The 57671-nt window shown below is 33.5% G+C and carries 51 protein-coding genes (2 of these 51 cut by a window edge); 3 read left to right on the top strand and 48 right to left on the bottom strand.

Annotated features, from left to right (window positions below):
• The 10 genes from HALHA_RS05900 to HALHA_RS05860 form a co-directional block, all read right to left on the bottom strand.
• A protein-coding gene (locus tag HALHA_RS05900; protein WP_015326871.1) for an NAD(P)-dependent malic enzyme crosses the window boundary here: on the bottom strand, positions 1-386 show its start. It extends 823 nt beyond the left edge of the window; 386 of the gene's 1209 nt are visible here — the first part of the coding sequence; the start codon lies at positions 384-386; the stop codon falls past the left edge of the window.
• An 11-nt stretch (positions 387-397) separates the two neighbouring features.
• Entirely contained in the window at positions 398-556 is a 159-nt protein-coding gene (locus HALHA_RS13455; RefSeq protein WP_015326870.1) for a hypothetical protein, read from the bottom strand.
• 155 nt (positions 557-711) lie between these two features.
• Positions 712-1143 carry a nucleoside-diphosphate kinase gene (gene ndk, locus HALHA_RS05895; RefSeq protein ID WP_015326869.1) on the bottom strand — a complete coding sequence of 144 codons (432 nt, stop codon included), beginning with the start codon at positions 1141-1143 and terminating at the stop codon, positions 712-714.
• Between the two features lie 51 nt (positions 1144-1194).
• Positions 1195-3183, bottom strand: coding sequence for an ATP-dependent helicase (locus tag HALHA_RS05890; protein WP_015326868.1), 1989 nt, complete (start codon positions 3181-3183; stop codon positions 1195-1197).
• Positions 3184-3311: 128 nt separating this feature from the next.
• Positions 3312-3857 carry a tryptophan transporter gene (locus tag HALHA_RS05885; protein ID WP_015326867.1) on the bottom strand — a complete coding sequence of 182 codons (546 nt, stop codon included), beginning with the start codon at positions 3855-3857 and terminating at the stop codon, positions 3312-3314.
• A gap of 90 nt (positions 3858-3947) precedes the next feature.
• Positions 3948-4241 (bottom strand): hypothetical protein, encoded by a 294-nt coding sequence (locus HALHA_RS05880; protein WP_015326866.1) that lies wholly within the window; start codon positions 4239-4241, stop codon positions 3948-3950.
• Positions 4242-4260: 19 nt separating this feature from the next.
• A complete protein-coding gene (gene pdxA / locus HALHA_RS05875) occupies positions 4261-5253 on the bottom strand; it encodes a 4-hydroxythreonine-4-phosphate dehydrogenase PdxA (protein ID WP_015326865.1) in 993 nt (330 codons plus the stop codon).
• A gap of 418 nt (positions 5254-5671) precedes the next feature.
• Positions 5672-6958: an IS110 family RNA-guided transposase gene (locus tag HALHA_RS05870; protein ID WP_015326059.1), complete on the bottom strand. Its 1287-nt coding sequence runs from the start codon at positions 6956-6958 to the stop codon at positions 5672-5674.
• Positions 6959-7039: 81 nt separating this feature from the next.
• Positions 7040-7558 (bottom strand): RHS repeat-associated core domain-containing protein, encoded by a 519-nt coding sequence (locus HALHA_RS13620; protein WP_015326864.1) that lies wholly within the window; start codon positions 7556-7558, stop codon positions 7040-7042.
• 89 nt (positions 7559-7647) lie between these two features.
• Positions 7648-8898 carry an RHS repeat domain-containing protein gene (locus HALHA_RS05860; protein ID WP_015326863.1) on the bottom strand — a complete coding sequence of 417 codons (1251 nt, stop codon included), beginning with the start codon at positions 8896-8898 and terminating at the stop codon, positions 7648-7650.
• 143 nt (positions 8899-9041) lie between these two features.
• Between HALHA_RS05860 and HALHA_RS05855 the strand changes: the two genes are divergently transcribed.
• Positions 9042-9419 (top strand): hypothetical protein, encoded by a 378-nt coding sequence (locus tag HALHA_RS05855; RefSeq protein ID WP_015326862.1) that lies wholly within the window; start codon positions 9042-9044, stop codon positions 9417-9419.
• Positions 9420-9628: 209 nt separating this feature from the next.
• Here HALHA_RS05855 and HALHA_RS05845 read toward each other — a convergent pair whose 3' ends face one another.
• The 31 genes from HALHA_RS05845 to HALHA_RS13010 form a co-directional block, all read right to left on the bottom strand.
• Positions 9629-15190, bottom strand: a complete 5562-nt coding sequence (locus HALHA_RS05845) for a DNRLRE domain-containing protein (protein ID WP_015326861.1) — start codon at positions 15188-15190, stop codon at positions 9629-9631.
• A gap of 187 nt (positions 15191-15377) precedes the next feature.
• Positions 15378-16367, bottom strand: coding sequence for a 4-hydroxythreonine-4-phosphate dehydrogenase PdxA (gene pdxA, locus HALHA_RS05840; protein WP_015326860.1), 990 nt, complete (start codon positions 16365-16367; stop codon positions 15378-15380).
• A 1-nt stretch (position 16368) separates the two neighbouring features.
• Positions 16369-17670 (bottom strand): four-carbon acid sugar kinase family protein, encoded by a 1302-nt coding sequence (locus tag HALHA_RS05835; protein ID WP_015326859.1) that lies wholly within the window; start codon positions 17668-17670, stop codon positions 16369-16371.
• A gap of 18 nt (positions 17671-17688) precedes the next feature.
• Positions 17689-18660: a 2-keto-3-deoxygluconate permease gene (locus tag HALHA_RS05830; protein ID WP_015326858.1), complete on the bottom strand. Its 972-nt coding sequence runs from the start codon at positions 18658-18660 to the stop codon at positions 17689-17691.
• 12 nt (positions 18661-18672) lie between these two features.
• Positions 18673-19830 (bottom strand): UxaA family hydrolase, encoded by a 1158-nt coding sequence (locus HALHA_RS05825; protein ID WP_015326857.1) that lies wholly within the window; start codon positions 19828-19830, stop codon positions 18673-18675.
• A gap of 24 nt (positions 19831-19854) precedes the next feature.
• Positions 19855-20151, bottom strand: a complete 297-nt coding sequence (locus HALHA_RS05820; RefSeq protein ID WP_245547400.1) for a UxaA family hydrolase — start codon at positions 20149-20151, stop codon at positions 19855-19857.
• Positions 20152-20467: 316 nt separating this feature from the next.
• Positions 20468-22315, bottom strand: coding sequence for a sigma-54-dependent Fis family transcriptional regulator (locus HALHA_RS05815; RefSeq protein WP_015326855.1), 1848 nt, complete (start codon positions 22313-22315; stop codon positions 20468-20470).
• 153 nt (positions 22316-22468) lie between these two features.
• Complete coding sequence (locus tag HALHA_RS05810; protein ID WP_015326854.1) at positions 22469-23494, bottom strand: aminoglycoside phosphotransferase family protein; 1026 nt, start codon at positions 23492-23494, stop codon at positions 22469-22471.
• Positions 23475-24194, bottom strand: coding sequence for a TIGR04282 family arsenosugar biosynthesis glycosyltransferase (locus HALHA_RS05805; RefSeq protein WP_015326853.1), 720 nt, complete (start codon positions 24192-24194; stop codon positions 23475-23477). Before HALHA_RS05805 ends, HALHA_RS05810 begins: the two co-directional genes overlap by 20 nt.
• Before the next feature lie 47 nt (positions 24195-24241).
• A complete protein-coding gene (locus tag HALHA_RS05800) occupies positions 24242-24931 on the bottom strand; it encodes a TIGR04283 family arsenosugar biosynthesis glycosyltransferase (RefSeq protein WP_015326852.1) in 690 nt (229 codons plus the stop codon).
• A 1-nt stretch (position 24932) separates the two neighbouring features.
• Entirely contained in the window at positions 24933-25961 is a 1029-nt protein-coding gene (locus HALHA_RS05795) for an ABC transporter ATP-binding protein (RefSeq protein WP_015326851.1), read from the bottom strand.
• Positions 25962-25988: 27 nt separating this feature from the next.
• Positions 25989-26558 carry an ABC transporter permease gene (locus tag HALHA_RS05790; protein WP_245547398.1) on the bottom strand — a complete coding sequence of 190 codons (570 nt, stop codon included), beginning with the start codon at positions 26556-26558 and terminating at the stop codon, positions 25989-25991.
• Between the two features lie 255 nt (positions 26559-26813).
• The gene (locus HALHA_RS05785; RefSeq protein WP_015326849.1) at positions 26814-27680 is read right to left on the bottom strand and encodes an ABC transporter permease; all 867 of its coding nucleotides are present in this window, start codon (positions 27678-27680) and stop codon (positions 26814-26816) included.
• Entirely contained in the window at positions 27667-28929 is a 1263-nt protein-coding gene (locus HALHA_RS05780) for an ABC transporter substrate-binding protein (RefSeq protein WP_015326848.1), read from the bottom strand. Before HALHA_RS05780 ends, HALHA_RS05785 begins: the two co-directional genes overlap by 14 nt.
• Positions 28929-29666 (bottom strand): TVP38/TMEM64 family protein, encoded by a 738-nt coding sequence (locus HALHA_RS05775; RefSeq protein WP_015326847.1) that lies wholly within the window; start codon positions 29664-29666, stop codon positions 28929-28931. Before HALHA_RS05775 ends, HALHA_RS05780 begins: the two co-directional genes overlap by 1 nt.
• Before the next feature lie 24 nt (positions 29667-29690).
• On the bottom strand, positions 29691-32210 hold the full coding sequence (locus tag HALHA_RS05770) for an FAD-dependent oxidoreductase (RefSeq protein ID WP_015326846.1): 2520 nt from the start codon (positions 32208-32210) through the stop codon (positions 29691-29693).
• Positions 32211-32406: 196 nt separating this feature from the next.
• Positions 32407-32727: a CGGC domain-containing protein gene (locus HALHA_RS05765; protein WP_015326845.1), complete on the bottom strand. Its 321-nt coding sequence runs from the start codon at positions 32725-32727 to the stop codon at positions 32407-32409.
• Complete coding sequence (locus HALHA_RS05760; RefSeq protein WP_015326844.1) at positions 32727-33134, bottom strand: CGGC domain-containing protein; 408 nt, start codon at positions 33132-33134, stop codon at positions 32727-32729. The genes HALHA_RS05765 and HALHA_RS05760 overlap by 1 nt, the downstream gene beginning before the upstream one ends.
• An 11-nt stretch (positions 33135-33145) precedes the next feature.
• Positions 33146-33694: a YeeE/YedE thiosulfate transporter family protein gene (locus tag HALHA_RS05755; RefSeq protein ID WP_015326843.1), complete on the bottom strand. Its 549-nt coding sequence runs from the start codon at positions 33692-33694 to the stop codon at positions 33146-33148.
• Complete coding sequence (locus tag HALHA_RS05750; protein WP_015326842.1) at positions 33660-33881, bottom strand: sulfurtransferase TusA family protein; 222 nt, start codon at positions 33879-33881, stop codon at positions 33660-33662. The genes HALHA_RS05755 and HALHA_RS05750 overlap by 35 nt, the downstream gene beginning before the upstream one ends.
• An 11-nt stretch (positions 33882-33892) precedes the next feature.
• Positions 33893-34543, bottom strand: coding sequence for a YeeE/YedE thiosulfate transporter family protein (locus HALHA_RS05745; RefSeq protein WP_245547397.1), 651 nt, complete (start codon positions 34541-34543; stop codon positions 33893-33895).
• Complete coding sequence (locus HALHA_RS05740; RefSeq protein ID WP_052326465.1) at positions 34536-34889, bottom strand: helix-turn-helix domain-containing protein; 354 nt, start codon at positions 34887-34889, stop codon at positions 34536-34538. The genes HALHA_RS05745 and HALHA_RS05740 overlap by 8 nt, the downstream gene beginning before the upstream one ends.
• Positions 34890-34990: 101 nt before the next feature.
• Positions 34991-36382: an ISLre2 family transposase gene (locus tag HALHA_RS05735; RefSeq protein ID WP_015326020.1), complete on the bottom strand. Its 1392-nt coding sequence runs from the start codon at positions 36380-36382 to the stop codon at positions 34991-34993.
• Between the two features lie 93 nt (positions 36383-36475).
• Complete coding sequence (locus tag HALHA_RS05730; protein ID WP_052326464.1) at positions 36476-37375, bottom strand: hypothetical protein; 900 nt, start codon at positions 37373-37375, stop codon at positions 36476-36478.
• A 24-nt stretch (positions 37376-37399) separates the two neighbouring features.
• Positions 37400-38272 (bottom strand): nucleoside hydrolase, encoded by an 873-nt coding sequence (locus HALHA_RS05725; protein WP_015326840.1) that lies wholly within the window; start codon positions 38270-38272, stop codon positions 37400-37402.
• Between the two features lie 18 nt (positions 38273-38290).
• Positions 38291-38965: a methyl-accepting chemotaxis protein gene (locus HALHA_RS05720; protein WP_015326839.1), complete on the bottom strand. Its 675-nt coding sequence runs from the start codon at positions 38963-38965 to the stop codon at positions 38291-38293.
• Between the two features lie 87 nt (positions 38966-39052).
• A complete protein-coding gene (locus HALHA_RS05715) occupies positions 39053-40030 on the bottom strand; it encodes a sulfurtransferase (protein WP_015326838.1) in 978 nt (325 codons plus the stop codon).
• A gap of 241 nt (positions 40031-40271) precedes the next feature.
• Entirely contained in the window at positions 40272-40805 is a 534-nt protein-coding gene (locus HALHA_RS05710) for a spore coat protein (RefSeq protein WP_015326837.1), read from the bottom strand.
• Between the two features lie 119 nt (positions 40806-40924).
• The gene (gene clpB, locus HALHA_RS05705) at positions 40925-43498 is read right to left on the bottom strand and encodes an ATP-dependent chaperone ClpB (RefSeq protein ID WP_041607692.1); all 2574 of its coding nucleotides are present in this window, start codon (positions 43496-43498) and stop codon (positions 40925-40927) included.
• A gap of 180 nt (positions 43499-43678) precedes the next feature.
• Complete coding sequence (locus HALHA_RS05700; RefSeq protein WP_015326081.1) at positions 43679-45073, bottom strand: ISLre2 family transposase; 1395 nt, start codon at positions 45071-45073, stop codon at positions 43679-43681.
• A 155-nt stretch (positions 45074-45228) separates the two neighbouring features.
• Positions 45229-47079 carry a methyl-accepting chemotaxis protein gene (locus HALHA_RS13010; protein ID WP_015326835.1) on the bottom strand — a complete coding sequence of 617 codons (1851 nt, stop codon included), beginning with the start codon at positions 47077-47079 and terminating at the stop codon, positions 45229-45231.
• Positions 47080-47337: 258 nt separating this feature from the next.
• Between HALHA_RS13010 and HALHA_RS05690 the strand changes: the two genes are divergently transcribed.
• Positions 47338-48015 carry a DUF421 domain-containing protein gene (locus HALHA_RS05690; RefSeq protein ID WP_015326834.1) on the top strand — a complete coding sequence of 226 codons (678 nt, stop codon included), beginning with the start codon at positions 47338-47340 and terminating at the stop codon, positions 48013-48015.
• Positions 48016-48021: 6 nt separating this feature from the next.
• On the opposite strand, the gene HALHA_RS05685 is transcribed toward HALHA_RS05690, so the two are convergent.
• Positions 48022-49431: a TRAP transporter large permease subunit gene (locus tag HALHA_RS05685; RefSeq protein ID WP_015326833.1), complete on the bottom strand. Its 1410-nt coding sequence runs from the start codon at positions 49429-49431 to the stop codon at positions 48022-48024.
• A 131-nt stretch (positions 49432-49562) separates the two neighbouring features.
• Positions 49563-51224, bottom strand: coding sequence for a bifunctional aspartate transaminase/aspartate 4-decarboxylase (locus HALHA_RS05680; protein ID WP_015326832.1), 1662 nt, complete (start codon positions 51222-51224; stop codon positions 49563-49565).
• Positions 51225-51359: 135 nt separating this feature from the next.
• Here HALHA_RS05680 and HALHA_RS05675 point away from each other — a divergent pair, with 135 nt between their 5' ends.
• The gene (locus tag HALHA_RS05675; protein WP_015326831.1) at positions 51360-51911 is read left to right on the top strand and encodes a DUF2238 domain-containing protein; all 552 of its coding nucleotides are present in this window, start codon (positions 51360-51362) and stop codon (positions 51909-51911) included.
• Between the two features lie 301 nt (positions 51912-52212).
• Here the strand turns inward: HALHA_RS05675 and HALHA_RS05670 are convergent, their stop codons facing one another.
• From HALHA_RS05670 to nadB, 5 genes are all read right to left on the bottom strand, one after another.
• Positions 52213-53517, bottom strand: coding sequence for a glucose-1-phosphate adenylyltransferase (locus HALHA_RS05670; protein ID WP_015326829.1), 1305 nt, complete (start codon positions 53515-53517; stop codon positions 52213-52215).
• Positions 53518-53633: 116 nt separating this feature from the next.
• Positions 53634-54920 carry a glucose-1-phosphate adenylyltransferase gene (locus HALHA_RS05665; RefSeq protein WP_015326828.1) on the bottom strand — a complete coding sequence of 429 codons (1287 nt, stop codon included), beginning with the start codon at positions 54918-54920 and terminating at the stop codon, positions 53634-53636.
• Positions 54921-55142: 222 nt separating this feature from the next.
• Positions 55143-56153, bottom strand: a complete 1011-nt coding sequence (locus tag HALHA_RS05660) for a PTS sugar transporter subunit IIC (protein ID WP_015326827.1) — start codon at positions 56151-56153, stop codon at positions 55143-55145.
• 1 nt (position 56154) lies between these two features.
• Complete coding sequence (gene nadC, locus HALHA_RS05655) at positions 56155-56997, bottom strand: carboxylating nicotinate-nucleotide diphosphorylase (protein ID WP_015326826.1); 843 nt, start codon at positions 56995-56997, stop codon at positions 56155-56157.
• Positions 56984-57671, bottom strand: the final stretch of a protein-coding gene (nadB, locus tag HALHA_RS05650) for an L-aspartate oxidase (protein ID WP_015326825.1). 926 nt of this gene lie beyond the right edge of the window; the window shows 688 of its 1614 coding nt (coding positions 927-1614); the start codon falls outside the window, past its right edge — the gene reads right to left on this strand; the stop codon is at positions 56984-56986. The genes nadC and nadB overlap by 14 nt, the downstream gene beginning before the upstream one ends.

Here is a 57671-nt window from a genome sequence, read left to right as displayed (position 1 = left end):
CCTCCAAAGGTAGGAGCCATTCTGATCACTGTTTCTACAATTTCATCAGGATCAGTAGTATTAAGGCAAATCGGAAAAGCATCAACTCCAGCGAATTCTTTAAATAAAACAGCTTTACCCTCCATTACTGGTAAAGAAGCTGCAGGGCCAATATCACCTAAACCTAAAACTGCCGTACCATCAGATACTACTGCCACTAGATTACCTTTAGCCGTATAATCATAGACCTTCTTGTGATCTTGTTCAATCTCTTGACAAGGTTTAGCTACTCCAGGAGTATAGGCTAAAGATAAATCCTCCTTAGTCTCAATCTTAAATTTACTCTCTACCTTGATCTTACCTTGGTGTTCTTGATGTAATTTAAGTGCTTGATCTTGCTTCGACATAGTTAGCCTCCTTATTTAAACTTGACTAATTTAGTGAGGGGCACTATTGTAGTTAAGGGTAAGTCTACTAATTCCAAAGTTACCCTTTTATCTTTTGTAATATGCTTTACCTTATAAGTTATCCCATCAAGTTGGCCCTTAAGATAGACTAAATCACCTTCCTTAATCATTAAAACCAACCCCTTTATTGCTTTATATATGTATATTAATTTAGGATAAAAATAATACCCCTCACTTAAGTTTATAACTTAGTTTGGCTCATTATATCAGTCATTTCCTTGATTTGTCAATTGGTCAATAAATAAAAAAGCGTGTTAAACACGCTTTAATAAGTAAAAATTTCTTCACTAGCAAAAAATAATTCAATTTCCTTAGCTGCTGTTTCTCGGCTATCAGAAGCATGGATAATATTCCCGTGTTCTAAACTAATAGCTAAATCCCCTCTGATAGTACCTGGCTTAGCTTTAGCTGGATTAGTAGTGCCTACTAAATTTCTAACTACTTTAATAGCAGATTCTCCAGCTAAAACCAAAGCTACTACTGGAGCGGCTGTAATATATGAGATTAACCGTTCAAAAAATTTCTTACCTTGATGCTGTTGATAATGTTTAGTAGCTAAAGCTTCATCTAACCATATCATCTTCATCCCTTGCAGCTGTAAACCTTTATCTTCAAAACGTTTAATTACTTGTCCTATTTTACCATCTGATACTCCATCTGGTTTAATTAGTACTAAAGTTTGTTCGATTGACCCCACCTCCCTATAATTAAGGTGACTCAATCTAATTTATATTATACAACTACAAATTTAAAAACCTAAATCATGATATTTTTCTAAAACAACCTCTCGGGGTAACTCATCTAAGAAACGAGAAGGAATCATCTCTTGGGTTTCTCCATACTTCTTTCTTTCACGAGCATAACTCATAAATAACCTATCCTCAGCTCGAGTCATAGCTACATAACATAACCTTCTTTCTTCTTCTATATCCTCTCTCTCTCCTGTTGTAATACTTCGATAATGAGGAAAAATTTCTTCTTCTACCCCCACTACAAAAACAACTGGAAACTCTAACCCTTTAGCAGCATGAACTGTCATCATCTTTACTTGATTAGCTTCATTTAAATCATCCTGATCGGAGAACAACCTTAAATCTCTTAGAAAGTCTTCTAAATCTCTACTCTTATTTTTTTGGTAATAATTATTTGTTAGAGCTAAAAATTCATTGATATTCTCTAATCTAGTCTGAGCATTTTCAGAAGTATCTAACTCTAACATTGCTTGGTAACCACTCTTTTTTAAAATCTGATCTACCTGCTGTGGTAATGATAAATCGGATTCTTTTACAGCTATAAGTTGCTCTAAAGTCTCATGGAACTGCCTGACCTTAGCTGCTTTTTTCTTGCCAATTCCTGAAACTTGAGTAGGCTCTTGCATAACATCAAATAAACCTAATGTATTATCCTCTTGCGCAAAACTAAAGAGATCAAATTCAGGGACATGCTCTTGGGCATGATTGATTAATTTATCTATTGTCCTAGGCCCTAAACCTCTTTTAGGGGTATTAACAATTCTTTTTAAAGCTACTGTATCTTGGGGGTTAACTGCAACTTTTAAATAACTGATAATATCCTTAATCTCCTTACGATCATAAAAGCCTAAACCACCTACAATATAATAAGGGATCCTTTGTTTAACAAAAGCCTCCTCCAAAACTCTAGATTGGTGGTTAGAACGGTATAAAATAGCAATATCACTATAATCATATCCTGTAAATCTAACTAAATTATTAATTTCATCAACTATGTAATCAGCTTCACCATACTCATCACTAGCCTCAGCAATTACAATTGGTTCTCCTGGTTCATTATCAGTCCAAGCCTGTTTATCAGATTGGTTATAATTGTGTTCAATAACCGCATTAGAAGCTTCAATGATATTGGCTTTACACCGGTAATTTCTTTCTAGTTTAATTACCTTACAATCAGCAAAATCGGTACTAAAGTCAAGAATATTACTCATATCTGCTCCCCGAAATTTATAGATACTTTGGTAATCATCTCCAACCGCAAAGATATTATTATGTTTTCGTGATAACATTCTAGCTAGTTGATATTGGACAGGTGAGGTGTCCTGATATTCATCAATTAGTACATATTTAAATCGCTCTTGATATTTCTCTAAAATTTCCTCGTTTTCTTCAAATAATTCAATCGTTTTTCCAATTAAATCATTAAAATCAAAGGCATTATTATCTTGTAAAGCTTCGTTATACTTAACATAAATCTCAGCAATATTTTGATAAAAATCTGTATCCTCATAATAATCTATTAATTCTTCTGTAGTCCATAAATTTTGCTTAGCTTTATTAATGATTCTACAGATAGATTGAGGGTCATACTTTTCTTTATCCAAATCAAAGGTAACAATAATATCAGAGACTAAAGCTTTAGTCTCACTTTGGTCATAGATTACAAAACCCGATTCATATCCTAAAGGCTCTAAATTCTGGCTTAAAATCCTAACACAAACACTATGAAAAGTTCCTAAATACATATTAGATATCTGATCACCTATCAATTTTTTAACCTTTTGCTCCATATCCTCAGCAGCCTTATTAGTAAAGGTCAATGTTAAAATATTATAAGGATCAACTCCTTGCTCGATTAAATAAGCAATCCGATAAGTTAAAGCTCTCGTCTTTCCACTACCGGCTCCTGCTAATACTAACACTGCCCCTTCCGTTGTTTCGACTGCTTGACGTTGTCTTTCATTTAATGCTACAGTTAAATCCATTTTTTTCCTCCTTACATAAATCAGCTCAGCTAAAGATAGCTGAGCTGAAGATCCCTAAACTATTTTATTCTATTTCTCTAATTTTATAAGAGATTTTGCTAATAATCTCAGAAAAAATAAAGCAGCTATTAGGCTGCTTTATCATTAGAAACCACTTCAGTTGTTGGCAGTTGTTCTTTTATCTTAGCTACCACTGGATAGACAAAATATAAACCTACTGTATTGGCTAAAGTTGCCGGTAAAACTACTGCTGTAAATAAAGCTGCAAAAGACTGCGGTAGAGCAACAATTAAAGAAGCCGTACCTAAAAACAGACTTCCACTAACCATAGTTCCTAGAGCCCCAATCAGTCCTAATCTTAACTTAAATTGCTTTAAAACTGTCAGCTTTTCTGCTAATAAAACTATTCCTAGCACAGTAAAAGCAGTCAAGGGCTTATCAATCATATTAGCAACTTGGCCCCCAGGAAAAGTAGTAGTTAAAGCTGAAATCATCCCTGCAGCCAAACCAGAAACTAATACTAAATCACGTTCTGGATATAACAAAATAACAACAAATAACATTAATAGACTCATATCAGGCTTCATCCCTGCTATCAATGGCGGCATAATCTGATGTAACACAAAACCTCCTGCCAACAATAAACCTGCTTCAATAAATTTTCTCAACTTCACTCATCTCATCTCCTCTCAACTTGACTATTTTTAGGTTATATATATAAGTATATTAATTTAAAGAGTAAAAATCAAGGAAGATTTTATTATTTACTCTTCCATTTGGGCCAAGGCCAACTTAACCCCTTCTTGATAAAATTCTTTAACCTGATAAATCTGTTGAGCACTGTTAACTTTTGTAATATAACCCGTCTCTACTATTTGATCTAGTAGTTCATTAGTTTTAACTTCATTAACTGTACCCTGCTCTAATAAATCAGACACAGTAAACTCTTCCTCTAAAAATTTGGCAAAGATAAGACATAACATCTGATATACTTCTTCGGATATCTTACCAGCTTGATAATCACTTTGAACTTGTCCTGGTATTATTAAATTTTCCATAATTTACTCCTCCTGTAAATCAATTATTAAAACTAGATGCATACTTTATAGCAAGTCTAATAGCCTCTTCCATACTGACAGCACTTGCTTTATTTTTTCCTGCTATATCAAAAGCAGTCCCGTGATCAACAGATGTTCTTAAGAAAGGTAGACTATTAGTGATTGAAATGGTCCGCTCAAAATCTACCATCTTAGTAGCAATATGACCTTGATCATGATATAAGGATAAAACTGCATCATACTTGCCATTTAATGCCTGATGAAAGACTGAATCAGCTGGAATAGGCCCCACTATATTATAACCTTTTTGCCGTGCTTCTTCAATAGCAGGTACTACTTGGTCTACTTCTTCATAACCAAACAAACCATGCTCTCCTCCATGGGGATTTAAAGCTGCTATAGCAAATTTACCATCTTTAACTCCTAATCGCTCTAAAGCTTGGTAGCTTCGTTCAATATAATCTATTAACCTTTCCTTGGTAACAAGTTCACAAGCTTTCTTAAGCGAGACATGACGAGAAAGAAAGAATACTCTTAAATTAAAAACTTGAAACATAGTTAATGGATCTCTAGTATTAGTTAAATCTGCTAACATTTCAGTATGACCAATATAATCTACTCCTCCTGCTTTAAGTGATTCTTTATTAATTGGCCCTGTTGCAATAGCGTCTACCTTGCCGGCTAAAGCTAACCGACTAGCCTCTTTAATATATTCGTAAGCAGCCTGACCACACATTCCCTGAATAGTACCTATCTCTAATTTATCAACTTTAACATTTGCCAAATCAATTAAATTAATTACCTCTTTTTTATAATCTCCTATTTTTTGAATAATATTTATGTCTAAACCAACTTCTGTTATCTCTAATGCCTGTTCTAAAGTCTTTTTATCACCAATTAAAATTAACTTCGCCTTTTTTTGAATGCTACTGTCATTTAAAGCTTTAACAACTATTTCTGGGCCAATTCCAGCTGGGTCTCCCATTGTAATTGCAATCGTTTGCTCTTTCATTTTTGTCTCCTCCCTCTTGTAAGTTAAACTAGCTCTCTTATACTCACTCATTCTTAGAATTTGAGTTTTTAATAAACATTTTTCCATTAGACAAATAGATATTAATTGAAGATAAATAAATATTTGGAATATCTTTGATAAACTATACCTAAAAGAGAATTTAGCATTTTTAAATATGGTCGCCAAATTAGATCTCCACAAATACCATGGCAGTTTAACCTCCCATATCTCGCAGGGTCTACGCCCCTAAATTCCTTCGTTCTACCTGTCCATGGGTGGAGGCTGGATATGCTCCTTAACTGGGTCATGCCCTTATGGAAAAATTCTTTCCAGCTTCTCCTGGCTTCGTTTATTAAAGTACAATTCCTATAATGAATAAAGCTAAAAGAACCAATATATAAATTTGATTTACTTACCTTTAAGCAGCATTCTTCACATTAGGTCTTTTAATATCATTCAACATCTTTTTCCCATCGTATTCTACTTGCTTTCTACCTAATGTAAAAAGAACTCGGATTAATTTACAACACAAAACTATCAGAGATTGTTTTTTCTTAAGCGGGTTTTCACGACGAGTAGTATAATATTTATGCAATTGTCTAAATTCATCATTCTGTGCCACCAGAGGCATTGCTACCCTATACAATAAAGCTCTTAATTTGGGACGTCCTCGCTTTGTTATTTTGGTTTCCCCCTTATGCTTACCTGAGCTATTTTCTTTTAAGTTTAAACCCGCCAAACTTATAATTTGCTTTGGATGTTCATAATCCCACAAATCACCTACTTCTGAGATGAAACCTGCTATTGTTTTAACTCCTACTCCATCTACTGTCAGCATTTTTTCAACCCCAGGTATCTTTTCTAACAACTTTTCTACTTTCTCCATTAAAACTTCTAACTCTTCGTTTATAAAACAATATTGTTTTATATGATAGCTAATCTCTTCTTTCCCCATCTTAAATCCTTCGGTTACACCTATTGACCTCACAGCTGCCTTTTTTAACTTCTTAGCTCTCTTTATTCCCACACCTCTTTTAATACCTTCTTCTCGCCATTTAGCTACTATTTCTTCTGCTTCCATCTTAGCTATCTGATCTGGATAAGGAAAATATTTTAAAGTAGCTAACGCTGCTTTTCCAGTCCAATCTTTAAATACTTCATTAAATTCTGGAAAATATATATCTAACCAACGCATTACTCTGTTTTTCACTCTGGTTAAATCTTGCGTTAGCTTTTCTTTATGCGTCATAGCTACTCTCATTTCCGCATAAATTCCTTCAGGAATATTTGGTTCAGAAAAGCGACCATCTTTAACCAATTGAGCTATTACTTTGGCATCTTTAACATCATTCTTTGTTGGATTATTATCATCTAACTCTTTCGATTTCTTTACATGATGAGGATTTACTAGTACTAGTTTTATTTCTTCTTCTGTGATGAATTGAGCTATATTTAGCCAATAATGACCTGTTGGCTCCATTCCTATAACTACTTCTTCTTTCTCATTTTCTATTTTAACTTTCTTAATCCAATTTAAAAGTCTTTCTAAACCATTCTGAGTATTCTTAAATTTTAATGGTTTATCATATTCAATCCCCCGATAGTTTTGGGCTCTCGCTACATGTTGCTTCTTGGCAATATCAATTCCAATTACTAAAGTTGTCGATTTAATTTGCTTAATCTTCTTATTTTGGGTATAATTCATTTGTCGGCCTCCTTGGTATTTGGTGTCTGCAACCAAAATTATACCAAGGAGTTCTTTTTTTGTCGAATGTCATATTTAAACCTAACAGGAATGCTCCTTACTGGCATTAATAACAATATACTTTAGTGTATTAAAAACAGTCATTGCTGCCCCAGCAGAAAAAGTAAAGAATGTTCCTGCATTCCCAGGGATTAGTGTTGCTGCATCTAACCAAATATAATTAGCTAACTGCCATCCTCTTAATCCTTTTCCGTAGTAACCAATCATAAAACTTTGGGCAAGAATAATACCACCTAATACGGTACCAGCCGTTGCCCACCAACCTCCAGAAATAGCTGCTCCTACAGCTAGACCCAGAGCAGCCCAATTCAAACCTAATCCCCAAGGCAAATGTCCACTCGGGTCAACATTCATCACTGGATTACCTTGACAATAAGCATACTTATTTAAGGACTGTGGATTATCTTCAAAACCTTGGAAAGTATCTCTAGTAATAAACCTCCCAATCTCAGCATCATAGTACCGAGCATTTAGATAATATAGCCCTGTAGATTCATCATAGTAATACCCAGCATAACGATGTGGGTTCTCAGCAGCCATTGTTCCACCTTGACTAATAATATTACCCTACGAGTTTTAAAGCCCAAAACTCTCCGTGATCATTGATAGTCTTTTCCTTATAGTAATCTCTATCTTACACTTAACTCATTCTCTGATTGATAGTTTATATCTCCCCATGCGTCATACTCGTACTCGGCTACCACAGCACCATTACTATCTGTTAAACTCATTACATCTCCGTGGCCATTGGCATGATAATAATAAGTCTCGCCATTCTGCGTCATTGTCGCCGGATTTCCTTGCGCATCATAGGTGTATTCTCTTATGATATTATTATTCTCATCTGTTTCGTGAGTTAACTTACCCTCTTTATTATAATGATAGTAGACTGTTCCACTAGCAGTAGTCTTACTCTTTCTCTTGCCTTTGTGATTATAAGTGAAACTAGCAAGAGTCTGATTTGAAGAGTCTTTAACCTCAATTAAGCGATTCTTCTCGTTGTAGACAAAACCATTTTCGCCATTATCTAGCAAGCTACCATTATCATCATAAGAGTAAGCTTGTCCATCTACTGCTGTCAGCTGATTAGCTGCATCATAACTATAGTCAGTCGTTGTTACAGTCCCATCATCTACTATCTTCTTCGTTCTGTTACCTACAGCATCATATTCATAGGAGATAATAGTGCCATCTAGTAGTGTTTCTTGAGTCAGTCGATTTAAATCATCATATTGATAGCTAATAGTTCCTGCGGTAGTAGTAACACTAGTTCGATTTCCATTAGCATCATAACTGTACTCGTACTTATCAAGTAAGTCACCATTAGCATCATAATTTCTGATAGCTGTTAAGCGATTAGCATCATCATACTCTAGTGAAGTATAGGTTTCATTATAACGTACTATGGCAATTAGATTACCATCTTCATCATAGACAAATTCCTCTAAATCACTACTATTTCTAGTCAGACCTACTAATTGATTAAGTGGATTATAATCATAACCATTAGTCACTGTAGTAGAATCTGCTGTTATAGTCAAGGAAGTTAGACTACCATTATCATCATAGCTATAATCGATACTATTCGTTGAACCTTCCTGCTGACTTGTTAATCTATTATTCTTATCATAGCTATAAGTTGTAGTCTCTGCTGTGTCATTATCAGTTACAGAAGTTAAATTACCATTCCGATCATAAGCTAAATCCCATTTTTGGACACTATTATAATAGATACTATCTAGTCGGTTCAGAGCATTATAACCATAAGAAATCTGATTCCCATTAGGGAAGATAATATCTGTTTTATTTCCATTCTTGTCATACTCAAATTCGGTCGTTACTATTAGACCACAAACTATCAAATGCTGAGAAAGAATCATTAAGAAAAAATAAAATCATCTGTGATTTTTATTATTAGTAGATAACTACCTATAGAATTAAACCATCCAATAATAATCTGGATGGTTTAAAAATTTAAAATCAACTATATTCTATTATTCATTTCCAATAATTAGGATTGAATATGCCTCCTTTTAATAATAAAAAACTTATTATACTAGAAAGAGTGCTTTTAGTTGATAATTTCAAATTTAATCCTAAATATGAAACAAAATATATAAAAATCATAGGCAACCAAGTAGCTAATATTGCTCTAATAAAAGCTATCTTTAATGATTCGAAATTTCTAAAAGATAAAGAAAATAATACTAAAGAAAAACCAATTGAAAAACAGAAAATAAAAATAAATCTATTTAAAAAATCATTAGTAATAATTAACGGCATTATAAATCCTGTTATCAAAAATAAAACACCCAATGATATGGTAAAAAAATTTTACTACTTAAGAATTCTAACATTTATATTTCCCCTAACTAATTTCAAATTATTAACATACTCTTAATTAATCTCTCTACCTTATTAGCCTGTAAATAAATTTCATAAATCTAACTATCAACGGCCCTACAATATACGTTGCTATAAATACTGATAACATTATTTGTATAGCTTTTTCATTAGACCACCTTGCACCAAGCTTTAATAAAACAAAACATAAAAATAGCTTGATAATTATATCGATTGATTTTTTTATAAACATTTTAATCACCTTCATTATCTATAAATTTTTCTAGCAATCCAAGTAGCTGCAGCCATAGCTGAACCCCAAGTAATACCATAAATTGCTTTATAAATTAGGCTATCTTGAAAGAATATACTACCTGCTGTTTGTATTATAGGAACCGGAAGATTAAAAACTGCAGCAGATGCTACACTCCATGCCCAATCATTAAAACTAAAATATCTGTGTGCATTCCACCATCCATAACGTCCAATTAAATAACTCCCATACCCTAAAGTACCATAGAATATAGCTTTTCCAATAAAATAAGTTGCCACTGATAAACCAAAATAACCACTTGGGTCAACATTCATCACAGGATTACCTTGACAATAAGCATACTTGTTTAAAGATTGAGGATTATCTTCAAAGCCTTGAAAAGTATCTCTAGTAATAAATCTTCCAATCTCAGCATTATAGTACCGAGCATTAAGATAATATAGTTCTGTAGATTCATCATAGTAATACCCAGCATAACGATGTGGGTTCTCAGCAGCCATCGTACCACTCTGAGAAATAATATTACCCCAGGCATCATACTCATACTCAGCTACTACAGCACCACTACTATCTGTTAAGCTCATTACATCTCCGTGACCATTAACATGGTAGTAATAAGTCTCGCCATTGTGAGTCATTGTCGCTGGATTTCCTTGCGCATCATAAGTGTATTCTCTTACGATATTATTATTCTCATCTGTTTCGTAGACTAGCTTACCTTGTTTATTATAGTGATAGTAAACTGTTCCACTAGCAGTAGTCTTACTCTTTCTTTTCCCTTTGTGATTATAAGTGAAACTAGCTATTGTCTGATCTGAAGAATCTTTAACTTCAATTAACCGATTCTTCGCGTTGTAGACAAAACTATTCTCTCCATTAGCAGTTAGGTTTCCGTTTTGATCATAGGAGTAGGCTTGTCCATCTACTGCTGTCAATTGATTAGCTGCATCATAACTATAGTCAGTCGTTGTTACAGTTCCATCATCTACTATCTTCTTCGTTCTGTTACCTGTGGCATCATACTCATAAGAGATAGTAGTTCCATCTAGTAGTGTTTCTTGGACTAATCGATTTAGCTTGTCATACTGATAACTAATAGTTCCATCTGTAGTAGTAACACTGGTTCGATTTCCATTAGCATCATAAGTGTACTCATACTTATCAAGTAAGCCACCATTAGCATCATAATTTCTGATTGCTGTTAATTGATTAGCACCATTATACTCTAAAGAAGTATAAGTTCCATTAGAACGGATGATAGTTGTTAGATTGCCTTCTTCATCATAGGCAAACTCCTCGATAGTACTACTATTTCTAGTTAAACCTACTAATTGACCAAGTGGATTATAATCTTGACCATGAGTTGCTGTTGTCGAACCAGCTGTTATAGTCAGTGCAGTAGGTTGGCCATTATTATCATAACTATACTCAAGACTATTAGTTGAACCTTCTTCTTGCTTAAGCAGTTGATTATTCTGATCATAAGTGTAAGTTGTAGTCTTTCCTGTATCACTATCAGTTACAGAAGTTAGATTCCCATTTCTATCATAGGCTAAACTCCACTGTTGGCTACCATTATAATCTATGCTATCTAGTCGGTTCAAAGCATTATACCCATAAGAAACTTGATTCCCATTCGGGAAGATAATATCTGTTTTGTTCCCATTCTTATCATACTCAAATTCAGTCACCTGATCCAGTGGATTAGTGAAGCTAGACACTTTATTAAACTCATTATAATCATAAGTTGTTTGATTATTTTTAGCATCAGTCACTGTAGTCCGATTTCCTGCCCCATCATAACCATATAATGTTTCATTCTGCTTAGCATCAGTAACTTTAGTTAATAGATTTCTATTATCATACTGATAAGCAGTGGTATTTCCTTGACCATCAGTCTGACTTGTCTTATTTCCGTAAGGATCATAGCTATAATCAACAGTATTTCCAGCCGGATCTTCTACACTAGTTACATAGTTTTTCCCACTATCATAGGTGTAAGAAGTAAAAGAGGCATTCTTTTCTAGTCTCATTGCATCAAACCAAGCTGTTCCTGGTTGATCATAATAGCAATAGTAGACATCAATTGAATCAAATGATTTCATAGGATTAATCTCGGCTGCAATATGCTGCCAACCTGCCTTAGTCTTATTAAAGGCATTAGCATTACTCCAGTCAACTGTTCCATCACTATAATTAATTGCTACCTGTAGGTTATAGTTACCACCATTTGGATCAGCAGCTACTTGTTTAGACCAACCAGATAAGGTTAGATTGGTAGTTGAGTCACCAGAGATATTAATCCGTTGTTTAAGATACTTATCTGTTCCTGCTTCTCCAGTCAGTTTAAAGGAATTCTGACCAGAATAACTATTATTGCTATCAAGTCCATCATTAGCAGCTAAATTAGAACTTACTGTCCAGCTATCAGGTAGCTCATTACTATCGCTATCTCTTTCAAATCCAGCATTCTCTACTAGATTATAAGCACTTACTACCGTTCCTTTTTCTAGTTGAATACCATCAAAGTAAGCAGTACCTGAACCAGCATTTAATCCTACTGAGACCCGAACTTTAGCTGTGCCTGTTGGTACTTGATCAATAATTGTATTGACTCGAGTCCAATCATGAGTTCCTTGCAGACCATAAGAAATTTCTTGATCTAACCAATTATCTTGGTCATCAAAGAATTCTAATTTAATTGTAACAGAGTTAGTAGTATTTACTGTTTTAACATAACCACTAACAGTATATTCATCTCCTGTTTGGTAAGGAATCATCTCTGAACTTACAATAGCCCAACCTGTTGGATCTGAAATGCTGACAGATTTAGATCCCAATTTAGCTGTATCTGACCAGGCAAAATTGGCTGTTGTCCCTGATTCAGTAGCTGTAGTCCAGTTATCAGCCCAGCTGTCTCCATTACTATCATTCTCAAAATTTGAATTAGCTACTAGGTTATTAGCAGCAGATATTGATTTTGTCTTGTACTTAACATTTCCTTCTGAGCTATATCTAGAAGCCGTAGCCTGCAAATTAGGAGCTATTGATTCTAATTGGTTATTATTTTGATCATAATCATAAGAACTTTCCTGCCCCTTAAAATCAGTCTTCTGGGTTAAATTATTATTACTATCATAAGCAAACTCACCTGTTTGCCCTTCTGGCAATTGCACTTGAGTTATATTACCATTATCATCATAAGTGTAAACATAAGCACTTGTGCCCTCTACTTGATTAGTATTCGCATCTTTCATTTCTACTAAATTATTATTATTATCATAAGCAAAGGTAGTTACTGCTTTCTGATTAGCATCAAGTGGATTTTTAGTTGTCTGGACAATATTCCCATTAGGATTATACTGATAATCAATTCGTCTACCTTCCCCATCAGTTACAGAAGTAATACTATTGGTCTCATCATAGACATAATCAGTAGTACTTGTTTCGGTCACTCCATCGATAGTAATTGGACTACTAATATCATCTACTCTACCTGACCCATCATAATTAATTGTAGTTGTATTACTTCGTTGGTCTGTGATAGCTGTTAAATTATGATTTGAATCGTAATCCAAATTAACTGCATTTCCTTCAGCATCAATTACTGTTGTCAGATTACCTGCTGGATCATATTCATAACTGATTGTCCGACTGCCAGGTAGATCAATACTAGAGACAAGACCATTAGTCCCATAATTAAAGTCTGCTGTCCTACCAGAAGGATCTTGAACTGAAGTTAAATCACCATTCTGATAAGTTAAAGTAGTTGTATTACCATTAGGGTCAACGATAGAACTAATCTTACCACTTGTAGTAAAATTCAGTTTAGTTCCATCGGCTTTAGTAACAGTATAGGTTCCATCAGCATGCTTATCAAGAGTTAGATAGATCCCACCTGCTGCTTCATAGCCACCGCCGACTTTCTGACCAAAGATATGGCGGGTGTTATCACCATCAATTAAGGTAATTGGGCCTGCACCGGCATCAACAAGCTGAGCTTCTAGGTTAGTAGTCCAACCATAACCAAAGATGCCTGCTATACTTGACTTACGACTATTATAAGTTCGTTTCAGATTAATCGGAATTCCTCTTCCCGGAATTGCAAAGTCCTTCTCTTGAAGAACTAAATTACCATTAGCTGGATTAACTCCATCCTTGGTATAACCCCAGAATTCTTCTTGACCGATTGGATCTACTGTATAATCAATTGAAATCTTAGGTGTATTACTACCACTATCTACAGTATTAAATCTTCTAAAGACTCCTGTTTCATCTTGTTGCTTTAACATGAAGCCATAATTAGCTTGTTCACTATTATACCAATCAATCATTAGATCAGTAATATCCCACTGCCAATATTGATTATAACTATTATCAGTTACTGTTGACTCTGGATTAGCTGCAATTGTCGGCTGCGTATTCCAAGTCACAGAATCTGTCCAATCACTTGTTACTCGATATAAATCAATTGAGTGATTTGTCATACTATCATAAGTTTGATAAACACTAAAACTAGCATTAGAAATTTTACTATCACTTGGTAGACTTGGTAAGAAAAACTTGACCAAAGAACGCATTTTACCATAATAATAAGCATCATTACCTGTATACATATCATTTAAACTAGAGTATGATGAATCAGGAAAACTACTAGCTACAAAAGAATCTCGCATCACATTCCAGTTATTAATAGTTGGGTCTATGGTAACTGGATACTTGGTAGCTGAATCCTCTAAAAATCCTTTATCCGCTACTACATCTATATATACTTTGCCAGCTTCTTTTCTTAGCTTGAGTTCTACTTTGGTAGAATGTTTCCCATTAGCATCTACCATATATGGTTTCTCAAAGTACCATAACTTTTCACCTTGCTGATTTACTAAATAGATCATACCATTATCTTCTTGTTTTGCCTCTAAGCCTTGCAACTTTAATTCAAAGGTGAAAGTGTTCTGACCAGTATACTGATTTAAAATAATATCTTCTTTTATTCCTGCGCCTTGAGCCTGATATCTAATGTCAGTATTATTATAGATATTCTGATACGTAATCTTATTATTCTTAACAGTACCAGTCACTTTCTTAGCCCCAATCGGAACAAAACTGACTCGTTTACCATTCTTTTCAATAGCTGCTATTCCAGTTTGTCCCGAACTTTGAGCAAAAGTTGCTTGGAAACCATTAGCCGTATTTTTAAGTCTGTCTTTCTTCTTAGCACTTACTTCTAAATTATTATTAATTTTTTTCCACTTATTATCTTCTGAATCCTTATAAAACTTAGGCTTTAGATAAATTTCTTCTGTAAAACTACCATCAGGATTAATATACCTCGTAGAATACCTAGTCCGTTTACTTTTCAATTCTTTTCTTGACTCTGGTGGCTGATCAGGCAATTCTCCAATATTCGGGGTAATATCCTTTTTCTTAGTAGCTTGATTAGGAATACTCGTCCTTGCTTGAGCTACAGATAATCCTACTACATTAAATAACATAAAAAATACTAAAATAAATGCGATAGATTTAGAAACTGATTGATATGAATTTGCTGACATCTTTTTTCTCCTCTCAATATTTGCTAGATATCCAAGTGCCTGTTTTACAATTATATCCTTAATCTTACATGAATTAGTTAACCATTTCAATGTTACTTTTTGCTATAATAACAGTTTTATATCTGAATTTATTAATAAATAACATTACAAAAAATAAAAAAGAGCCCTAATGGGCTCTAAATCTAAACTATTTATCAGCTAGCTTAATAGCTACTTTAACGGCTTCAACTAGGCTTGTATCATAGGCCTTACCTTGCCAAGCTATATCAAAGGCAGTACCATGATCAACAGAGGTTCTAATAATAGGTAAACCAGCCGTAATATTAACTCCACTATCAAAGCCTAATAATTTAACAGGGATATGGCCTTGGTCGTGATACATGACTACTACTATATCATACTCTCCTTCAACAGCTCGCACAAAGACTGTATCTGGAGGAATTGGCCCGGCAGCATTGATGCCTTGCTTATGACTGGTTTTAATAGCCGGAGTTATCTCTTCAATCTCGGCCTGACCAAAGATACCACTTTCTCCGGCATGGGGGTTTAGTCCTGCTACTGCTATCTGTGGATTGGCTATCCCCATTCTCTGTAATGTTTCATCAGCCAATTCAATAACTGTTTCTACCCTTTCCTGACTTATTGTTTGGCAAGCTTCACCAAGGGCCATATGAGTTGTAGCATGAATCACATTTAATTTCTCAGAATATAACATCATAGCAAAGTCATCAGTTTCTGTCATTTCAGCAAATATCTCTGTATGGCCAGGATATTTAAATCCTGCCTTATGAATTGCTGCTTTATTAATAGGTGCTGTGACTACTGCATCAATCTGATTAGCTAAAGCCAATCTAATCCCTTTTTTAACATACTCTACTGCTGCTCTTCCTGCTTCCTGTTGTACTACCCCTGGATCAAGTTCAGCTATCTTAATATTATCTAAATCTAAGACATTGACTACCCCTGCCGTAGCAACTACTTCATTAACATCTTGAACACTATTGATCTCAACTCCATAATTTAGTTCTTTCTTTACAGCTTCTAATACAGATGTATCTCCAATCACTAGATGTTGGCTCTGAAGTCTATTATTTGCAACAGCTTGTAGGATAATATCCGGGCCAACCCCTGCCGGATCACCCATAGTTATACCAGTTATAATCTTATCATCTGCCATTTTAGTTCCTCCTTTTAAGTTCTGCAATTATTTCTACTAGTGCTTCTTCATTTCCAAAAGCTCCTGCCTTAGTAACTACAGGAATCTGAGGTAGATCAGTTCCTAAAAATCTTCCTCTAGGAATTCCAGGTAGGATTTCATCTTTAATTACTGTTGCTTCTGCTCCAATTAAAGCAGCCGATTTAACAGCAATATCTCCACCAGTTAAAAATATCCCCTCTATCTTATTAGCCACATAAAAATACTTAGCAACCTCTCCTAAAAACCGAGCAATTCTATTACTGACCTCAATTCCAGTTAGACCATTTTTTTTACCCAACTGCTTAGCTTTAGCTACTAAATCGTTATCTTTAGCCGACCGAATAATTATATCCTGATCTGCTGTAATTAACTTATCAACTGCACTTATTACTCTATCTAGCTCAACTTGATAGTTATTTTGTAGCACATCTGCTAGCTGAATATCAATTACACTTAAATTATCCAACTCTTGTTGAGCATAATTGACCTGCCCTCTAGTTATATCACTGACACTACCTGCTATCCCTAAAATACTGCCTTTAGATTTAGTAACTTCTTCCTTTTCACTAGTAACTAAATTTAAGCCAACTGGGAGACTCTCAGCAAAGCCGGCTGAACCAACTAATAGGCAATCAGCTTCTAATAAATTTAAAGTAGCAGTAATTATCTCTAAATCTTTACTGGTAGTAGCATCTACCACAATAATCTCTGCCCCACTCTCAGCTTTTTCTTCAATCAACTGAACCAAATAATCTGCCCCTTTTAAAAGATCCTTTAGATTAATAGCTACTACCTCTTTAGTAGTCTGTTCTCCAATAATATCAGGAATATAAGAGCGATTAACAGGAGTTACTGGATCGTGAGCAATTTCAGTTTCTTCTAAAGGTACTCCCTGTACTAATTGATTCCCTCCAATTGTAGTTCGATCAGTAGCTGGCAGAGCTGGAGCAACTATTGCCAGCTCATAGCCTCCTGCTACTAAAGCACCTTCTATCTCTGCTCCAATATTTCCTCTTAAAGTAGAGTCCAACTTTTTATAAATATAATCTATTCCTAATTCTTGTAACTGTTGTGTTGCTTGGGCAACCTTTTTATAAGCAGTCGCTGGTTGATCAGCTCTGCTATTAGTATCAATCACCACTACATCAGCCTTATAGTCTAACTGATCAATAGTCTCTAATTGTGATGTAACTAATGTTTTTAATCCGGCTTTACTAAATTGAACTCCAGTATCATTGGCCCCAGTGAAATCATCAGCAATAACTGCTAACTTATTAGCCATCTCCTCCCCCTCCTTTTCTTATCCAGTTGTGATGTCTTCCTCTGATCCTGGAGCTATTTTTTCTTCCCCATTTACCTTCTTATTGACATACGCTGTTACCATTGGGGTTACTAAAGCAGTCGTAATTGTTGAAGCTGCTACTTGAGGAGTAGCTATAGTTGCTGCTGCTTTTAATGATGGGTCTGCAATAGCAACTGCTTTAGGAGTAGCTACTGCATTACCTGCTGTACTAGATGCTGCTGCACCTGCTAAACCACTACCTCCAGATGCTTTATCAGCCATAACATTAAAGAAACCACCTATTAGACTAGTCATTAGTCCTAATAAAACCCCAGGTAATCCAGCGGTAATTAACATACCAAAGTTAATACCTACACCTAGTGCAAAAGCAAAGAAAGGAATTAAGATTGGCCCACCTTTAGTTAAAAATTCTCTCATTTCAGGATCAAGATTCCCTAAAATCATCCCTACAATAATTGGTAATACTACTGCAACTAAAGTCATAAAAGGAATATTAGCAATTCCAGCTGTTCCTAAAGCAATCATGGTTAAAAAGGGCCCATCATTAACAGAGATAATAGCTATAGCTCCTACATCAGTTTTATCACCAAATTCTCCTGTTAAAGCAGCATATAAGCCTCCATTTGTATTAGTCATAGCTGCTATAATTGCTAAAGAGGAAAGTCCAAATAAACTATCCCCCATAAAATTAGCTACTATTAAACCAAGAGCCACACCTACTAAAAACTTAGTTGCTGTAATAACAGTTCCTTTGGTAATCGCTTTAGGAGCTGCTTTAAAGCTAATCCCGGCTCCCATACAGAGTAAAAAGGCACCAATTAAAGGTAAAGCACCTTCTTTGGTCATCCCAGTTGTAAAGCCCCCAATTTCTAAAACCTGAGGAAAAAAAGTATTAACAAAAGCGCCTAAAATTAAAGGTACCACCATCATTCCACCAGGTATCTTCTCAATTGACTGCTTAATCTTCATGATAATCCCCCTTTAAAAAGTTGAATTTAGTTTATGAATACCAAATTCTTGATGCCCTAATAACTCTGCCTTTGTCTTTTCACCATTACAAACATCAACCAAACTAGCAAAAATCTCTTCTGCCAAATCATCTATAGTTAAGCCTTGATCAATTATCTTACCTGCATTAATATCAATATTATCTATCATCTTTTGATAAGTCTGTGTATTACCAGTTACTTTAATTACAGGAGCAATTGGAGAGCCTGTTGGAGTCCCTCGTCCAGTAGTAAAGATTATTATCTGAGCTCCTCCAGCTAACATACCAGCAATTGATTCAATATCCTGTCCTGGAGTATCCATGACATAAAATCCTTTTTCTTCAACTTGTTGGGCATAATCTAACACACCATTAATAGTAGCAGTACCTGCCTTATAAATACAGCCTAAAGATTTTTCTTCAATAGTAGTAACTCCACCTTCTTTATTGCCGGGTGTTGGCTGACCTCCTCTTAGATCAACCCCTAAACTCATAGCTTTATTCTCGATCTGCTTTACAGTATTTAATAATTCTTCTTTTACCTGCTCATTAGCTGCTCTCTTAGCTAAAACATGTTCTGCCCCAATTAACTCTGTTGTTTCAGATAACATAGCAGTACCACCTAGTTCTACTAATTTATCCGAAGCTCCACCTACTGCAGGATTAGCTGCAATACCAGAAGTTGCATCAGTCCCTCCACACTCAATACCTAAGATAATTTCACTAAGGTCTGCTTCTTCTTTCTCCATTAGTACTAAATCATTAGCTAAATCTCTAGTTATTCTAATTCCTTTTTCAATAGCTTTTAATGTTCCGCCACATTCTTGAATAACTATTTTTTCAACTGGCTTACCTGTTTTAGTGATTCTAGCTGCTACTTCTGATGGCTCTGCTCCTTCACAACCTAAACCTACTACTAACACAGCTCCAACATTAGGATTTTTTCCTAAGCCAACTAATGTATTAACTGTTAAATCAGCATCTGCCCCCACTTGACAACATCCATGTTGATTAGGTAAAGCTATAGCTTCATTGATATGCTCTGCTATTCTAGCTGCTGTTTCACTAGCACAAACTGATGTAGGTAATACTAACAGATGATTTCTAACCCCTACTCTTCCATTGGCCCGTCTATACCCCTGAATCTTCACAACTACCCCTCCTATTTAATAAATTTAATCTATCATATCTCCACGTCCACGCTTACTGTCTAGGTTATGAACATGAACATAGTCACCTACATTAATATCTTGGTTTGCTGCTCCTAAACTTTCTCCATACTTAATTACATCTTCTCCTTTTTTAATCTCTGCTAAGCAAAACTTATGCCCAAATGGAATAGCTTCTGTAACCTTAATTTCTTTTGTCTCTCCCCCCATTCTAATAGTTACCTTTTCTCCTGTACTAACTTCCTCAACTACTGTTGCAACATTATCCTCTTTGCTCATCACTAACCCTTGTTTGCTCATCATTGGCCCCCTTCCTTAAGTTCTTAAAGTAAAATAACCACTTTATCTGGGTATAGTCTTCCCTAGATATAGTGGTTGCTTATAAAAATTATTATACTTATACACCTTATTTTTAATTATAAGTAATCTCATCAATATAATAATGCAATTACTATGCCAAAGATTTATGATTAATAAAATAAATTTAATTTTCTTGCTAAAAAGATATTTTTTCTTATATTATAGTAAAATATCCCTTTTGAAAATATTTTTTCTTCTTTGTTAAGTTTAATTTTATATAGTAGAGGTTTAAAATTTAAACATATTGTTTGAATTTTAATCACTCTTTTAGTTTTCTCCAGATAGTACTTCTAGTAATTCCCAATTTATTAGCTGCTTGAGTCTTACTACCTACCTCTGTAACTACTTGCTTTATTATTTCTTTCTCCATCTCCTCTAATGTTCCAGTTGCATTTATAGTGCACTGAAAAGTTTTAAAATCATCTTCTTTTTTAACTAGCTTAGCTAATATAAAATCGACCTCTTCCTTTTCTATTACTTTTCCTTTACTAGTTACAATCATCTTTTCAATTATATTCTCTAATTCTCTAACATTTCCGGGCCAATCATACTCAACTAAAGTCTTTATCACCTCTTTATCTACCCTAATTATTTGTTTGTTTAACTCTCCACTCTTCTTAACAATTAAAAAATCTAAAATAGCTTGTATATCTTCTCTTCTTTTTCTTAACGGAGGAATAGTTAAATCCAATACATTTAATCTGTAATATAGATCTTTTCTAAACCTTCCTGCTTCAATTTCTTCTTTTAAATTTTTATTAGTAGCTGCTATAATTCGCACATCTATAGGTATAATCTCTCTACCACCTAACTTCATCACTTCCTTTTCTTGAATTACCCGCAACAATCTAGCCTGTAAAGACTGATCCATCTCAGCTATTTCATCTAAAAAGATAGTTCCTTGATGGGCCAACTCAAATAACCCTTTTTTGCCACCTTTTTGGGCTCCGGTAAAGCTCCCCTCTTCATAACCAAACAACTCACTTTCTAATAGGTTAGTAGGAAGGGCTGCACAGTTAATTGCTACAAAAGGGCCAACCTTACGCTGACTGCAATTATGAATTCCTTGAGCAAATAACTCCTTACCAGTCCCACTTTCACCATTGATTAAGACAGTAGAATCTACTTGTCCATATCTATAAGCTAACCTTTTCTTATCTTGTATCTCTTTACTCACTCCTATAATATCCTCTAGCTTATATTGAGCAGTCAGGCCTTTTTTATTCAGTTCTTGTCTAATCTTTTGTTCTAACTCTTGTACTTTAGTAACATCCTGAAAGGTAGCAACTGCTCCTTTAACCACTCCGCCTACCTTAATGGGAACTCGATTAGTGGCAATTTTAGTCTGACCTACATTCTGTATTTCACCAACCTTAGGCTGCTTTTCTTTTAACACTTCTAATAATTTAGTACTAGGTATTATCTGATCTACTTTATTATCTATTACCTCAGCAGCTTGTTTATTAAATAGATTTTCTGCTTTGGGATTAAAAGCAGTTATAACTCCCTCTTTATCAATAGCAATAATTCCTTCGTGAGCTGAGTCTAAAATAGTCTCCAATTTTTCTTTCTTTTCTCTTTCTACTACAGTAGCCTCATAAACCTTCTGTGCTCTATAAATACTATTTAAAATAGCCTCCTTTCCAGATGTAATTAATTCATAATTTAAATTATATCCCTTAGCAGTCCTAACAGTTATTGTATCACCAATGATCGTCTTTACATTATTATTGACTGCTTCTTCTACCCTGCTTTCTACTTGTGATTCTTCTTCAATTTTATAATAGTCTATATTAATCCCAATCAACTCTGAAATTGCCTTAACACCATAAATTACATTCTCATAGCCAATGACCCCTATTTGTTCTTGGTGTTGTCTATACTTATAAAGGACCCTTAACAAATCATAGCCTGTTACATTGATCTCTACTACTGGTGCACTAATATTTTGTTTAATTAAAGAAGCTGTTCCTCCTCTACTAATAATTACTTCAGCGCCTTTGTTTATTGCCCTGTTAGCTACTTTAACTCCTTCTTTTAAATCTCCTACCATAGTCGTAACAAATAAATTATTCTCTTTAATAACTTGGTCACTTAACCGCTTCAACTTCCTATAGGGAGCAATTAAAGCTATGTTCTTTATTATAATCTCCTCCTTTATCAAGACTCATCTTTTGGTAATTAATTCTACATAATTGTTTAAATACCTTTATTTGTTAGTGTTCCAAAAAATAAAAAAGAGCCCACAAGGGCCCTAGTACTATATTAATTTTGGAAATAGATCTGCTAAAAACTCTTCTTGTAAATAAGCATCCATTGTTCTAAATGTATCCTCATTCTTTAGTAAACGATCAGGTTGTTGATACTCAATCCAGGCCATAGCTGACCAAGATATCCCTCGCATAGCAGAAAACTTATCAAATACATCTAATGCTTTCTTAATCTCTGCTAATTTTTCATTATCCAAACCTCGCTCATCACAATAGGCTTGTAGAAACCTTGCTCTATCTTCTTCAGTCAAGCGATAATCGGTCTTCCAGAGAGTTGTAGTTGGTACCATAAAGTGGCTTATATCCTGGAGAGGAGAAGTTACTAATGGTTTCTCCCAATCAACTAAATAAGCAGCTTTATGCTTATCATCAACTAAAAAATTACCAGAGTTGACCTCTGTATTAACAATAGAATAAGGCAGTAGATTCATAATTTCCTCTTCTTCTCTACGCAACTCATCTAACTTTGCTACCATTCTTTCTAAAAACTGCTTGATATTATCTTTACCTAATGGTGAATCAAGATAAATAGGGACTAACTCGGAAGATTCCTTCCAGATACCAGAGAGTGGTTTTTCTTCAACAATTAACTGGTGGTTTTGAGGAACTTCAACCTCATGAACCCGGGCCAATACCTGTGCTGCTTTAGTTAAGTCCTTTCTATAATCTAGACTTCTCCCTGGCAGATACTCCATCACTAACATCCCTAATGGCAGTTGATCACAAGTATCATCTAATAATAAAGGCTTGGGCGTTACTCCAGAAGGCTGTAAATAGTTAAGTGCTTGATATTCATACTTGATTTGATTATTTAGGTGCATTTGACTTCCTGTATTTAACCGGAGGACAAATTTATCCTCGTTACTCGTTAATAAAAAATTGATATTATATTCTCCTTGGGCCAAAAACGAAACCTGAGGAGTTGCTCTTAACTTCAATCTTTCTTGGAACTGATCTTGTTTAACATACTTTCTTACTTGCTTTAATAAATCCTCATTACTTAGCTTGCTGGCCATATACTTCTCCTCCTTCCAATTCAGTCTCTAATAGATTAGTTACTAAATCAGCTGTAGCTTGAGGATAAACTTCCCATTTACTATCTACGGTTAATTCCTGGTAAAGACTTACTAATTCCGGGTACCGATCTATATCAGACCAAGTATCTACTAGCCCATAACTTAAATCATGCTTTCTTATCTCCTTAATGGTAGCCTGTAAAACATTATTTTTACCAAATATAATATCATTAAATAAGAAAGAAACTGGCTTGTTAGTTCCTAACAGATAATAGCCACCATCTTGAGCCGGGCCAACTACTAGATCCTGCTCTTCTAGTTTCTTTATTGCTGCTAAGATAATACTAGGCTGTAAAGTAGGCAAGTCACTACCTAAAATAATCTGTTTCTCATTCTTTTGGGCTACATAATCTAAAGCATGATACATCTTATCTCCTAAATTACTACCTTGTTGAGCAAAAAAATGAAAATCATCTGCTACTAAACTATCAAACATATCTTTCTTACCTTTAGGTGTATAGGTTAAATATAAATTAATATCATTCCGTAGCTTACTAACCTCTATAAGCATCTGACTCAAATCCTGCAAAAAAGCTTTATGCAACCTAGCACACTGCTTTCCAGTCAAATGGGTCTGCAATCTAGTCTTAGTCTGACCAGGAATAGGAGCTCGACTCATTAAGATAATTCCGACTGACATAATCTCACCTCCCCCACTTATACCAGTTTACAATTTAGGGTTTGATTCTACCTCGCATCATGATATATCTCTCGTAACTTATATGGTTTTACTCCTAATAAATAAAGAAACTTAATCTTATGCATTAAAAAAATAGTCTTCCAGATACCAGACTCATGCCATCTGCGAGCCGAAGTATAGATCTTAGGCTCCAGCTGGACAAGTTTTCCTTCAGTTTTAGTTAACCTCCGAGAAAACTCCCAATCCTCCATTAGTTCTTGCTCTGGATAACCACCTACCTGAGAAAAAATATCAGCCCGTACAAAAATCCCTTGGTCACCAAAGATTAAGTTTAGGTATTTGGCCCGTAAATTAGAAGTCCAGGAAATAAACTTGAGAGGCCAAGCATCATCATTTATCTTAAAGTTAAAACAACCACCGATTACTCTTTTATCTTCTAAAGCATCGCCAATAGCTAATAAAGCATCTGTTTCTAACTGAGAATCACTGTGTAAAAAGAAAAGAATATCTCCACTAGCTTCTTTGGCCCCTACATTCATCTGATGGCCTCGTCCAGCTTGAGTTTGACAAACCTTATCAGCCAGTTTAGTAGCTAACTCAACAGTTTTATCTTGGCTACCACCATCAACAACTATAATTTCTTTTGCGCCAGTTAAATTATGAACCTGCTTTAAAGTAGTAGTAATTGTAGTCTCCTCATTTAAAACAGGTATAATCACAGAAATAAGTTTGCTCATTCTACCCCTCCATAAACCACATATTATCTAGATCAATCTTTAAACCAACCTTATCTCCTACATTAAATCTAGCCGGAGGTAAAATAGTTACTGCTAGATTTTGCTTCCCGATATCTACTTGGTATAAAATACGTTCTCCTACAAACCTTTTATTTATAATAGTTCCTGTCAACTTTGCTTCTTCTTTAGCAGTTAATTTAATAAATTCAGGCCTTAACATAGCTTCTATTTCTTCTCTAGGAGCTAACTTATTATCAATAGCTACTTCTCCATCTGAAAAAGAAAAAGACTCCTTAGTCAATCTTCCACTTAAATAATTAGCTGTACCAAAGAAATCAGCCACAAATTTAGTTACAGGTTGTTTGTATAATTCTTCAGGACTACCAACCTGCTCAATCTGACCTTGGTTCATCACTGCAATTTTATCTGCCATTAACATTGCTTCTTCTCGATCATGAGTTACAAATACAATAGTCATTTCTTCTTTTAGATGAATCTTTCTAATTAAATCTTGCATTTCACCACGTAAATTAGCATCTAAATTACTAAGCGGTTCATCTAATAATAAAACTTCGGGATTGATAGCTAAAGCTCTAGCTAAAGCAACCCTTTGCCTTTGGCCCCCCGATAATTCAGCAGGTGAGTGCTGCTCATACCCCGTTAGATTAACTAAATCTAACAGTTCTTTAACCCGTACTTGCTGCTTTTGATCAGAAACATGACGCATCTTTAAACCAAAAGCAATATTCTCAGCTACATTCAAATGAGGAAATAATAAATAATTCTGAAAGACTAAGACTGCTTCTCGTGATTCAGTTGGAATATCTATTACCGACTCTTGATTAAATAATAAATCACCTTGATTTGGAGCTAATAAACCAGCTATTATCTTTAAGGTTGTTGTCTTCCCACATCCTGACGGGCCAAGTAAAGCAGTTATCTCTCCCGAATTAATAGTCAAATCTAATCCATCAATTACTACTTCATCTGCAAAACTCTTCGTTAAATTATTTAATTTGATTTCTACCATTATCGATCTCCTTACTAATTTATATCATTACAGATAAAAGTGATCATTTGTTCTCTCTTCATCTTTAAATAAACGCTCCATTACTAGAGTAAATACTAAAGCAGCTACTATAAATACTACACTATAAACAGCAGCTAACATCCTATCACCACTCCTAACTAGTGGAAATAAAACCATAGGAAAACTAACTACTTGGCCACCTCCAATTAAGAATGTTAAAAAATACTGACTAAAAGAAATTATAAAGACCATTATCCCGGCAGAAAAAATACCAGGATAAATTAAAGGTAGTGTAATATGAATAAAAGTCTGCCAACCACTAGCTCCTAATACTCGGGCTTGAGCCTCTAGTTTGTCCCCTAAAGCCTCAAAAACATGGGTTAAAATCCGAATTGAATAAGGAATAGTGGGGATTAAATGAACAATAATAACTCCTAACAGTCTATCACTTAAACCAAATTTAATAAAATTAATATGAATCCCCATTGTAACTGCTAAAGGAGGTATAATAATTGGTGCTAATACTAATAATTTAATCAGTTCTTTTCCTGCAAAGTCATATAATCCTAATGCTTTACCAGCAGGAATACTAATCACTAAGGCCGCAATAGTAACAGCTATTCCAATTATAAAACTAATCTTTAAAGCCGCAAAAGCTTCATTAACTGGATTAAGAAAATACTGCCACCCTTCTAAACTAAAATTCTGTGGTATTAAATGAGGCCAAGACCAACTATTAGTAATAGACCATAAACTTAAGATAATTAAGGGTATAATTAAAATAAATACTAAAGCATATACACTACTATACCTAATTACTTTAATTCCATTTTTAATCCTTCATCCCTCCTTTTAACATAGTATTAAATCTAATAATTTTTTATAAATATAAATTAATCCAAAGCAAATAACAGTTAATGTAATAGCAATTACCATAGCAATCGGACGTTGACTCAAATCAGAACTAATATAACTTTGATAAGCCATAACAGGTAGTGTTTTAGGATAGGTTGGCCCTAATAAATAAGGAATTTCAAAAGCACCAAAAGAAAAAGCAAATACAATAATAAATGCTGAACCAATACTAGGCAATGATAAGGGAAAATAAATATTCCAAAATATCTGGTGGCGATTGGCCCCTAAATTAGCAGCTACCTGACTAAAAGAGTTATTAATATGCTTTAAGACTGTATAAGTTACCAAAGCAACAAATGGTATCTCTTTCCATAAATAAACTAGTATAATCCCCATCCCCCACGAATCAAAAACTAAAGCAGGAAAAGACTTCAACTGCTCTATTAAATCTAATTTATATAATAAACGAGATACTAATCCACTTTGAGTAAAAAATAAAAAAACCAATAAAGAAGCAACAATATGAGGTACAATAATAGGTAACTTATAAATAAGCCGCACTAACTTATGCTCTTTAGGTAATTTAACTAACTGATAAGCTAAAAAAACGCCTAAGACTACAGCTATAACTGACGACATAAAAGATATATATAAACTATACTGTAAAGCATCTAAAAACTCTGGGCTAGATAACACTTTAATGTAATACTTTAAAGTAAAATTATTAAGACCTAAAAGTGGAAAGTAACCAAAGCTTTGGGCCAAAGCTAAGGTTACTCCACCTAAAAATAAACCAACTAAAATAGTCAAGGCTGGAAATAATAAAATATATGGTTTCCAAAATGAATAATTATTTAGCTTCACTATTTATACCTACTATCTTTTGCCATTCTTCTTCAATAACTGGAACTAAATGGGCTGGTAACTCAGGTACACTATGGGTAGATAAAACCTTTTGTGATAAAGTAGCCCGCCCTACTTTTATATTATCTAATTTTTCTTGTTGGCCCTTACTTAACTTATCATAATCAAAGACTGGCAAAGCTCCCCAGTTTTTTGGTCTATACTTAGAAAGTTGAGCTGCAAAACTCTCTAAATAATTTACTGTAACTAAAGCTCCACTCTTATTGGGGGCATTAAATGGTATAGCTAAAAAGTTGGTATTAGATATTGTTCCTTTCTCTAACACAAAAGTTCTAGCAGAATCAGGATATTTTCCCTTAATGATCTGCCGTGTTGCTTTACTAGGGTCATAGCCCATACTCATCAAAACTTCCCCATCCGCAAACATATTATCTAACTGAGCTATAGTAGCTGGATATGTCTCTCCCTGACGCCATAAATATGGTTCTAGTTCAGCTAATAAATTAAGAGCTGGTTTGATTTTTTTTCTTACCTTTTCAATTGGCATATCATAGTATTGCTTATATCCACCTGTCACCCGATAAATTACGTGGCGTACAAAAGCACTACCAGTAAAATCTGGTGGAGCAGGATAGGTAAATTTCCCAGGATGTTCTTTAATCCAGCTAATTAACTGGTCAAAATTAGTCGGATAATCTGTTTTAGCTTTATCATATACAAATACGAATTGTGCTCTACTATAAGGTGCTTCGTATCCCTGGGTTGGAAAACCAAAATCAGTTTTATTAGTCTCAGCTGTTGTATCTATATACTTATGATAATTAGGCAGCTTATTAACAAATGGTCCCCATAATAAATCTTGTTTCATAGCTGTTTTAAAGTTTTCACCATTAATCCATAGTAAATCAATGCTTCCCTCTTCTTTTCCTACCTGTTTTTCTGTTAGTAATTTATTTAAATAATCATCAGGCCCCATTGGGACTCGATTTAAATTAATATTATACTTTTCTTTTAATCTTGTTGCTACAATAGAATCAACCCAGTGGTTTATAGTTCGACTACCGCCCCACATATAAAAATTAACTGTTGATCCTTGAGCTAACTGAACTATTTTTGACCAATCTTTTTGTGATACCTTTTCTTGCTTAGTTTCTTCTTCACCAAAGATCCACCAAGCTCCAGCTGTGACTGAAAAAATAAATAATAAACTAGTAGTTAAAATCACAGCAATATTTTTCTGCTTTAACATTACACACCCTCCGTCTCTTCTTCATCTTCTAAATCTTCTAGTACATCTCCACCACGCTTTTTCTTAAGCCATTTAGGAATTAAAGAAATACCAAATAATACTACACCTGCTACTGCTAAATACATAATAATTTTGACTGGACTGCCACCAGAACTAACTGCTCCTCCGGCAAAAGAAAAAGCTAGACAACCTGGTAACATAAATACAAATGTAGCTACTGTATAAGAAAGTAAATCAATACTTGTTAAAGCATAAACATAATTTTGAACATTATATGGGAAAATAGGTACTAGCCGCGTTAACATTAAAAAACGCCAACCTTCTTCTTCAACCCCTTGATCAATCTTTTGTAATTTAGGATTATTCTCTACCATACCCTTAACCATATCACGAGCTACATACTTACCTGCTAAAAAGGCACAAACTGCTCCTATAGTTGCTCCAAAAATAGTATATAATGTTCCCATCCAAGGGCCAAAAAGCAAACCACCTACTAATCCTAAAGCACCACCTGGTAGTAAGAAAATAGCCGATGCAATCCACATTAAAATAAATACAACAGGTCCCCAAAAGCCTAATCCATCTATAGCTGATTTTAACAGTTGAGGGTTCTTAAAATACTTCATATACCCCAGCTGATTAATAACCAAAATAACAGCCGCAATCACTGCAACAAATACAGCTACTTTTTTCCAATTACCTTTTTTCTTCTCTTGCACCTTTACTTCTTCACTCATCTTTATAACCTCCCTATATATTAATTACTTAACTTTTTTAGCCTTTCTTTTAGCTCTCCAACGTTTAAACCACTGCTGAAGTGGATTATCAAGTCCTTTGGCTCCTGCTTTCCAATTATCTCTAAAGATAAATTCAAGTAAATGATAGGCTGGTTTATCAACCATTGCCATAGATTCTCGACAAGCAGCACAATAAGTTACAACTTCTCTATCAGTCTGACTAGCTCTTCTAGCCATTACATCAGTTGATAAATCTTGATTAGCTAACAGTACCATACCACCAAAACCACAACAACGAGTATCCTCACGATTATGTTCAAACTCATCAATTTCTAACCCTAAATCTTGAGCAATATTTCTTACACTCTCGTGAATTTTAGGGAAGTGACGTGCTGTACAAGAATCATGAATAGCAATTGTCTTACCTTCAGCTACCCCCTTACGTTCTTTAGGGATTCCAATCTCATCTAATACTTCATATAATGGAGTAACCTTAATATCATCTGGTTTATGATCAATAATATTATGCGTACAATCTGGACAAGCAGTAATTATTTCATCTGCTCCTAACGCTCGTACATCAGCAATTAAATCTTGAAATCTATTTTCAAATTTATCCTCTTGACCTACCATATTAGTCGGTGCACCACAACACTTTAAAACAAATCCAGTCCCTGGTAAATTATCTTGTAAGTACTGGTATGTCTCCTGTACAACATCCGGTGCATAAGATGATAAACTACAGCCTGGGAAGAATACTCTCTTGGTCTCACCAGCTTGCTTATCATTAAGTTTTGTCGTAAAGAAACTAGAAAAACCTAACGGTTGGTGGAATTTAGTAACAGGGTTGTGACCTTCAAGGGGCCCTGCTCCTTGTCTAACTAACTCTCGTCTAATCTGTAAGAAGATATCAGCTAATTCAAATTCATTGGGACAATAAACTGTACAAGTATCACATAAATTACAGAAATAAGACATATCTATATTATCTTCAGGATTATCTAGTAACTTCTGCATTAATTCTTTAGGGTGTTCACAATAGTCATCTAAGAATTCACATTCACCAACACAATCTTTACATTCACATTGTAAACAACGATCTGCTTCACGTTGAGCCTTTGCTTCATCAAAACCTAACTCTACTTCCTTAAAGTTACCTTTTCGCTCTTCTATAGGCAACATCTCCATCTTAACTCGTTCTTTACGGGGCTGATCTACCTCTTTATCTAACCAAGTTTCATAACTACCTTCATTCTCTCTATCTTCGTAAAGATTTTGGCTCTTTAAGTAACGATCAATGGATATAGCTGCTTTTCTACCATGAGCCATAGCCTCAATAGCTAGTAATGGCCTACCAGCAACATCTCCACCAGCAAATACATGCTCCTTATCTGTTTGCAAAGTAATAGCCTCAGTATCAACTTTACCACCACGATTCAATTCAATAGCAGATTCTTCTAAAAATTCAGATTGAGCACTCTGACCAATAGCAAAGATTACATTATCAGTTTTAATCTCTTTTAAATTATCTTGATCATAAGTTGGATTAAAATTACCATCATCATCAAAAACAGAAACACATTTCTTAAATGTGATAGATTCAACTTTATCATCACCATTAATCTTTTCTGGTCCCCAACCACAATGCACTTCAATACCTTCTTCTTCTGCATCTATAACTTCCCATTCGTGGGCTGGCATTTCTTCTCTTTGTTCTAAACAAACTATTTCTACCTCTTTAGCTCCTGTTCTCCAAGCAGTTCGAGCTACATCCATAGCTACATTACCGCCACCAATAACAGTCACTTTCTCACCTAAATCTATTTCATCATAATTTTCTAAGCCAGCCTTTTTTAGTAAATCAACACCTGGCTTAACACCATCTAAATCAGCACCATCTAAAGGAAGCATAATACTCTCATGAGCACCAATCGCTATAAATACTGCATCATAATCTGCTTCTAATTTTTCAAAAGGTAGATCTACACCTACTTCAGTATTTAATTTAATCTCAACCCCTAAGTCTTCTAAAATACTATACTCTTGGTCAATTACTTCATGTGGTAGTCTATAAGCTGGAATACCGACTCGTAACATCCCACCAACTACTGGTAGCTTTTCATAAATAGTTACCTGGTGACCACTCTTACGTAAGTCATAAGCTGCCAAAGCACCAGCTGGACCAGCACCAATAACTGCTACACTTTTCCCTGTCTTAGCAGCAGTAGTTAAATCCCAATTGCTTGGATTATCATGATCTGCAACAAATCTTTTTAAATTTTTAATTGATAAAGCCGCCTCCACATCTTGTCGCTTGCACTCTTCTTCACAAGGATGAGCACAAACTCGACCTAAAATTCCTGGAAAAGGTGTTGTGTCTCTAATTAATTCAAGAGCTTGCTTATACTCTCCTTTTCCAATTAGATCAACATATCCTTTAGCATCAATATGTAAAGGACAAGTTGCTACACAAGCAGGTGGAGCATCTCCCATACAATCATCAATAACTTCATTCATCTTGCTTACTACTTCTTCTGATAACAAGATAAAACACTTCCTTTCTATAAGATATAATTTTCACAATATTACTTGTTAGTATTATTATATCTCTCAATTAGAAGTTTGTCTTTATCTTCACGAAATAAGTTTTAACGCTTTTTTTGTGTGTTTATCACAAAAGCAACCATTTAAAAGAAACTATAGCTTATTAATTAAGTATTTTTTTGTGGTATACCACTATTTACAAATAAATTATCTGCTCCTCACCTACAACTTGAGCAAGCGAATCTTTAATAGCTGCTGTATAAGGACAATTAAAGTCTGAAGATTCTGTATTAACAATACAAGAAGATAAAGCTATCTTATCAGCTCCATCTTGTAACATTTGCTTGGCCCTTAAACCAATCTTTTTTCCTGAGCATCCTCCACAAGTAGTTATTCCTACTAACTTTACTTTAACCACATTTTCTAACTCACTTTTTCGCTCTTTAATAGTCTCTAGACAGTTTATTGTTCCACACTGATTTTCTTTATTAAAACAACGAATTAACCCTAATTTCATTATACTTTCATTCCTTTTTTAAAAATTTTATCTAAATTATTACTCTTAACCCGCCCCCATAGTATTTCTAACCACTTACTAGAATGAGTCCAGTCAAAAAATATAACTTTATTATCCACTTGATTGATACTTTCTTCTATAGTTGCTACATGGGGACATGGATAACCTATTGGCGTCCCTAATTTTATACAAGATGCTAAAGCAATAGCGTCAACATCATCTATTATAGCATTAATCCGACTCTTAACTTTACTTGCAGGACATCCTCCACAAGTTACCATAGCTGTTAAATCAATCTTTTCTTCAATATCTTTAAATGCTCCTTCTTGATTAGCTATAGACTCTAAACAATGTCTTCCACTACAATTATCTTCAGTCTGTAAACATCTAATAAGCCCTAACTTCATTTCTCTGCCTCCTAGATAAACCACTTACTTAAAAGTTTACTACCACAATAAATCCCTAATATACAAAATATTAGATACAACCATCCATTGATTGCTAAAGAAGAAATAGCACTATATAAGCCTCCAATATTACAACCAATAGCTACTCGAGCCCCATAACCCATCAACCAACCACCAACTAACCCTACTATAAGCTGCTTTTTATTTTTGACTCGCTTAAATTTGAATTTACGGGCCAATAAAATAGCTATTAAACTACCTGTTATTATTCCTAAATTAGAATAAGTATACCGGTCTAATAAAGGAGGAATATAACTATAATAATCCCATACAGCCCAATCTTTTACATTTAATCCACACAACTGTAAAAACCAAGCCCCACAACGAGCAAAACCAGTTGTAATTGCCCAATACTGACCAGTTAAAAGAATATATATAATATTAAATATAGCTAATAATAGTCCTCCTACCCAATAGGGCCAAGGTCTCTCAAATACTCTACTTGTTATCTTTACCCACCAATCATTATTTTGCTTTGGTGATTCTAATTTGCCATTCACCAAAGACCACCTCTTTAATTTCTACTTGATAGCCTTTCTTTCTAGCCCATTCGGGAACATTAGTCGTAGCACAAGTATGATCTATCTCAATACATAATTCTTCTCCTATTTTTAATTCCTTAATCTTTTTTTCTGCTTTCATTAACGGGAGAGGACAAGGTTCACCAATACAATCTAACTTCTTCATAGATATCCTCCTTAAAATTTATGTTTTTCCCACAAATAAGCTACTACATATAATAATACTAAAACTACAAGTTGCAACCCTATTCCTAATTTCCACCCTATAATTGAAGGTAAATGTACTTTAGTTTCACTAAATAAATGATACCACCAAGCTCCATCATATGCTCCATGGGTCGAACCAATAATAAAACCTATTAGCACAACTATTTGCAGTTGAAAGCCTTCTCCTAACCGCACTAAAGTCCCTGAAGCACATCCTCCGCTAATAGCAGCTCCAATCCCAAAGATAAATGCTCCCAGTGGAATATGCCAACCCAGAGGAGTAAACTTCCCAACTAAATTTAAGCCATGGGCCAACTGATAATACTGCATTCCTGCGTAACCTAAAGTAGTAATTATTAATGATAAAATTATTGCCCGTGTAGCACCTGTCATCCCAAATAATAAAGGATCACGCAAAGCAGCAGTAAAACATATCTTAGATCGTTGTAGAGTAAATCCAATCAATAAACCAAAAACCCAAGCAAAGGCTAAACCAGTCGATAATAAATTATAGACTAGATAAGCTATTATTATAGTTAATAAGACTAATCCAATCCCTATTTTCCTTTGCCACTTAACGTTAGGTTGTAAGCGATAAGCTAGCTTGCTGATATTATTCACCCCTTTCACTTGGCTTAGCAAGTATAAATTTATTGATCTTATAAGCAATACTTAAGTTTAATTGGGTTTCAAAATCATGCACATCTAAATTTAATATCTCTTGAATTCTTTTAATTCTATACCTCATTGTGTTAGGATGGATATGCAATTTTTTAGCAGCTTGTTGGGTTTTACCCCCTTCTTGTAAGAAAGTTCCTAAAGCTTCTACCCATTCGGTATCATTTTTTTGATCATATTTAATTAAATTAGATAAAAACTCATCAGTAAACTGGCGTAACTGAGGACTATCTAATTGCCATAATAAACGTAAAATTCCTAATTCATCATAAAATAATACCTCATTCACTTGCTTAGTATAGGATAAAAAATCTAAGGTGTATAATCCTTGTTGGTAACGATTGTGTCAAGTTTTTGTAGGTGAAAATTTAAGATTCCTCTTTCAATAAATTAAACCAGTGACTTAACAGCTCTAAACAAACCTCTTCTTATGCCTTTACTTATGCTGGGTATATTCTCATGTTTTCCCTTATATTTTTTCTTTAATCTTTTACTCACTACTTTTGATTCTATTTTTACTAAATTATCTTCTTTATATTTCTCTCTTTCCTTTTCTAATATCATCTTTTGTAAATCTTTTAATTTCCCTCCGTTAAACTTAAAAGCTCTCAATCTTGCCATCTGGTCTACTCCCTGTTTAGACCAACCCATTGGTCGTGAGCTTAGTCTATCAGACAATATATGGCTAACATGACCTTCTGCACTGCATCCAAGAGCATTATCATCCTTATAATAATTCACTATACCTTCCCAATTATTATAAATATAACTTCTGCTGCGTCTTATAGCTCTCTTCTTTGATTCTTTTTCAGCCTTGGACATTAACTCACTAAAAGTTTCTTTGACCTTAGCTCTATCTAAACTATTAATTCCTTCCCAAAGTTTAAATCTAAGCTTCTCAGCATGTGCTGTAGCTTTTAGAACATATTTATTCAAGTGATATCTATCCAATATCTGTTTGCTTTTAGGCAACCATTTTAAACCCTCTTTAATCCAAAGTGCTCCATCTCCTGCTAAATAAATCTGCTTAATACTATCTAATTTATAATTAGCATCTATATAATCCATTACTTCTAACCAAAGATCTTCAGCTTTACTATATACACCTGAAAAACAATAACTATTTTTTAATTTATTTCTACCTTGTTCTTTACTAATTCCTTCATGTACATATACCAATTTAGGAATTGAATTATTACCATTTTGCAAGGCAACATGGTCTTCATCAGCCTCTACATATAAATATTCTACTTCTTTCTTTTCACTTGGCTTATTTAATTCATCATTTTCTATTTTATCTAATTTTCTTATCTTATTCATTACTGTTTGTTTACTTATTTCTAAGCTATCTACTACTTCAGTTCCTGTTTTAGCATAGGATTCATCTGCTGCTAAATCTACTATCTCTGCTTCTAATCCTCTGTCTATTCTTTGATATTTGCCTATACCTAATTTCTTATCTGCTAGGTGTTGATATTCACCATTAAACTTTGATTTATAGTATCTCCGATTAAACTTAACTTCACCAAACTCAGTAATTAATGTTCTATCTTTCTTCTTAACTATCTCCCATTTCTCCCTGCGATTTGGACTCTCCATAATCATTTCATCTAAGCTTTCAATTAAATACTTGCACAACTCTCTTCCTAACTTATCCATATCTTTTCTAAGCGATCTTATAAAATCTGAAATGCTTTCATCATTATCCATAGCAATATTTACTAAAAATTCTTCTGTATTTTCCTTAATTTCTTCTCCAAATTGTTGTATAATTGTATCCATGAGGGGCTCCTCCTTTTTGTGTTTTGCTAGTCACTTAACACTTTATCAAAAGAGGAGTCCCTTTTCTAGTTTTTGAACTAAAACAACCTACACTTATTTTACACTATGTTGGTAACTTTCTGGGATTTGATAACAATCCTGAGCAAAACAACCTGCCCCAATTGAAAAAGAAAAATCCGAAAAACGATTTTGCAATTGTTGATAAATATCTTGAATATCACTTTTAATTTTTTCACTCTGTTGTGGATAATGAATCAATAATAAAATATCACCATCATAAGAGAAAATAATATATTTAGTAGAAATATTAGTCCTAATAATCCGGTGTAAACTATGAGTTACTTTCTCTTCTAATTCATATTTATATAAGGTCCGCTTGCCATCATCCTCTTGTGATTTTTTAGAGTTAAAACGTAACACAAATAATTGGTAGGGCACTGTCAGATCCCAACCTGCTAACTCTCCTCTTTTTATTAACTCTTGCTTGCTTTTAATCTTACCCTGTAGTAACTCTTCAATTAATTCATTACTACATTTTTGGGCCAAGCTTTGTACTAAATCATTTTGATGTAATTTTAAACATAAGGCATAAACTGCTTGAGCAATAACCAAAAAATGATCTTCCTCTAACGGATTCTTCTCTAAGATAGATAAAATCCCTAAAGTCTTATTACTATTTCTTAGCTTAACTTGCACCTCGGTTACTTCCTGCTCTCGCCAAATATAAATTAACCTTTCTATACAAACATTGTACTCACTAAAGATGATTCTTCTTTTAGTTAAGCTTCTTTGGTCTAAATAAGAATAAAATTCCTGGTTCTCATGGCGCAATTCACGATCTATATAAAGTACATTTTCTCTATATTTATCCAAAATAAAGACCTTATTATTAATATCCTCCTGTAGTGTATTACATAAAGTCCTCATCCCACCATTATCAAGTAATATCGCTTGATATTTATTCTGTAATGAAAATAATTTTTGGGTATCCATTTTTTAGCTCCTTTATTAAACTGACTAAAAATCAATCCAGGCTCTAAAGATTGCATCTTTAAATTGATCTATATCTTTGATTGTACTTGGAATATTAATTATACCTTCTTCAGTCTTAGCTTTTCTATCAGCGGGTTTAAGCAAAACTTGGCCCGTCGTTAAATCTTCTACTCTCGATTGTAACCTATAATACTGATCAGAAAAAATATTAGGGTGAGTAATATATAAAGCTGAGACAAGATCCCACATATAAAAACCTTGTCTGTTAATTAACTCTTCTCCATAAAAATACCAATCCTTGATTTTATTTTTTATATAATCAGACTCCATAGACTCTACTCTAGCCCAATCTTGAGGGCCAAAAAATGCTTCTAAACATAAATTGCCTGTTGCTAACATAACAGGAAGATTAGCTTCTAAGACCAATTTAGTTGCTTGTGGATCACAAGAAAAATTTAGCTCTTTTACTTCCTTACCCTTAAAACAAAGTGGTTTTGTAACCCCACCCATAATCACTAGTTCTTTTAAATAACTAAAGAAATTAGAATCTAATTTATAAGCCGCCTTAAGATTTGTTAGAGGACCTGTTGCTAATAAAGTTAGTTCTCCTTTATTTTCTCTAGCAACTTGTACTAAAAATTTAGCAGCTGCAGTATCTAAATCTTCTTTATCCTTAGCCCCAGAATAAAAAGGAAGCTCTCTCATTACAAAATCTTTTAACATCTGAGTAGTTACCTGATTGGCTTGTTCTAAGGTTCCATTACCAAAAGTAGTTGTAATACCTTCTAACCTAATATCTTCTCTTCCTAACAAATAAAGTAAAACAAGTCCATCATCTACATCCTTCTTTTCTAATCCCATCGTATTATCACAATCAAATAATATTCTCTTCATCATTTAGTCCGCTCCTTAAGATTATTTCTTAAAACTAAGTTCATCAATCACTTCAGTAATCCTTTCATTTAAAGTACTTATATTTTTATTTATCTCTTCAATCTTTTGTACTATGTGACTTGATTCTGAGGATAAATCCTTTACCTCATTAGCAACTACTGAAAAACCTTGCCCTTCTTTTCCAGCTCTTGCTGCTTCAATTGAGGCATTAATAGCTAAGATATTAAGATGCTTAGTTACATCTTCAATCTCTGCTAGTAAATTATTAACACTCTTTGAATCACTTTCAATCGCAGTATAAATTTCATTTAAATGATCAGTTACTGTATGTAATAAATCATCTTCAAAATCTTTATACTCCTCAATAATATTATAAATCAAATAAGAACATTCGCCACTAATCAATTCTGTTCTAGCTGCTTTTTCTTCTTTAATAGTTTCTAATACTTGTTTAGAGTTGGTAACTTCTAAAATCAAATCTAAATTTGAAACTTGGACTGCCTCAGTTATTTCTCTAGTTGTCTTAATTCCTTCCTTTTGAGCTAAAATCATGCCTGGAGCATCACTGTTTATATCTGCTATATATTCAACTTGAATAGAATCCATCTTCAAAAATATTTTTAATAAATTAGTCCCTACTTCCCCTGCTCCAATAATACTAATTTTTGATTTCTTTTCTACAAGATTATCAACCACTTCTAATCCCCCCCTATAATAAAATCACCTGCAATAATAAAAAGAGGGATGTTAACATCCCCCTTTTCATACTTCAATATATTAACTTTATTCTCCTTTTTCTACAGGTAATTCTTTATGGGCGCTCCACATAATCCAAGAGCCATCAAAGTTTTTAACATGATCATAACCTAGTAACTGAGTTAAAACAAAAGTAGTATGAGAAGATCTAACCGCTGACTGACAATAAGGAATAATCGTCTTATCCTTTGTTACTCCCTTGGCTTGATAAATTTTTCTTAATTCCTTAGCTGTCTTAAAAGTTCTTGGCCCGTTAGACTTCCCACCATTTACAGCTTCTTTCCATTCAATCCACACAGAAGTTGGAATATGTCCTCGGCGGTCAGTATATGTCTTTTCTCCTGTATGTTCAGCCCAAGTACGTGTATCTAAAATAACTGTATTAGGAGAATCAATGGCCTGCTTAACATCTTCTAAAGTAGCTAACCATTTTTCTCTATTAATTTCAGCTTGATCAAATTCAAAATTACCTTTTTTAACATCAGCACCTAATAGATTTGTTTCATAATCTAATGCTTTCCAACGAACAATACCACCATCTAGTAACTTCACTTTATCATAACCATACATCTTTAAAATCCACCACATTCTTGCAGCATCATAATCAGCTCGATCATCATAAATAACTATTAAATCTCCATTACTAATTCCTTTACTTTCTAACATTTTTTCCATTTGCTCAGGAGTAGCTCTCATTCCTCCATATTTAGCATTTGGATTCTCTTCATCACTTCTATAAACTTGTACAGCTCCTGGGATATGTCCGGTAAAATACTTAGCCTCATGCCTAAAATCTACCACAACAACATCTTCCCTATCTTTAATTTCTTTTAATCTTTTAGCACTAATTAGTGCATCCGGATTAGCATATCCTCTCTCATCAATCGGAATATAATTTCCTGTTGGTTCATCATCACCAAAACCCCAAAAAGCACCTGCCACTAATGAAATAGAAAATACTAAAACTAACGTTAATGATAATATAGCTCCTTTTTTGTTAAACATATTTTCCCTCCTAATTTTTATTTGCTTTAAATTACTCACATAAGATTGTAGTATCTGCTAAAAGAATTGAAATATTTTTCACAAAGCAGATTATATTTAATATCTTACATTAGTATAATATACTTTTTATTGAACTTTGTAATTAGTATCACAAACTAATTTTTTTATTTATTTTTGTTCTTAGTACACAAATGTCTTTATAAAGTTCCGGGCCAATCTAACATTAGCCCGGAAGAATAGCTTACTTAGCAGGATTTACTGTATACCATCCTTTTTTATTCATCATCTCAAATAGTTGTTGTCCATGTTCATGCTCTTCTTTTTGAATATGTTCTAAAGTCTGCATTATCTGACGGTTAGCAGATTCTAAAACAGAACTATCATAAGCGCTTGATACATGTTTTTCAGATAATAAAGCATCCTGTAATAATTGTCGGTCACTGAATTTACTGTAGTCAGTAGCATTTGTTGTTTGCAGGGCCATATTAGCTACTTCCATTGTATTTTTATTATTACTCATAACAACCTCTTGCTTTGGTGGCTGTTGTTGAGTTTGTTGACCTTGGCCCTGTTGTTGTGCCCCTTGAAAGTTACCATTTAACATATTAGTTAGTGTTTTAGCATGTTGTTTCTCTTGTTGGGCTAGACTCTTAAATAAATTTTTAATCTCCGGGTCAGAAGTATGATTAGCATATGTTTCATACTTTTGAATACAAATTTCTTCAGCAGATAAATTATCTAAAATCTTATCTTTTTCTTTAGTTGTTAATTGCATTGTTATTCCCCCCCTACAAGATTATTTATTTCTATTATTCTTTATTTCTTTATAAAATATCCACTAAATAGTAAAAAAGTCGAGGTTAAGACCCCGACTTTAGATAATAATCCCTAATTTTATTGTGTTTTAAATCTAAACTGACCATCTTTATAATCTACTATTATCTTATCTCCCTCTCCAATTCTTTCTTCTAGTAGTTCAATAGCTAACTCATCTTTAATATACTTTTGAATTACTCGTTGTAAAGGCCGAGCACCATAAGTTGGATCATAACCTAACTCTCTAATCTCAGCTTTAGCTTGTTTAGTTAATTCAATCTCTAAATCTTTTTCTGCTAGCTTCTTCTCTAACTCTGCTAATCTAAGTTCAATAATTTGATTTAAATCTGATTTAGATAAAGAATGGAAGATAATCTGTTCATCAATCCGATTAATAAACTCTGGTCTAAAGTGATTCTTTACTTCTTCTAATACCCTTTCTCTCATCTCTTCTTCATTACTAATATCCTGAATATATTGAGACCCCAGATTAGAAGTCATAATAATCACTGTATTTCTAAAATCAACTTCCTTACCCTGACTATCAGTTAAAAGACCATCATCTAAAATCTGTAATAAAATATTAAATACATCAGGATGAGCTTTTTCAATTTCATCCAATAAAATAACTGAGTAAGGCTTACGTCTAATCTGTTCAGTTAATTGACCACCATCCTCAAATCCAACATAACCAGGAGGTGAACCAATTAATTTAGCTACTGCATGACGTTCCATATATTCAGACATATCTAATCTAACTAAAGCAGATTGATTATCAAATAAAGTAGCTGCAAGTGTTTTAGCTAATTCTGTCTTTCCTACACCAGTTGGCCCCATAAAAAGGAAAGAACCTAGAGGACGATCTTTATCTTGTAATCCGGTTCTAGAACGCCGAATAGCATTACTAACTGCTTTGATTGCATTAGCTTGGCCCACAACTCGCTTAGCCAATTCATCTTCTAGATTAACTAATTTTTCCTTCTCTCCTTCCATTACTTTAGTTACCGGAATATCTGTCCATGAAGCAACTACTTCTGCAATATCTTCTTCTTTAACCTCTTCTCGTAATAAATCACGTTCTGGTTTAGAATCCTCAGCTTGTTGATTTGCTTCTTCTAGCTTCTTACGTAATTCATGTAATTTACCATGTTTTAATCTAGCTGCTCTTTCATAATCTGCTTCCCGTTCAGCTTGTTCAGCAGCAATTTTAGTCTCTTCAATCTCTTCTTTTAATTGCTGTATCTGCTGAATAGTTCCCTTTTCTTTCTCCCACTGCTCCTTTAGTGGTTTGATCTCTTCTTTTAAATCAGCTATTTTCGCTTCTATCTCTTGCAACTGCTCCTTAGCTGCTTCATTATCTTCTTTTTTAAGAGCTTCCTTTTCAATCTCTAATCTCCGTAATCTTCTGTTTAATTCATCTAACTCAATAGGCATTGAATCAATCTCTATTTTTAGTTTTGAAGCTGCTTCATCAATTAAATCAATTGCTTTATCAGGTAAAAAACGTTCTGTTAAATACCTATCTGATAATTTAGCAGCAGCTACTAAAGCATTATCTTGGATTTTAACTCCATGGTGAATTTCATATCTTTCTTTTAGACCCCGTAAAATAGAAACTGTATCTTTAATAGTTGGTTCATCAACTAATACAGGTTGGAACCTTCTTTCTAAAGCAGCATCTTCTTCAATATGTTGTTTATATTCTTCTAAAGTAGTCGCTCCAACACAATGTAACTCTCCTCTAGCTAAAGCTGGTTTTAATAAATTGGCTGCATCCATAGCACCTTGTGTTGCACCAGCTCCTACTAGAGTATGCATCTCATCAATGAATAAAATTATCTGGCCTTTAGCTTTCTTTATTTCTTTAAGTACCGATTTTAAACGATCTTCAAATTCTCCTCTGTATTTAGTTCCAGCTACTAAAAAACCCATATCTAAAGAAATAACTTTTTTATCCCGTAATGCCTCTGGAACATCACCATTAATAATCCGCTGGGCCAAGCCCTCTACAATTGCTGTTTTTCCTACTCCAGGTTCACCAATTAAGACTGGATTATTCTTCTTTCTTCTTGATAAAACCTGCATTAAACGTCTAATCTTTTCATCTCGACCTATAACTGGATCTAACTTACCCTCTTTAGCTTGCTTAGTTAAATCCATAGTATAGTTCTCTAGTGCTTGATACTGACTTTCAGCATGCTGACTAGTCACTTTTTCATCCCCTCTAATCTCCTCTATTGCTTTTTTTAGCTTCGCTTTATTAACTCCTTTATTTTGCAGTAGCTTACTTGTTTTATTATCTGTAGCTAAAATAGCTAATAATAAATGTTCAGTCGATATATATTTATCAGTCAACTCTTTAGCTTCTTTACGAGCTTGGCGTAATACCTGTCCTAAAGCTCGAGAAGAATATAATTCATTATCATCTCCATAAACTTTAGGTAACCTATTAATACTTTCTCGTAAATCATCTTTTAATTCTACCATATCTAAATTATTTTTTTCTAAAATAGGGCCAACTATCCCTTCATTCTCTAGTAAAGCCATTAATAAATGAGCAGGATAAACTTCTTGTTGTCCATTATCATCAGCTAAATACTGTGCTTCCGTTAAACCTTCTTGAGCTTTTCTAGTAAAGTTATCCATCTTCATTACCTCATAACACCTCCATTTATCATTTATAAAATATATTATGTAGCTTTAAATTATTAGCACTCACCAACACCGAGTGCTAATAAAATTATAAAATAATCACTTTAATTTGTCAACAAAAAAGGCTATAATGATAGCATCAATTTTTTATAGGTTAATAGTTAAAAATTATTTTCCCAATCAAACAATTGCCTTTAAAGCTCTAGTTAAACCTGTTCTTCTTCCTATATTTATGCTAGGTATATTCTTCTTAGATTGAGCAAACTTCTTTTTTAACTTACTATTTATCGTTTTAGATTCAATCTCTGTTAAAGTTTCTTCTTTTTTTATTTTTTCTTCCTTTCTCAAAAACAATTCTTTCAGTTTTTCTTTATTTCCACCATTAAACTTAAATGCTTGTAATCTAGACATTTGATCAACACCAGTCTTTGACCAAGCCATTGGTCTTGAACTTAATCTATCTGCCAATATATGGCTTATATGTCCCTCAGCACTACAACCAATTGCATCTTTATCCTGGGTATAATTCACTATTCCATCCCAATTATTGTAAATATAATGACGTGATTTTCTAATTAAACTCTTTCTTTTCTCATTTTCTTCATTAGATATCAATTCACTAAAAGCTTCTTTAACTAACTCTTGGTCTGGTTCTTCTAATCCACTCCACAGTTTTTCTTTAACTTCTTTTCTTCCATATCTACTAGCTCTCCTAAAATACTTAATTAAATGATATCTATCTAATATGTATTTAGACTTAGGAAGCCACTTTAAGCCGCTTTTAATCCATGGTGCTCCATCCCCTAGTAAAAAGATCTTTTCCACTTTCTCTAACTTATAATTTTCATCTATATAATCCAGTACTTCTAACCACAGCTCTTCTGAATCTTTATATACTCCAGAAAAATAGTATTTATTCTTTAATTCTCTCTTATCTCCAACTTCACTTATTCCTTCATGAATATAAACTAATCTAGGCATTGATTTCTTCCCATTTTGTAAAGCTACATGATCTTCATCTGCTTCTATATACAAACAGTTTACTTCCCGTTTTTCTGTTACTTCATTTAATTCATTGTTTTCTATTTGCCCTAGCTTTCTTACCTTATTCATCACTGTTTGGTCACTTATTTCTAAATCGTCTACTGCCTCTTTACCTACCTTATTATAAGCATTTTCCGATGCTAAATCTACTAATTCAGCTTCTAACGAACTATCCATCCTTTGATATTTCTTTATTCCTAATCTTTCTTCTGCTAAATATTTATACTTATCACTGCTTTTAGAACGATAATATCTTCTTTTATACTTCACTTCCCCAAACTTAGTCATTAATTTTCTTTGTTTCTTTTTTACTATCTTCCATTCTTTTTTTCTTTTAGTACTTTCCTTTATTGTTTCATCTACTATTTCTATAACCCATTTAGAAAGCTTTCTACCTAACTCATCAAGATTACTTTTGATTAAATTTATTACTTCTGATATATCCCTTCCTGAATCTAATAGCACCTCTTTTAATATTTTTTCTAATTCAATGCTGATATTTTCCTCAAATTGTTGTATAATATTGTCCATAAGAGCCATCTCCTTTCTTTGGTTTTGTTGTGGTTAACAATACCTTATCAAAAGGAGTGGCTCTTTTCTAATTTTTTGGATAAATTCACCTATACTTTTTTTACGCTATCGGCTATAATAAATAAGTGAGAGGGCTTAAGCCCTCTCACTTAAAATTAAACTTCAAAATCATCAATTAATTGTCGTAAATCTTGAGCCATAGTTGCTAATTCTTGTGATGAATTAGTAATCTCATCAGAGATATTACTAATATCATCTGCAGCATCCATAATCTCATCACTCTTTTTAGCTACATCTTCTGTTGCACTAGCAGTCTGTTTAATCTGAACTGTAGTTTCTGTACTTGCTTGAGCAATTTGGTCAAATACCTGACCTGTTTCTTCTGCAATTGTTTGACTATCCTTACTTATGCTAGCCACTTGGTTTATTGCTTCTAAACTAGCCTCTGATTTATTTTGAGTATCAGTAATCAATCGACTTATCTTTTCTGTTGCTTGATTAGTCTCTTCAGCTAATTCACGGATTTCATCTGCTACTACTGCAAAACCTTGGCCCGCTTCTCCAGCCCTAGCAGCTTCAATAGCTGCATTTAAAGCTAATAAATTAGTCTGTTCTGCTATATTAGTTATCAGATTAATAATTTGACCTATTTCCTGTGAATTATCGTCTAAGTCATTAATTACCTCTTCTGTTTGGTCAACAGTTTGGTTAATTTCTTTAATACTAGCTATTGTTTGGTTAATATTCTTACTACCTTCTTCAGTTTTGGTATTAGACTCTTGAGCAAAATCAGTTACTTCTTCTGTGCTAGCAGAGATCTGTTGAATACTAGCTGATACACCATCAATCAATTGATTAGTTGTCTCTATTGTAGCATTTCCTTCTTGAGCTGATGCTGATAACTCCTCACTATAAGCAGATAAATCCTCTACAGCATCTAATAAACTACCCACAATCCCACGCAAATTATCGCGCATTCTATTTAAAGCATTAGCCAAATCACCAATTTCATCATTAGTACTAACTTCTATCTTATCAGCTGTTAAATCTTTATTAGCAAACTTATTTGCTAAATTGGCTGCTTGAACTAGCGGATCAGAAATCTTTTTTGCAGCAAAATAAGCAACAATTAAACCAATTAAAATAGCAATTATTCCATTAATTAAGCTACTCCTTTGAATAACATCTAAAGGAGCTAATACATCATTAGTCTTAGCAGTCATAGCGACTGACCAGTCAGTTAATCCTACTCTAGCAAATGCAAGTTCTTTTTTAACTCCATCTAATTTATAATGAGCTACCCCTGACTCTTTTTTTACCATCTTTAAAGCAGTTTCTTTTAATTCCTGATTACCTGCAAATATCTTCTTATTTCCTAAGTACTTTTTATCTGGATGGGCAATTGTTCTTAACTTACTATCAATAATCCAACCATAGCCATAATTATTTATTTTCATGCCCTTAACAAGACTTTGTAGATGATTAAGACTAACTGTGCTTGCTAACAATCCTATAGTTTGATTATTGCGCATAATAGGACTACCAATTACAATAATTGGCTTTCCAGTTGCTTTACTGATTACCGCATTTGAAACCACAGTCTCTCCCGTCTTCATTGCTCGTTGAAAATAATCTCTATCAGAAATATTACCATTCTTCCCCGAAGTAATCTTATAGTCACCAGTAGTATCAGCTACAAATATATTCTTTATGTACTCTTGGCCCTGTTTTATTTTCATAAAAAATTCTTTTTGTTGCGACCAGTTCATACTCTTAATTTGTTCTGTATTAGCCAATATTTTTATTTTACCTTTAATGCTCATTAATCGCTGTTCAATAATTTCCGCATTTTGTTTAGCACTATTAGCTGCTGCATCAAAAATAGTCTGCTCTAAGATATTTTGTGATTGATTATATGTAACCACAGAACTACCTACTATTAATACTAAAATTAAGCTACCAACAATTAACATCATCTTATTTTTTATACTATTTAGTAATTTCACTTCTCTTCTCCCCTCTTCTATAAAATTATTACGAAACTTAATGAATATTTATTAATACCCCCTTTTTTTATTATTATAAAACATATTTCCACATTATTCAACATTAAGATAATATATCTTTATTTACAAAAATCGACAAATTAGACCTAGTAAAACTATTAGGGCTAATTTGCCTCTTCATTTAATGAATTTTACTTTCTCTATTTACCAATAATATCTATATAACTTAACAAATTAAAGAATATGAGGAGGTAGCAAATGCTTGTCATAATACTAAAAATTTTAATGATGTTTATTACCACTATTGCTTTAATGCGAATGATGGGTAAAGCTAGTATTGTCCAATTAACCCCCTATGATTTAGTAGCCACCTTTATTATAGCAACTATAGCAGCTGAACCACTAATTACAACTAAATTTATTCCTGCTTTGTTTAGATTAGCTATTGTAATAATATTTTATATCATCTTAGCCAAATTATCTTTACATCAAACTATCAATAAATTATTACTAGGTTCACCTACTATTCTTGTTAGACGGGGAGAAATCATAGAAGATAACTTAGAAAAATCCCATGTTTCACTTAGACAACTACTTTCTATTCTTAGAACATCTGGCTATTCCAAAATAACAGAGATTGAATTTGCTATACTAGAACCAACTGGCTCTATTAGTATCATCCCTAGGCCAGCTGCTCGACCTGCTACTTTAAGTGATTTAGATATTGACGGTGAATACGAAGGATTGCCTCTAGCTTTAATAATTGATGGAACTATTCAACAAAAGAATCTAAAACTCGTTAAGCAAGATGAAAGATGGTTAAAGAATAAATTAAAAGAAAAAAACGTTACTAATATCAAAGATGTTATTTATGCTTTTATTGATAGTCATAGTAATAAAGTATACCTTAATTTACGCAATAAGAGTAAAAAATAAAATATTTTAAATCAAAAAGATAGCAACGATCGTAGTAACTACTAGACCAACAGTAACTGGGATTAAATTTCTTTTAGCTAATTTAAATGGACTTACATCACAAATAGCGGCTACTGGAAGAAGAGCCCAAGGAACTAAAGTACCACCACCTACCCAAATACCAGCTACTTGGCCTAAAGCTGTTAAAGTATCTATTCCTGTACCAATAGATATAGAGAATAATCGGGCTACAGAACCTGCTAGAGAAATGCCTGAAAAACCTGAACCATCTAATCCAGTAATAGTTCCTACAATTGTTAAAGTTATAGAGCCAATCACTTTATTAAGGGGCACTATTTCTGCTAAAGCAACCCCTAAATCATTAACTAAGCCATTGGAACCAGCTGGTAATACCTCACCAAATACTGACACAAAACCCATATCCCCCATATAAAAAAATGCTGCTATAGGAATAACTGGAGTAAAGACTTTAAAACCAAATTGTAATCCTTCAATTAAATACTCAGTTATTTCTTCTAACCCTTCATTTTTATGAGCTAATAAAGAAATTACCATTAAAATAAAAACTGCTGTTCCACCTACTAAAGCTGTAGCATCTCCACCTTGTAAATTAGTCATAATCATAACTACTACATCTATAACAAATAATATAGGGATTATAAATGCTAATATCCTTTTAGTCATAGCTGATAATGAATTTTTTAAATTTTCCTCTTCCTTAGACTCATCTACTACAGGACTAATTTCTACATCATCATCTACTGTTAACTTACCTTTCTTTAGATCGCGCTTTAAAAACCAAAAAGCAGTTATAGTAGTTACAATCCCCATCACAAAGACTAATGGCACACTAGCACTTACTACTTCAGAAACCGGGATCCCAGCTGCATCAGCAGTTAATTTTGGTGCTCCTTGAATTACAAAGTCTCCAGATAAAGCAATTCCATGGCCAAATAAGTTCATAGCCACTGCTACACCCATAGCTGGTAATCCTACCTCAGTAGCTACAGGTAATAATACAGCACCTAATAAAGCTACCGCTGGAGAGGGCCAAAAGAACCAAGAGGTAACCATCATCAGTAACCCAATTACCCAATAAGCCAAACTAGGTGTCCTAATCAGTTTAGCAAATGGTGAAACCATTACCTCATTAATTCCTGTTTTCTTAAGTAATTGACTCATACCATAAATAATTGAGATAATTAAAATAGTACCACGCAATGACTTAATTGCATATATCAAACTATTAAAGACTCCTATAACAGCCTGGGGCAAGGAACCCGTTGCTAACAAACCTAATGTAAAGATCCCAAGAATACAAATCAAACTCGTATCTCGTTTAGATACCATAAATCCAATAACAAACACAATAAATGATAAATACGCCCAATGTAAAGCGCTAAGCGTAACTGACATATCATCCACCTCCTTTAAACTGTACTCTTAGTAGTAATTTATGTTTGGTTATACAGTTTAGTGAGGTGAAAAATCATGGTATCAATTGGAAAGAAAATAAGGGGTGAATTTAAATTCACCCCTTAACTAATTTACTCTTTATTTTCTTGGTAGTAGGTATGATACTCTTCTAATAGATTAATGATCGCCTGACTAATAATTAAATAATTTTCAGTCTCTAAATTAGCTAAAGAAACTCGTAGTGCCCATTTTGGCCCATCAAAACCAGCCCCGGGCAAGCATATAATAGCTTTTTCAGCTGCTAATTTGATAATAAAATCAAGTGATAAAAAATTATTTTCTAAATAATTAGCAAAATCTAACCCATACTTTTCTTTAGCCAAAGAAAGAATATTTATCAATGTATAATAATGTGACTTATTGGCCCCTTTCAAATACGAATAACCATCTGGAAAAGCACTATATAGATTTTTAATTCGTCTATCTAATATTCCCTCTATAGATTCTTTATAAACTTTCTTTTCATCCATTATATTAAATAATGATAACAAACACATAATACACTGTTGTGGACAAGATAATCCCCCAGTATGTGCTAGTGCAACATCACGGCTATCCATCTCCAACCGATCAATAAATTTAATCTCCTCTGGCTCAGTAGAAATAATACTATACCTTTGATTTAATTCTTCTTTTATATCAGGAGGATGCTCATTAATTAAGCGATCAATTACATTATCTTCATATAACATAATTGTTCCTAAACGCCAACCAGTAACACCAAAGTATTTTGAATATGAATAAATACATAAAGTATTCTCTGGTATAACATCAACTAATGAATGAAAATCATCAACAAATGTAGCGTAAACTGTATCCGTTAAGATAATTAAATCCTTCCGCTTTGTCCGTACTAAACTAGCAATCTTATCAATAGTTTTACGCTTTAAACTTACCGAAGTTGGATTAGTTGGATTAACTAAATAAAGTATTTTAATACTTTCATCTTCTAATTTTTTAAGCTCTTGCTCTGGAATCTGCCATTCCATTTCTTCACTTTCTTCAATCTCAATATTTACTAATTCATATTCCTCTAACTCTGTTATCTCTAAATAAGGTGAAAAAATTGGGGTTACAGTGGCTACTTTATCCCCAGGATTAATAATTTTATTCTCTTTTAGTGAATTAAAAGAATAAACCATTGCTTCTGTTGCACCTTCAGTAGCAAAAATATCAAACTCTCCGGAATGTTGATCATTTAATCTCAAAACTTCTTTTAAATAAGCATCTACAACTTTTTTTATATTAGGTAAAATTCTGGGAGGCTCTGGATAAAAATCTCCTAAAGCAGCATCTACTAATTCAAATATAAAATCATCAGGGGTTAAATCATAATTGTTCTCTGCATAAATTATAGCATCTTTTAAAAACTGAGCATCCTTAGATTGATCTTGGTTTAAATAAGTTTCTAATTTATTAGCAATTCCTTCTTTTTGAGGACGAAACCCTAAAGTATCGTCTTTAGGAGCATTCTTATTTGCTATCTCTGTAGAAAATAATACAATTTTAGCAAACGATTTCCTTACTATAGTATTTAGAAAGTTAGGGTTTCCTCGACCAGAATTTAAAACCTGATATTCTCCTTGGGAACTAAGCTTATCTGCTGCTTTACTTGCTTTCCGCTTCAAAATTTTTGTTATTTCAAAAGGACTTAAATCTTCATACTTTAATTCTTGCTCATAGGTTAACTCTGGAGCTAAAACTTCTTTTTTATTCTCTGCACTTTTCGGCATAAAATACCTCCTTCATATCTATTATATCCAACTTTAATACAGATTTATTTATAGTTATCTTTGGCAATTATTAGTTAACTATTAATAAGTACATAACTATCAGGTTATATTAAATATTAATGAGGAGGTTTTAAATTGTCTAACAATAAAAAAGTAAGAATCATACTTATTATCTCATTTTTAATTATACAGTTTACTATCCTAACTGCTTTAATTAAAAATAATAAGTACCACTACATCGGTAGTGTAATCTCTACTACTACTTTTTTTGTAACCTACACCGTTATAGAAATAAAATATAATTTATACTTAGGTAATTATATTCGTAGTCTAATAATTTTAGCTATCTTAGCTCATAACTTTTTAGGCAAATATCTTCAACTATACATTAAATTATCTTATTTTGATTTTCTATTACATATTTTTGGGATCTATACCTTTACTCTTTTTTTCTATTCACTAATAACTGAAACAATTAATAAATCATCTTCTCAAAGTTATAATTTTATCTTTCTTATTTCTTTAGGTACCAGTCTAGGTGCCTGTTTTGAAATTATTGAATACCTACTCGATATTGTACTAAAACCTAAGATCCCATTTCAATTTAGTCTAATTGATACAAACTTAGACCTTATTGCTGATCTACTTGGGGCTTTATTAGCAGCTATTCATTTAACTTTATTTTAATCACACTATATATTAATTTTAGAGGCTATCAAGTTTGATAAATTATAATTACAAAAGAGCCAGAAGGAATATTCCTTCTGGCTCTTTTGCTAAGTTTTATAGTTTAATATTGTCCTCCGCCCATACCTAGGTCTCCACCTAAAAGAATTATCACAAGTAAAATAATTAAAAGCATATTATTGTTTCCTGCACCGTAGTCACCCATTATGTATCCCCCCTTTCAATTCACTATATAATATGACTTAAGCTCAAAAGTGTGAAAGAAATTTTTTACATATTAATCTGGGGATACATTAAATTATTACTCGTTAGTAACTGCTACCTCATCATTAGAAGTATTAACAAAAGCACTCTGTTTAGCAACTGTATTACCACTAGGAATGATTTGACTTTCAAAATCTTCCTCTGTAACATAAGAGAAAATTCTACAATTACGACCAACTTGAGTATTGGCTGGTATTTCTGCTCCTTTAGCTATTACATTCAAACCATTGTTAAGTAATTGTGGTTTTTTATGATTAGGGGTCAGATCATTACCAAAGCCAATATGACAGTTAGAACCAACTACTACCCGCTTATCAATAATCGACTTGCAAACAATAGAGTCTTTTTTTATTATCGTATTATTAAAAATAATTGAATCTCTAACTACTGCACCTTCTTCAATGAATACTCCTGGAGCAATTACAGAGTTTTCTACTTTCCCATTAATGATTGAACCATTAGAAACTATGCTTCCTACGGCATTACCCTTAGCTCCAAACTTCACCGGTGGTTGTTCTTTACTTCTAGTATGTAACTTCCATCCCTCATCATACAAATTTAATTCTGGCACTGAACTTGCTAAAGAAAGATTTGTCTTCCAAAATGATTCTAATGTTCCTACATCCTTCCAGTAGCCTTCAAACTCATAAGAATAAACTTGATCATTTTCTATCATTGGTGGAATAATATGATGGCCAAAATCAGAACTTTCTTGCGTACAATCCTCTTCTAATACTTCTAATAAAGCCTCAGTCTTGAAGACATAAATCCCCATTGATGCTAAATTACTAGGTGGGTTCTCTGGTTTTTCTTTAAAATCTACTACCTGCATCTCTTCATCCGGTTCTAAAATTCCAAATCTAGATGCTTCTTCATAAGGTACTCGTTGAGCTGCAATTGTTAAATCAGCTCCGCTTTGTTCATGTTTAGCTATCATATGACTATAATCCATCTTATAAACATGATCTCCAGATAAGATAACAACATTGTCTGGATTGTGTTGCTTGATAAAATTAATATTTTGATAAACAGCATGAGCAGTTCCCTGATACCAACCGCCTTTTTTGCTCTTACCCGTATATGGCTGTAGTAATGTTATACCACCTATTCTTCGATCAAGATCCCATGGTTTTCCTATCCCAATATGTTCATTTAATGACATAGGTAAGTACTGTGTTAATACTCCAATATCATAAATGCCCGAATTAACACAATTACTCAATGCAAAATCAATCAACCTAAACTTTCCTGCAAATGGTACACTTGGTTTAGCCCGATGTTCAGATAATACATCTAACCGAGTTCCTCTTCCTCCTGCTAAAATCAATGCTAAATTTCTCATAAATTATCCGCCCCCATATTTTATATGTAATTATTTTCCATTACATTTTCTATTTTAAGGTAGATTCTCTTTAATTTCAAGAATATAATTGATAAAATGTAAATTAATTCAAAAAATCACTCAGCTAGGCTAACTAAATCTTTAGTTGTCAGTTGAGTAACAGTACTACCGCTAGGTATAATTCCACTCTTAAAGTTTTCATCTGTAACATAAGAGAATATCCTACAATTTCTTCCAATCTGCGTATTAGCAGATATCTTAGCTCTTTTAGCTATTACTGTTAAACCATTATTAAGCAGATTAGGTTTTTGATGATTAGGTATTTCATTAGTACCAAACCCTATATGGCAATTAGCACCAATTATTACCCGCTTATCAATAATTGCCTTAGATATAATTGCATTCTTTTTAACTCTTGTATTACTAAAGATTATGGAATCTCTAACTACTGCCCCTGCTTCAATAAATACCCCTGGTGAGATTACAGAATTCTCTACTTCACCATTAATAATTGAGCCATTAGCCACTATACTCTGGGTTACTCTAGATTTATTACCAAATTTAGCAGGTGGCTTTTCTTTACTTTTTGTATGTAATTTCCAATTATCATCATACAAATTAAATTCAGGTAGTGGACCAGTTAGAGCTAAATTGGCCTCCCAAAATGATTCTAATGTTCCTACATCCTTCCAGTAACCTTCAAATTCATAGGAATAAACTTGGTTGTTTTCTATCATTGGTGGAATAATATGATGACCAAAATCAGAGCTTTCTTGAGTACAATACTTCTCTAATACTTCTAATAAAGCCTCAGTTTTAAATACATAAATGCCCATTGATGCTAAGTTACTAGGTGGATCTGCTGGCTTTTCTTTAAAATCTACTATCTGCATCTCTTCATTTGGTTCTAAAATTCCAAATCTAGATGCTTCTTCATGAGGTACTCGTTGAGCTGCAATTGTCAAATCAGCTCCGTTTTGTTCATGTTTAGCAATCATTTCGCTATAATCCATCTTATAAACATGATCTCCAGATAAAATAACAACATTATCGGGATTGTGTTGCTTAATAAAATTAATATTTTGATAAACAGCATGAGCAGTTCCTTGATACCAAGCCCCTTGTTTATTCTTTCTTATACAAGGTTGTAATAAAGTTACGCCACCCATCTTACGGTCAAGATCCCAAGGTTTTCCTATTCCGATATGTTTGTTTAGAGACATAGGTAAGTACTGAGTCAATACACCAATATTATAAATCCCAGAATTAACACAATTACTTAAGGCAAAATCAACAAGTCTAAATTTTCCTGCAAATGGTACACTTGGTTTGGCCCGATGTTCAGATAAAATATCCAATCTAGTTCCTCTTCCCCCAGCTAAAATTAATGCTAAATTTTTCATTATCATCCCCCTAAAACTATTACACATTGAATTTATAACCACCATGCATATTATATGGCTTTAAAATCAATACTATTACTAAATATTAATATTTAATAAATCAATAACTTCTTATAATTAGTATTATTTTCTTCAGAAATATTATTCATTTATGTATAAAAAATATATTGCCAATAAATAAAAAAGGTCAGCCTACTTTTAAGCAGACTAACCTCTAATCTTTTATAAATTTAGTTTTAAATCTCTCTCTTTAATTAATCCTTGCTTACGCATCAACTTGGCAATAATCAAAGTTAACAGAGCAGGTAAAATAAAATGAAGTAAGATAACCGGGCCAAGCGCTCCCATACCCATAGCTTCAATAGTTCCAAATTGCCCCACCAAGCCAGCTGTACCCATTCCAGAACCAATTGGGATATTTTTAAGAGGGATAATTGTTGTTGCTATTGGTCCTAAAATAGCCCCACTTAAAGTTGGTGGCACCCAAATATATGGGTTTTTTATAATATTAGGTACCTGTAACATTGAAGTCCCTAATCCTTGACTAATTAATCCCCCAAAACCATTTTCTCGATAACTCATAACTGCAAATCCAATCATCTGAGCACTACATCCTACTGTTGCAGCTCCAGCAGCTAAACCACTTAAACTCAACATTAAACCAATTGCTGCACTACTAATTGGTAAAGTTAGAGCCATCCCCATTAGAGTAGCAACTAAAATCCCCATCGGGATTGGTTGTAATCTAGTAGCTGTCATAATTAACTGCCCTAAACTTTTCATAAATTGGTCAATCCCCGGGCCAACAAATTTAGCCATCAATAACCCCGTAATAATTACTACACTAGGGGTCAAAACAATATCTAATTTTGTTTCTTTAGAAATTAATTTTCCACATTCAGTTCCAATCACTGCTGCTAAAAAAGCCCCCACTGGTCCACCTAATTGAGCTCCAGCCGCTCCTGTTACCACTGAAGTAAAAATAACTAAAGGTGGTGCTTTTAAGCCATATGCTACTGCAACCCCAATCGCTGGCCCCATCATATCCATTGCTGTCTTACTAAAGTCCACTAATAATGGTATATCTAACCTCTGTCCTAATACTTTTAAAATCAATCCTACAATTAATGAAGCAAATAATCCTTTTGCCATAGCCCCTAAAGCCTGAATTCCGTATCTCTCTAAAGATAATTTAATATTTTTATTAGCTAAAAACTCTTTAACTGCTGCCATATTAATCCTCCTTTATATCCAGACTAATATCTAATGAATCAATGGTATGAGTTAACTCTCCAACTGAAATAACATCTGCTCCTGTTTGAGCAACTTCTCTAATTGTCTCAGCAGTAATACCACCTGAAGCCTCAACAATAGCTTGTTCTCCTATTAACTCTACTGCTTGGGCCATTAACTGAGAAGACATATTATCTAGCATAATAATATCTACACCAACTGATAATGCTTCTTTAACTTGGGCCAAGTCTTCTGTTTCTACTTCAATTTTTACTGTGTGAGCTACATTTTCTCTAGCCCTCTTTACAGCTTTAGTAATACTGCCCACAGCTTGAATATGATTATCCTTAATCATTACTGCATCATATAATCCACTGCGGTGATTAAATCCTCCTCCTATCCTTACGGCATACTTTTCTAAACTTCTTAAATTAGGTGTAGTCTTTCTAGTATCAACAATTCTAACATCATAATCAGCCACTAACTCTACATATCTAGCAGTTTTAGTAGCTATTCCTGACATTCTTTGCAAAAAATTAAGGGCCAAGCGTTCACCACTTAACAATGAAGCTATTGGCCCGCTTACCTTAACAACAGGAGTTTGTCTCTTCACTTTAGACCCCTCAGTGACTAATTTTTCAAATTTTATATCATTATCAAGACAGTCAAATACTAACTTTGCTACTTCTAATCCAGCAATTACTCCATTTTCTTTAGCTAAAATAATTCCTGTTTCTAATTTATTATCTTTAATTGTACTTTGGGTCGTTAAATCACCAGTTCCTATATCTTCAGCCAACGCTTCTTTAATTATCTTAATAACTTTATTTTTATTTAAATTCAAGTTCCCATTCCTCCCATTCTTGTTCTCGCTTGAAAACAGAATGCTTCTTCCAATCACGTCTACTATCTGGAATATCCTCTCTATAATGAGCGCCTCTACTCTCTTGTCTTACCAAAGCAGCTTTAATTGTTAATTGAGCTATAGTAAGTAAATTCTGTACTTCCCAATCAGCTGGAGAGCTCAAATTATAATTAAGATTAGTTAACAAAAACTTAATTTGTGATGATGCTTGCTTTAGTCCCTCTTTATTACGTACTATCCCTACTTTATCAATCATTATATTATTTAAAACTGCTTTAACTTCTTTTATTGTATTTTTAGTCTCTCGTTGAGCCTGAAATGAAAAATCTAAACCTTTTAAATCAACCATTTTATTTAAATATTGACTAGCTTGCTTAGCTGCTCTTCTTCCGTAAACTAAACCTTCTAGTAATGAATTACTTGCTAACCTATTAGCACCATGCACTCCTACACAAGCTGTTTCACCACAAGCAAAAAGTCTAGCTAAATTAGTTTCACCATTGGAATCAGTCTTAATTCCCCCCATTAGATAATGAGCTGCTGGAGCAACCGGAATATATTCTTTAGTAATATCAATACCAGCCTCTAAACAAGTTTGATAAATAGTAGGAAATCTTTCTTCAATAAAACCAGATTCTAATTCTGTGGCATCT

Origin of the sequence: Halobacteroides halobius DSM 5150 (genome assembly GCF_000328625.1) — a bacterium.
GTDB classification, from domain to species: Bacteria; Bacillota; Halanaerobiia; order Halobacteroidales; family Halobacteroidaceae; genus Halobacteroides; species Halobacteroides halobius.
Note: the sequence above shows the minus strand (reverse complement) of the source record. Positions and strands in the feature narration are given on the sequence as shown.

Coding starts and splice junctions, on each gene's coding strand:
- HALHA_RS13455 (WP_015326870.1), bottom strand. CDS start 556: ATGATTAAGGAAGGTGATTTAGTCTATCTTAAGGGCCAACTTGATGGG.
- HALHA_RS05890 (WP_015326868.1), bottom strand. CDS start 3,183: ATGGATTTAACTGTAGCATTAAATGAAAGACAACGTCAAGCAGTCGAA.
- HALHA_RS05880 (WP_015326866.1), bottom strand. CDS start 4,241: ATGGAAAATTTAATAATACCAGGACAAGTTCAAAGTGATTATCAAGCT.
- pdxA (WP_015326865.1), bottom strand. CDS start 5,253: ATGAAAGAGCAAACGATTGCAATTACAATGGGAGACCCAGCTGGAATT.
- HALHA_RS05870 (WP_015326059.1), bottom strand. CDS start 6,958: ATGAATTATACCCAAAATAAGAAGATTAAGCAAATTAAATCGACAACT.
- HALHA_RS13620 (WP_015326864.1), bottom strand. CDS start 7,558: ATGGCTGCTGAGAACCCACATCGTTATGCTGGGTATTACTATGATGAA.
- HALHA_RS05860 (WP_015326863.1), bottom strand. CDS start 8,898: ATGATTCTTTCTCAGCATTTGATAGTTTGTGGTCTAATAGTAACGACC.
- HALHA_RS05855 (WP_015326862.1), top strand. CDS start 9,042: ATGCCTCCTTTTAATAATAAAAAACTTATTATACTAGAAAGAGTGCTT.
- HALHA_RS05845 (WP_015326861.1), bottom strand. CDS start 15,190: ATGTCAGCAAATTCATATCAATCAGTTTCTAAATCTATCGCATTTATT.
- pdxA (WP_015326860.1), bottom strand. CDS start 16,367: ATGGCAGATGATAAGATTATAACTGGTATAACTATGGGTGATCCGGCA.
- HALHA_RS05835 (WP_015326859.1), bottom strand. CDS start 17,670: ATGGCTAATAAGTTAGCAGTTATTGCTGATGATTTCACTGGGGCCAAT.
- HALHA_RS05830 (WP_015326858.1), bottom strand. CDS start 18,660: ATGAAGATTAAGCAGTCAATTGAGAAGATACCTGGTGGAATGATGGTG.
- HALHA_RS05820 (WP_245547400.1), bottom strand. CDS start 20,151: ATGATGAGCAAACAAGGGTTAGTGATGAGCAAAGAGGATAATGTTGCA.
- HALHA_RS05810 (WP_015326854.1), bottom strand. CDS start 23,494: ATGGCCAGCAAGCTAAGTAATGAGGATTTATTAAAGCAAGTAAGAAAG.
- HALHA_RS05805 (WP_015326853.1), bottom strand. CDS start 24,194: ATGTCAGTCGGAATTATCTTAATGAGTCGAGCTCCTATTCCTGGTCAG.
- HALHA_RS05800 (WP_015326852.1), bottom strand. CDS start 24,931: ATGAGCAAACTTATTTCTGTGATTATACCTGTTTTAAATGAGGAGACT.
- HALHA_RS05795 (WP_015326851.1), bottom strand. CDS start 25,961: ATGGTAGAAATCAAATTAAATAATTTAACGAAGAGTTTTGCAGATGAA.
- HALHA_RS05780 (WP_015326848.1), bottom strand. CDS start 28,929: ATGTTAAAGCAGAAAAATATTGCTGTGATTTTAACTACTAGTTTATTA.
- HALHA_RS05775 (WP_015326847.1), bottom strand. CDS start 29,666: ATGAGTGAAGAAGTAAAGGTGCAAGAGAAGAAAAAAGGTAATTGGAAA.
- HALHA_RS05765 (WP_015326845.1), bottom strand. CDS start 32,727: ATGAAATTAGGGTTAATTCGTTGTTTTAATAAAGAAAATCAGTGTGGA.
- HALHA_RS05760 (WP_015326844.1), bottom strand. CDS start 33,134: ATGAAGTTAGGGCTTATTAGATGTTTACAGACTGAAGATAATTGTAGT.
- HALHA_RS05750 (WP_015326842.1), bottom strand. CDS start 33,881: ATGAAGAAGTTAGATTGTATTGGTGAACCTTGTCCTCTCCCGTTAATG.
- HALHA_RS05735 (WP_015326020.1), bottom strand. CDS start 36,382: ATGGATACAATTATACAACAATTTGGAGAAGAAATTAAGGAAAATACA.
- HALHA_RS05730 (WP_052326464.1), bottom strand. CDS start 37,375: ATGGATACCCAAAAATTATTTTCATTACAGAATAAATATCAAGCGATA.
- HALHA_RS05725 (WP_015326840.1), bottom strand. CDS start 38,272: ATGATGAAGAGAATATTATTTGATTGTGATAATACGATGGGATTAGAA.
- HALHA_RS05715 (WP_015326838.1), bottom strand. CDS start 40,030: ATGTTTAACAAAAAAGGAGCTATATTATCATTAACGTTAGTTTTAGTA.
- HALHA_RS05710 (WP_015326837.1), bottom strand. CDS start 40,805: ATGCAATTAACAACTAAAGAAAAAGATAAGATTTTAGATAATTTATCT.
- clpB (WP_041607692.1), bottom strand. CDS start 43,498: ATGAAGATGGATAACTTTACTAGAAAAGCTCAAGAAGGTTTAACGGAA.
- HALHA_RS05700 (WP_015326081.1), bottom strand. CDS start 45,073: ATGGACAATATTATACAACAATTTGAGGAAAATATCAGCATTGAATTA.
- HALHA_RS05690 (WP_015326834.1), top strand. CDS start 47,338: ATGCTTGTCATAATACTAAAAATTTTAATGATGTTTATTACCACTATT.
- HALHA_RS05685 (WP_015326833.1), bottom strand. CDS start 49,431: ATGTCAGTTACGCTTAGCGCTTTACATTGGGCGTATTTATCATTTATT.
- HALHA_RS05680 (WP_015326832.1), bottom strand. CDS start 51,224: ATGCCGAAAAGTGCAGAGAATAAAAAAGAAGTTTTAGCTCCAGAGTTA.
- HALHA_RS05670 (WP_015326829.1), bottom strand. CDS start 53,517: ATGAGAAATTTAGCATTGATTTTAGCAGGAGGAAGAGGAACTCGGTTA.
- HALHA_RS05665 (WP_015326828.1), bottom strand. CDS start 54,920: ATGAAAAATTTAGCATTAATTTTAGCTGGGGGAAGAGGAACTAGATTG.
- HALHA_RS05660 (WP_015326827.1), bottom strand. CDS start 56,153: ATGGCAGCAGTTAAAGAGTTTTTAGCTAATAAAAATATTAAATTATCT.